At 68.9% G+C, this 57366-nt stretch carries 49 protein-coding genes, 1 tRNA gene and 1 pseudogene (1 of these 51 only partly in view); 19 read left to right on the top strand and 32 right to left on the bottom strand.

What is annotated here, in order from left to right; translation table 11 throughout:
- Positions 1-212, bottom strand: the beginning of a protein-coding gene (apbC, locus tag ABE505_RS04880; protein WP_346442281.1) for an iron-sulfur cluster carrier protein ApbC. 643 nt of this gene lie to the left of the window's left edge; only the first 212 of its 855 coding nucleotides appear in the window; the start codon lies at positions 210-212; its stop codon lies beyond the left edge, outside the window.
- A 187-nt stretch (positions 213-399) separates the two neighbouring features.
- Here apbC and ABE505_RS04875 point away from each other — a divergent pair, with 187 nt between their 5' ends.
- The 3 genes from ABE505_RS04875 (at position 400) to metG (ending at position 6346) form a co-directional block, all read left to right on the top strand.
- Positions 400-843 carry a DUF2147 domain-containing protein gene (locus ABE505_RS04875; protein WP_346442280.1) on the top strand — a complete coding sequence of 148 codons (444 nt, stop codon included), beginning with the start codon at positions 400-402 and terminating at the stop codon, positions 841-843.
- 296 nt (positions 844-1139) lie between these two features.
- A complete protein-coding gene (locus tag ABE505_RS04870) occupies positions 1140-4163 on the top strand; it encodes a TonB-dependent receptor (protein ID WP_346442279.1) in 3024 nt (1007 codons plus the stop codon).
- Between the two features lie 122 nt (positions 4164-4285).
- Positions 4286-6346 carry a methionine--tRNA ligase gene (gene metG, locus ABE505_RS04865; RefSeq protein WP_346442278.1) on the top strand — a complete coding sequence of 687 codons (2061 nt, stop codon included), beginning with the start codon at positions 4286-4288 and terminating at the stop codon, positions 6344-6346.
- A 45-nt stretch (positions 6347-6391) separates the two neighbouring features.
- On the opposite strand, the gene ABE505_RS04860 is transcribed toward metG, so the two are convergent.
- A complete protein-coding gene (locus ABE505_RS04860) occupies positions 6392-8071 on the bottom strand; it encodes an AarF/UbiB family protein (RefSeq protein ID WP_346442277.1) in 1680 nt (559 codons plus the stop codon).
- Positions 8071-8577, bottom strand: a complete 507-nt coding sequence (locus ABE505_RS04855) for a CinA family protein (protein ID WP_346442276.1) — start codon at positions 8575-8577, stop codon at positions 8071-8073. Before ABE505_RS04855 ends, ABE505_RS04860 begins: the two co-directional genes overlap by 1 nt.
- A gap of 183 nt (positions 8578-8760) precedes the next feature.
- Here ABE505_RS04855 and ABE505_RS04850 point away from each other — a divergent pair, with 183 nt between their 5' ends.
- From ABE505_RS04850 to katG, 4 genes are all read left to right on the top strand, one after another.
- A complete protein-coding gene (locus ABE505_RS04850; protein ID WP_346442275.1) occupies positions 8761-11373 on the top strand; it encodes a hypothetical protein in 2613 nt (870 codons plus the stop codon).
- A gap of 245 nt (positions 11374-11618) precedes the next feature.
- On the top strand, positions 11619-12557 hold the full coding sequence (locus tag ABE505_RS04845) for a cytochrome c peroxidase (RefSeq protein ID WP_346442274.1): 939 nt from the start codon (positions 11619-11621) through the stop codon (positions 12555-12557).
- Positions 12558-12622: 65 nt separating this feature from the next.
- Positions 12623-15220, top strand: a complete 2598-nt coding sequence (gene mutS / locus ABE505_RS04840) for a DNA mismatch repair protein MutS (RefSeq protein WP_346442273.1) — start codon at positions 12623-12625, stop codon at positions 15218-15220.
- 517 nt (positions 15221-15737) lie between these two features.
- Positions 15738-17993 carry a catalase/peroxidase HPI gene (katG, locus tag ABE505_RS04835; protein WP_346442272.1) on the top strand — a complete coding sequence of 752 codons (2256 nt, stop codon included), beginning with the start codon at positions 15738-15740 and terminating at the stop codon, positions 17991-17993.
- A gap of 60 nt (positions 17994-18053) precedes the next feature.
- On the opposite strand, the gene ABE505_RS04830 is transcribed toward katG, so the two are convergent.
- The 10 genes from ABE505_RS04830 to ffh all read right to left on the bottom strand — a co-directional run bounded on the left by ABE505_RS04830 (position 18054) and on the right by ffh (position 25732).
- The gene (locus tag ABE505_RS04830) at positions 18054-18680 is read right to left on the bottom strand and encodes a glutathione S-transferase family protein (RefSeq protein ID WP_346442271.1); all 627 of its coding nucleotides are present in this window, start codon (positions 18678-18680) and stop codon (positions 18054-18056) included.
- A gap of 48 nt (positions 18681-18728) precedes the next feature.
- Entirely contained in the window at positions 18729-19454 is a 726-nt protein-coding gene (locus ABE505_RS04825) for a YafY family protein (RefSeq protein WP_346442270.1), read from the bottom strand.
- 27 nt (positions 19455-19481) lie between these two features.
- The gene (locus ABE505_RS04820; RefSeq protein WP_346442269.1) at positions 19482-19895 is read right to left on the bottom strand and encodes an RNA-binding S4 domain-containing protein; all 414 of its coding nucleotides are present in this window, start codon (positions 19893-19895) and stop codon (positions 19482-19484) included.
- Positions 19896-20038: 143 nt separating this feature from the next.
- Positions 20039-20482 (bottom strand): 50S ribosomal protein L19, encoded by a 444-nt coding sequence (gene rplS, locus ABE505_RS04815; RefSeq protein WP_183426030.1) that lies wholly within the window; start codon positions 20480-20482, stop codon positions 20039-20041.
- Between the two features lie 143 nt (positions 20483-20625).
- Positions 20626-21381 carry a tRNA (guanosine(37)-N1)-methyltransferase TrmD gene (gene trmD, locus ABE505_RS04810; protein ID WP_346442393.1) on the bottom strand — a complete coding sequence of 252 codons (756 nt, stop codon included), beginning with the start codon at positions 21379-21381 and terminating at the stop codon, positions 20626-20628.
- A gap of 169 nt (positions 21382-21550) precedes the next feature.
- Positions 21551-22078, bottom strand: a complete 528-nt coding sequence (gene rimM / locus ABE505_RS04805; protein ID WP_346442268.1) for a ribosome maturation factor RimM — start codon at positions 22076-22078, stop codon at positions 21551-21553.
- Between the two features lie 36 nt (positions 22079-22114).
- A complete protein-coding gene (rpsP, locus tag ABE505_RS04800; protein WP_047136289.1) occupies positions 22115-22375 on the bottom strand; it encodes a 30S ribosomal protein S16 in 261 nt (86 codons plus the stop codon).
- An 89-nt stretch (positions 22376-22464) separates the two neighbouring features.
- Positions 22465-23289 carry an aminotransferase class IV gene (locus tag ABE505_RS04795; protein WP_346442267.1) on the bottom strand — a complete coding sequence of 275 codons (825 nt, stop codon included), beginning with the start codon at positions 23287-23289 and terminating at the stop codon, positions 22465-22467.
- A complete protein-coding gene (locus ABE505_RS04790) occupies positions 23286-24365 on the bottom strand; it encodes a nitronate monooxygenase (RefSeq protein WP_346442266.1) in 1080 nt (359 codons plus the stop codon). The genes ABE505_RS04795 and ABE505_RS04790 overlap by 4 nt, the downstream gene beginning before the upstream one ends.
- Complete coding sequence (ffh, locus tag ABE505_RS04785) at positions 24362-25732, bottom strand: signal recognition particle protein (RefSeq protein WP_346442265.1); 1371 nt, start codon at positions 25730-25732, stop codon at positions 24362-24364. The genes ABE505_RS04790 and ffh overlap by 4 nt, the downstream gene beginning before the upstream one ends.
- Positions 25733-25848: 116 nt before the next feature.
- Here ffh and ccsA point away from each other — a divergent pair, with 116 nt between their 5' ends.
- From ccsA to ABE505_RS04760, 5 genes are all read left to right on the top strand, one after another.
- The gene (gene ccsA / locus ABE505_RS04780) at positions 25849-26637 is read left to right on the top strand and encodes a cytochrome c biogenesis protein CcsA (RefSeq protein WP_346442264.1); all 789 of its coding nucleotides are present in this window, start codon (positions 25849-25851) and stop codon (positions 26635-26637) included.
- A gap of 142 nt (positions 26638-26779) precedes the next feature.
- A complete protein-coding gene (locus ABE505_RS04775) occupies positions 26780-27241 on the top strand; it encodes a MarR family transcriptional regulator (RefSeq protein WP_346442263.1) in 462 nt (153 codons plus the stop codon).
- Positions 27242-27243: 2 nt separating this feature from the next.
- Positions 27244-28734: an efflux transporter outer membrane subunit gene (locus ABE505_RS04770; RefSeq protein ID WP_346442262.1), complete on the top strand. Its 1491-nt coding sequence runs from the start codon at positions 27244-27246 to the stop codon at positions 28732-28734.
- Entirely contained in the window at positions 28731-29918 is a 1188-nt protein-coding gene (locus ABE505_RS04765) for an efflux RND transporter periplasmic adaptor subunit (protein ID WP_346442261.1), read from the top strand. Before ABE505_RS04770 ends, ABE505_RS04765 begins: the two co-directional genes overlap by 4 nt.
- A gap of 25 nt (positions 29919-29943) precedes the next feature.
- Positions 29944-31518: a DHA2 family efflux MFS transporter permease subunit gene (locus tag ABE505_RS04760; protein ID WP_346442260.1), complete on the top strand. Its 1575-nt coding sequence runs from the start codon at positions 29944-29946 to the stop codon at positions 31516-31518.
- Between the two features lie 30 nt (positions 31519-31548).
- Here ABE505_RS04760 and ABE505_RS04755 read toward each other — a convergent pair whose 3' ends face one another.
- The 3 genes from ABE505_RS04755 to radA form a co-directional block, all read right to left on the bottom strand.
- Complete coding sequence (locus ABE505_RS04755; protein WP_346442259.1) at positions 31549-32124, bottom strand: hypothetical protein; 576 nt, start codon at positions 32122-32124, stop codon at positions 31549-31551.
- Positions 32125-32191: 67 nt separating this feature from the next.
- A complete protein-coding gene (locus ABE505_RS04750) occupies positions 32192-32953 on the bottom strand; it encodes a 2OG-Fe(II) oxygenase family protein (protein ID WP_346442258.1) in 762 nt (253 codons plus the stop codon).
- Between the two features lie 27 nt (positions 32954-32980).
- Positions 32981-34369 carry a DNA repair protein RadA gene (radA, locus tag ABE505_RS04745; protein ID WP_346442257.1) on the bottom strand — a complete coding sequence of 463 codons (1389 nt, stop codon included), beginning with the start codon at positions 34367-34369 and terminating at the stop codon, positions 32981-32983.
- Positions 34370-34519: 150 nt separating this feature from the next.
- Between radA and ABE505_RS04740 the strand changes: the two genes are divergently transcribed.
- The gene (locus ABE505_RS04740; protein ID WP_346442256.1) at positions 34520-35575 is read left to right on the top strand and encodes a diguanylate cyclase; all 1056 of its coding nucleotides are present in this window, start codon (positions 34520-34522) and stop codon (positions 35573-35575) included.
- 14 nt (positions 35576-35589) lie between these two features.
- Here the strand turns inward: ABE505_RS04740 and ABE505_RS04735 are convergent, their stop codons facing one another.
- From ABE505_RS04735 to murJ, 10 genes are all read right to left on the bottom strand, one after another.
- Positions 35590-36168 (bottom strand): nucleoside 2-deoxyribosyltransferase, encoded by a 579-nt coding sequence (locus tag ABE505_RS04735; RefSeq protein ID WP_346442255.1) that lies wholly within the window; start codon positions 36166-36168, stop codon positions 35590-35592.
- A gap of 190 nt (positions 36169-36358) precedes the next feature.
- Positions 36359-37063, bottom strand: coding sequence for a hypothetical protein (locus ABE505_RS04730; RefSeq protein WP_346442254.1), 705 nt, complete (start codon positions 37061-37063; stop codon positions 36359-36361).
- A gap of 92 nt (positions 37064-37155) precedes the next feature.
- Entirely contained in the window at positions 37156-37350 is a 195-nt protein-coding gene (locus ABE505_RS04725) for a hypothetical protein (RefSeq protein ID WP_346442253.1), read from the bottom strand.
- A gap of 110 nt (positions 37351-37460) precedes the next feature.
- Positions 37461-38567, bottom strand: a complete 1107-nt coding sequence (locus ABE505_RS04720) for an MvdC/MvdD family ATP grasp protein (RefSeq protein ID WP_346442252.1) — start codon at positions 38565-38567, stop codon at positions 37461-37463.
- Between the two features lie 306 nt (positions 38568-38873).
- A tRNA-Thr gene (locus tag ABE505_RS04715) sits at positions 38874-38949 on the bottom strand.
- Positions 38950-38985: 36 nt separating this feature from the next.
- Positions 38986-39936 carry a 4-hydroxy-3-methylbut-2-enyl diphosphate reductase gene (ispH, locus tag ABE505_RS04710; protein ID WP_346442251.1) on the bottom strand — a complete coding sequence of 317 codons (951 nt, stop codon included), beginning with the start codon at positions 39934-39936 and terminating at the stop codon, positions 38986-38988.
- 226 nt (positions 39937-40162) lie between these two features.
- The gene (lspA, locus tag ABE505_RS04705) at positions 40163-40654 is read right to left on the bottom strand and encodes a signal peptidase II (protein WP_346442392.1); all 492 of its coding nucleotides are present in this window, start codon (positions 40652-40654) and stop codon (positions 40163-40165) included.
- Positions 40651-43467 (bottom strand): isoleucine--tRNA ligase, encoded by a 2817-nt coding sequence (gene ileS / locus ABE505_RS04700; RefSeq protein WP_346442391.1) that lies wholly within the window; start codon positions 43465-43467, stop codon positions 40651-40653. The genes lspA and ileS overlap by 4 nt, the downstream gene beginning before the upstream one ends.
- 75 nt (positions 43468-43542) lie before the next feature.
- Entirely contained in the window at positions 43543-44517 is a 975-nt protein-coding gene (locus tag ABE505_RS04695) for a bifunctional riboflavin kinase/FAD synthetase (RefSeq protein WP_346442250.1), read from the bottom strand.
- A 114-nt stretch (positions 44518-44631) separates the two neighbouring features.
- The gene (gene murJ, locus ABE505_RS04690) at positions 44632-46173 is read right to left on the bottom strand and encodes a murein biosynthesis integral membrane protein MurJ (protein WP_346442390.1); all 1542 of its coding nucleotides are present in this window, start codon (positions 46171-46173) and stop codon (positions 44632-44634) included.
- A 175-nt stretch (positions 46174-46348) separates the two neighbouring features.
- Here murJ and rpsT point away from each other — a divergent pair, with 175 nt between their 5' ends.
- Positions 46349-46621, top strand: a complete 273-nt coding sequence (gene rpsT, locus ABE505_RS04685; protein WP_047136305.1) for a 30S ribosomal protein S20 — start codon at positions 46349-46351, stop codon at positions 46619-46621.
- A 486-nt stretch (positions 46622-47107) separates the two neighbouring features.
- Here rpsT and cgtA read toward each other — a convergent pair whose 3' ends face one another.
- The 3 genes from cgtA to rplU all read right to left on the bottom strand — a co-directional run bounded on the left by cgtA (position 47108) and on the right by rplU (position 48956).
- Positions 47108-48148 (bottom strand): Obg family GTPase CgtA, encoded by a 1041-nt coding sequence (gene cgtA, locus ABE505_RS04680; RefSeq protein WP_346442249.1) that lies wholly within the window; start codon positions 48146-48148, stop codon positions 47108-47110.
- A gap of 214 nt (positions 48149-48362) precedes the next feature.
- Positions 48363-48623: a 50S ribosomal protein L27 gene (gene rpmA / locus ABE505_RS04675; protein ID WP_047136307.1), complete on the bottom strand. Its 261-nt coding sequence runs from the start codon at positions 48621-48623 to the stop codon at positions 48363-48365.
- Positions 48624-48635: 12 nt separating this feature from the next.
- The gene (gene rplU, locus ABE505_RS04670) at positions 48636-48956 is read right to left on the bottom strand and encodes a 50S ribosomal protein L21 (RefSeq protein ID WP_337245031.1); all 321 of its coding nucleotides are present in this window, start codon (positions 48954-48956) and stop codon (positions 48636-48638) included.
- Between the two features lie 313 nt (positions 48957-49269).
- Here rplU and uvrA point away from each other — a divergent pair, with 313 nt between their 5' ends.
- The 3 genes from uvrA (at position 49270) to ABE505_RS04655 (ending at position 53636) form a co-directional block, all read left to right on the top strand.
- Positions 49270-52320: an excinuclease ABC subunit UvrA gene (gene uvrA / locus ABE505_RS04665; RefSeq protein ID WP_346442248.1), complete on the top strand. Its 3051-nt coding sequence runs from the start codon at positions 49270-49272 to the stop codon at positions 52318-52320.
- On the top strand, positions 52317-52721 hold the full coding sequence (locus ABE505_RS04660) for a thioesterase family protein (RefSeq protein WP_346442247.1): 405 nt from the start codon (positions 52317-52319) through the stop codon (positions 52719-52721). The genes uvrA and ABE505_RS04660 overlap by 4 nt, the downstream gene beginning before the upstream one ends.
- 156 nt (positions 52722-52877) lie before the next feature.
- Complete coding sequence (locus ABE505_RS04655; RefSeq protein ID WP_346442246.1) at positions 52878-53636, top strand: enoyl-CoA hydratase/isomerase family protein; 759 nt, start codon at positions 52878-52880, stop codon at positions 53634-53636.
- A gap of 25 nt (positions 53637-53661) precedes the next feature.
- Here the strand turns inward: ABE505_RS04655 and ABE505_RS04650 are convergent, their stop codons facing one another.
- The 3 genes and pseudogenes from ABE505_RS04650 to ABE505_RS04640 all read right to left on the bottom strand — a co-directional run bounded on the left by ABE505_RS04650 (position 53662) and on the right by ABE505_RS04640 (position 56145).
- On the bottom strand, positions 53662-54525 hold the full coding sequence (locus ABE505_RS04650) for a sulfurtransferase (RefSeq protein ID WP_346442245.1): 864 nt from the start codon (positions 54523-54525) through the stop codon (positions 53662-53664).
- Positions 54522-55330: pseudogene (locus ABE505_RS04645) on the bottom strand (NUDIX domain-containing protein). The gene ABE505_RS04650 and the pseudogene ABE505_RS04645 overlap by 4 nt, the downstream one beginning before the upstream one ends.
- 119 nt (positions 55331-55449) lie before the next feature.
- Positions 55450-56145, bottom strand: coding sequence for an FKBP-type peptidyl-prolyl cis-trans isomerase N-terminal domain-containing protein (locus tag ABE505_RS04640; RefSeq protein ID WP_346442244.1), 696 nt, complete (start codon positions 56143-56145; stop codon positions 55450-55452).
- A 179-nt stretch (positions 56146-56324) separates the two neighbouring features.
- Here ABE505_RS04640 and ABE505_RS04635 point away from each other — a divergent pair, with 179 nt between their 5' ends.
- Positions 56325-57107, top strand: a complete 783-nt coding sequence (locus tag ABE505_RS04635; protein WP_346442243.1) for an enoyl-CoA hydratase-related protein — start codon at positions 56325-56327, stop codon at positions 57105-57107.
- On the top strand, positions 57107-57366 hold a 260-nt coding region (locus ABE505_RS04630), incomplete at its 3' end, for a hypothetical protein (protein WP_346458264.1). The genes ABE505_RS04635 and ABE505_RS04630, both read left to right, overlap by 1 nt.

The raw sequence follows: 57366 nt of genomic DNA, 5'->3' as shown, positions 1-57366 counted from the left end.
AGCCCCAGCATCGTCGGGATGCTCGGCCCATAGACGTCCGCATCCAGCACCCCGACCCGGGCGCCGTCGGCCGCCAGCGCAAGCGCCAGGTTGACCGACGTCGTCGACTTGCCGACACCGCCCTTGCCAGATCCCACGGCGATGATGTTGCGGATGCGCGGATGCGGATGGAGGGCGCCCTGGACGGCGCGTGCTGCCTTGGGGAGTTGCATGGGCTGAAGAATGCTCGAGCTGGGGCCGCCATTGTCCCATGCCACGCGACGACGCCTGACGACCAAGATGTCGCACCTGCCGCTCGACCGCCGCGGACGCACGACGAGAACACGCGCGCAGCCAACAGATCGGCTATAACGTCGCCAACTGCGTCGGCATCGCGCCGGCACCGAGGGAGGGAGCGCAATGAAGATGAACAAGAAGGCCATACTGCTCGCACTCGCGGCACTGCCGCTGGTCGTCGTATCGTTCTCGGCCTCGGCACAGTCGCCGGCCGGCCGCTGGAAAACCATCGATGACGAGACCGGCCGGGTGAAGTCGATCGTCGAGATCAGCCAGGCCGCGAACGGCACGCTGAGCGGCAAGGTCCTGGAGGTGCTGCATTCCGATCGCGGGCCAAACCCGACCTGCGACAAGTGCAGCGGCGAACGTCGCAACCAGCCGATCGCCGGCATGACCATCCTGTGGGATCTCAAGCCGGACGGAAACGAGTGGTCCGGCGGCACGATACTCGATCCCGCCAACGGCAAGACTTACCGGTCGAAGGCCAAGTTGATCGACGCCAACCGGCTGGGCGTGTCGGGCTGTATCGCCTTCATCTGCCGCGAGCAGGTCTGGCAACGGGAGTAAGCCGCAGACCGATCCCACAACGGGCGCGGATCCGATCCGCCTCTTTCCTGCTCCCCTTTTTGGAGGAGTCGGGAGCTTGCACCTGCAAAGCGTATTCAGCCAGAAGAATGCTGTGCGCCGACAGCGCATTCAGTGTCATTCCCTCTTCCGAATCACGACGAGAGCGGTCCTTGCCCACTTCCGCAAGTCTTGATTTCGTTACGAACCTATGGCAAAAGGGTTAAATCGGAGTTAAGTCCGAGCACCCTCCGAGGTCGACCTCTGGCGGGTTTTTTTTACCAAGGGGATGTATGTTGATGATTTCCAACAAGACCGCACCGCTTTGTGCGGCCATTGCGTTGTCGCTGCTGGCCACGGCAGCTGCCCATGCCCAGGATGCGGCGCCCAACACGGACACCCAGACCCTGGATCGGGTCAACGTCACTGGCTCGCGCATCGCGCGTGAGGGCTTCGTGACCCCCTCGCCGGTCACGGCGATCACCGCCGAAGAGATCCGCGCCACCGGTGCGATCACGATCGGCGACCTGATGACCAAGCTGCCGGCGCTCAGCGCAACCTACACGCTGGGCAACTCGACTCGCTTCATCGGCACCGCAGGCGTCGGCCTGCTCGACCTGCGTGGCATGGGCACCTCGCGCACGCTGGTCCTGGTCAACGGCCGCCGCCATGTCGGCGCGACCCCGGGCTCGACCGCGGTCGATACCAACACCATCCCCGTCGAGTGGATCGAGCGCGTCGAGGTCATCACCGGTGGCGCCTCGGCCGTCTACGGTGCCGACGCGGTTGCGGGTGTCGTCAACTTCATCACCAAGAAGTCCTTCGAAGGCTTCGAGCTGCGCGGCCAGAAGGGCGCGGCCAGTGAAGGCGGCTTCGGCCGGCAGTTCCTCAGCTTCTCGGCCGGCAGCAACTTCGCCGACGACCGCGGCAATGTTGCGTTCTCGGTTGAGCGCAGCGAGCAAGACCGTTTCAGCCGCACGAGCCGTGAGATCGGCCGTCGTTACCTGGTAACGCGTCCCAACCCGAATTACGACCCCTCCAAGCCCTCGAGCGAGGCGAACCCGCAGAACATCCTCGCCGGCCCGGGTGGCAACCACTCGATCTCCTTCGGCGGTTCGTTCTACACCGGCGGCGTGATCGATCCCAGAAACAACCCGTTCGATCCCACGCAGCGCTATCACTTCAATCCCGACGGTAGCATCTCGCGCAACCGCTACGACGGTTGGTACAACACCACCGGCACCTCGTGCATCGATTGCGACTTCACCGACCTCAATTCGTTGGCGGATCTGGAGCCGGAGTTCGATCGCACCAGCGTCAACGCGATCTTCAGCTTTGATCTCAACGACAATCACCGCGTGTTCGCCGAGGCGAAGTACAGCAAGACCGAAGCACACTTCTACGGCCAGTCGGCGTTCGATTCGCAGTTGCGTATCCGCACCGACAATGCCTACATCACGCCTGAACTGCGTGCATTGATGGCCGCCAACCCTGACCTGCTGCGGACCGCAACGCTCAACGGCGCGCCGGCCGAGTACTTCGAGATCGGCCGCATGAACGTCGACGCAGGGCGTCGCGGCGAGCAGATCGAGCGCGACACCAAGCGCATCGTGGTCGGCCTGGAAGGCTTCTTCGGCGAGAACTGGACCTACGAGACCTCGTTCAACTACGGTGAATCGTCGATCTCCCGTCTGAACCTCAACAACCGCATCAACGAGCGTTGGCACGCGGGCCTGGACACGGTTCTCGACGCCAATGGCAACCTCGCTTGCCGCAGCACGGTCGACCCGACTGCATTCAACATCCACACCGGCCGGCAGTACCGCGCCGACTTGGTGGCCGGTTGCGTGCCGTTCTCGGTCTTCGGCAACGGCGCGGTCGCGGCCAACCCGGCAGCCGCGGCGTGGTTCAACGTCGATTCGCTCAACCGCTCCAAGCTCAAGCAGACGGTCTACAGCGCATCGGTCGCCAATAATGCGCTGTTCTCCATGCCGGCCGGCGACGTGGGCTTCGCGGCGGGCGTTGAGCATCGCCAGGAGCGCAGCCAGGAAAACACTGATCCGTTGGCAGCTCAGGGGTTGACCTTCCTCAACGCCATCGCCAGCCGCGGTGGTGAATATAAGGTCAGCGAAGCGTTCCTTGAAACCACGATCCCGCTGTTGGCGGATCTTCCGGCCGTGGAGCGCCTGTCGCTTGATCTGGCTGGCCGCTACTCGCATTACGACACGATCGGCTCCACCAAGACCTGGAACATCGGTCTGGACTGGCAGATGTTCCCGTCGCTGCGCCTGCGCGGTACCACTGCAAAGGCCGTGCGTGCACCAAGCATTGGCGAATTGTTCAACCCGCAGTCCGAAAACTTCGCGGTGATCAACGACCCTTGCAACTACTTGGGTACGAACCCGAATCGGCCAGCGACCGCCGCCGACCTAGCATTGCGTCAGGCCAACTGTTCGGCGTTGGGTATTCCGGTTGGCTGGCAGGACAGCTACACCGCCCGTCGCCCAGGCGTGAGCGGCGGTAACCCGGATCTGCGTCCCGAATCGGCCGAGACCGTCTCGTTCGGCGCAGTGTGGCAGCCCGAATTCGTCAAGGGGCTGGGCGTGTCGGTCGACTACTGGCGGGTCACGCTCAACGACGCCATCGGCGCGGTGAATGGCCAGACCAATGCAACGCGTTGCGTGGACGCCCCCGGCGGCGTGGCGGGCAACCTCTTCTGCGGCCAGGTCCTGCGCGCAGGTCCGGGTGGCTACACCGATCCGCAGGGCCGTTTCTTCCCCGAGCACAGCATCTATAGCTGGCGCGCGTTGAACGAAAACCTGGCCAAGTCCCGCCGTGTCGGCGTTGACTTCGAGGTCGACTACCGCTTCGAGTTCATGGGCGGCAACATGGTCACGCGCATGGTTGGTACGCGCTTGATCCAGTCGCGCGAGTGGCAGTTCCAGGACTTCCCGAACGAGTACAAGGAGTGGGTCACCGCGGTCTCCGATCCGCGCCTGCGAGGCAATCTGGAAGCGGCCTACCAGCGCGGCGACTGGGACGTCTCGTGGACGGCCCGCTACATGCACCACAACCTGCGCGTCGAGCCGGCGTCGTACCAGAGCAACCCGGGCCAGACCAGTCCGATCCGCAATGGTTCGTACACCTATCACAACGCCCAGGTCGGCTACACGTTCCCGGACTCGGGCATCAAGGTGTACATCGGCGCGGATAACCTGTTCGACAAGGACCCGCCGGCGAACTACTTCGGTGCTGAAGCCAGCCACGCGTTCTACGACAGCGTCGGCCGCTTCGTGTACCTCGGTGCGACCTACAAGTTCTAATCCGCTTGTTGCGTCATAAAGTCATAAAAGAGCCCGGCCTTGGCCGGGCTCTTTTTATGACAAGGACCAGGCGCCGGAACGGCATGCGATAATCCGGCCCCGCTCCCGCCGTTGCCATCACCATGTCGCGCAAGCTGCTCGTCACCGCCGCCCTGCCCTATGCCAACGGTCCGCTGCACCTGGGCCACCTGGTCGGGTACATCCAGGCCGACACCTGGGTCCGGGCCCAGCGTATGGCCGGCGATGTGGCTCATTTCGTCTGCGCCGACGACACCCACGGCACGCCGATCATGCTGGCGGCCGAAAAGGCGGGAACGACGCCCGAGGCGTTCATCGCCGAGATCCACGCCGGTCACGTGCGCGATTTCGCCGCGTTCGGCGTCGCATTCGACCATTACGATTCGACCCACTCGGCGGCCAACCGCGCCATGGTGGAGACGATCTACGCGCGTCTGGAGCACGGCGGACACATCGCACGTCGCGCCGTTGCACAACTCTACGATCCGGTGCGCGGCATGTTCCTGCCCGACCGCTACGTCAAGGGCACCTGCCCGAAGTGCGGCACGCCCGACCAGTACGGCGACAACTGCGAGCACTGCGGCGCGACCTATGCGCCCAGCGACCTGATCGACCCGAAGTCGGTGGTCAGCGGCGCCACGCCCGAGGTGCGCGAGTCCGAGCATTTCTTCTTCGAACTCGGCCATTTCCAGGACATGCTGCGCGACTGGCTCGCCGGCGATGTCGCGGCGCCCGGCGTCAAGGCCAAGCTCGCAGAGTGGCTGGACGGCGATGGCGGCCTGCGCGCCTGGGACATCTCGCGCGACGCGCCCTATTTCGGCTTCGAGATCCCCGGCCACCCGGGCAAGTTCTTCTACGTCTGGCTCGACGCGCCGATCGGCTACCTGAGCAGCTTCAAGACGCTGTGCGTGCGCGAAGGCATCGATTTCGACGCCTGGCTGTCGCCCGACGGCGATGTCGAGTTGCACCATTTCCTGGGCAAGGACATCGTCAACTTCCACGGCCTGTTCTGGCCGGCGATGCTGCACGGTGCGGATCTGCGCGTCCCCACGCGGCTGCACGTCAACGGCTATCTGATGGTCGATGGCGCGAAGATGTCCAAATCGCGCGGCACGTTCGTCATGGCGCGCACGTATCTCGATCAGGGCCTGGACCCCGAGGCGCTGCGCTACTACTTCGCGGCGAAATCCTCGGGCGGCGTCGACGACCTCGATCTGAACCTCGACGACTTCGTTGCACGCGTCAACGCCGACCTGGTCGGCAAGTTCGTCAACCTGGCCAGCCGCTGCGCCGGCTTCATCCACAAGCGCTTCGACGCGCGCCTGGCCGACGCGCTGCCCGATCCGGCGCAGTACGCGCGTTTCGTCGCGGCGCTGTCCGGCGTGCGCGAGGCCTATGCGCGCAACGACCCGGCCAGCGCGATCCGCCAGGTGATGGCGCTTGCCGATGAGGCCAACCGCTACATCGACGATCGCAAGCCCTGGGTGATCGCCAAACAGGCCGGCGCGGACGCCGAACTGCAGGCCGTCTGCACCCAGGGCCTGAACCTGTTCCGCATCCTCGCCGGCGCCCTGCAACCGATCCTGCCGCGCACCAGCACACAGGCCGCGGCGTTCCTCGCAGCGCCCGTCACTCATTGGCACGATCTCGACCAGCCGCTGACCAGCCGGACGATCCAGGCCTATGTCCCGCTGTTCACCCGTATCGACCCGACCCTGCTCACCGCCATGACCGAAGCCTCCAAGGACACGCTCGCCGCCGCTGCCCCCGCCGCCCCGAAGAAGAGCGAGGCGAAGGCGCCCGCAACGTCCGCGCCCGCGGCCACCGACACCGCCTATGTCGGGATCGACGATTTCGCCAAGCTCGACCTGCGGATCGGCAAGGTCCTGGCCTGCGAGGCCGTCGAGGGCTCGGACAAGCTGCTGCGCTTCGAGCTCGACGCGGGCGACCTGGGCAAGCGCCAGATCTTCTCCGGCATCCGTGCCAGCTACGGCGCGCCCGAAGCGCTGGTCGGCCGCAACGTGGTGTTCATCGCCAATCTCGCGCCGCGCAAGATGCGTTTCGGCCTGAGCGAAGGCATGATCCTGTCAGCCGGGTTCGACGGTGGTGCGCTCGCACTGCTGGCGGCCGATGACGGCGCGCAACCGGGCATGCCGGTGCGCTGATCGTGCGATCGGGCGGCGCATAGCGCCGCCCAGGCGAGATCCGCGTTACTTGCGACCGCTGCGCCAGATCGACAGCAGGATCCACACGCCGCTCAGGCCCGCGCCGACGAAACCGAGCACGCCCAGCGCCATCAGCCAGCGGTGCGTTGCGCCGCCGCTGACGCTGTTCATGACGATCGACGAACCGATGATCAGCGCGGCGGTGACGACGCCGACCGTGAGCCGGTTGGCCGCAGCGTTGACCTGATCGCCGAACGACTTGAGCGAGGTCACCTCGATCTGCGCGCGCAGACGGCCACGACGCGCGGTCTGCAGCAGACGGCGCAGATCGCGCGGCAGATCGGCCAGAAGATCGATCGTGCTCGATAGCGTGCGTTGTCCGCGCCGCGCCAGCGCGCGTGGCGAATAGCGCTGCAGCATCACCCGTTCCAGCCACGGCTGCGCGGTGCTGGTCATGTCGAACCCGGGATCGAGCTGGCGGCCCAGGCCTTCCAGCGTCAGAAAGGCCTTGATCAGCAGCGCGAGGTCCGGCGGCAGCATCAGGCCGTGCCGACGCAACAGCCCGGTGATGTCGGCAAGCATCGCGCCCATCCGCAGATCGCGCAGCGGCAGACCGCGATACTGATCGACAAAGCCGTCGATCTCGCTCTGCAATCGGCCCTCGTCGACCTCGACATCGCTCGTCGTCCAGTCCAGCAGCACGTCGCACACGCTCTGCGGTTGCTGGGACACCAGCCCGTGGAGCAACCGCGCGACCTGGTAGCGCAGTTCCGGCGGCACGCGGCCGACCATGCCGAAGTCGATCAGAGCGATGCGGCCGTCGGGCAGGAAGAACAGGTTGCCCGGATGCGGGTCGGCGTGGAACAGGCCGTCCTCGAACACCATCTTCATGACGATCGCGCTGCCCGCGAGCGCGAGCGCGTGGCGGTCGAGGCCCGCGGCCTCGATGCCAGCCAGGTCGCCGCCGGCAATGCCGACCACCCGATCCTGTACGTTGAGCCGTTCGCAGGTCCATTGCCAGTGCACACGGGGCACGAGCACGGCCGGATCGTCGGCGAAGTTCGCCGCGATGCGCTCGGCGTTCCGGCACTCGGCAGCGAAGTCGAGCTCGCGCCGCAGCGACGCATCGAACTGGCGCACGACCTCCACCGGCCGGTAGCGACGCAGGTCCGGCGCCTGCGACTCGACGATCTCGGCCAAGCGCGCGAGCAGGCGCAGGTCGGCTTCGACGATCTCACGGATCCCGGGGCGCCGCACCTTCAGCACCACCGGCGTGCCGTCGTGCAACCACGCCAAATGCGCCTGCGCGAGCGAGGCGGCGGCGATCGGCTCGGGCTCGAACCTTGCGAACGCAGTGTCCGGTGCCTCGCCGAGGTCTTCGACCAACTGGGCGTGGATCGCCGCGTACGGCACCGGCGGCACGCGGCTCTGCAGCCGGCCGAGTTCTTCGATCCAGTCCGGCGGCAGCAGGTCGACGCGCGTGGCGAGGATCTGCCCGAGTTTGACGAACGTCGGGCCCAGGTCCTGCAGCGCATGGCGCACGCGCTCGGGTTGGGTCATGCGCGCGGTGTCGGCCGCGTGGAGATGCAGCAAGCGACCAGCACGTTCGAGCGCCCCGGCCATGCCGATGCGCTGCACGACGTCGCCGAAGCCGTAACGCACCAGGACTGACGCGATCTCCTGGATGCGGCCCAGATCCCGGACCGTGGCGAGCGTCTCCCACATCAGTCCACGTCCAGGGTCGCCTCGAGTCCGCGTAACGCCGCCGCGACCGTCTGCCGCCGCACCGCTTCGCGGTCGCCGTCGAAGTGATGGATCTGCGCGCGCGCATAGTCTCCGCGCCGCTTCCACGCGATCCACACCGTCCCGACAGGCTTGTCGTCGCTGCCGCCGCCGGGCCCGGCGATGCCGGTCACCGCGACCGCGATGCTAGCTCCGGAGTTGACCAGCGCGCCGGACACCATCTCGATTGCGGTCTCGCGGCTGACCGCGCCGTGCGTCTCCAGCGTCTGCAGGCTGACCCCCAGCAGCGCCTGCTTGGCTTCGTAGCTGTACGCCGCCAAGCCGCAATCGAACCAGTCCGAGCAGCCGGCGATGTCGGTCATCGCCTTGGCGATCCAGCCGCCGGTGCAGCTTTCGGCGGTCACCAGGCGATGGTGGCGGTCGCGCAGCAGGCTACCCAGCCGGGCGGCCATCGCCTGCAAGGTCGCGTCATCGGGAGTTGCGCTCATCGTCCTGCGTGCCTGTTCAAAGGCCTGTTTTACCGCATTCGCACGCGCGCGTCGCGCATTCAGGGAATTGACCCGTCGCCGCCATCGCGCGATCATGCCGCGCCGCCAGCATCAGGGCCGTTCCAGGTTTCCTCGCCAGCACATGGGCATCCCCGCCCGTCTCTTCGCTGACAGGAACCTTGCATGCACCGCCTCGCCCTGGCCGTTTCGATCGGCCTGCTCGCCATGTCCGCCCATGCCGCCGGACAGTCCCCCGCCACCGCCCCCGCTCCGTCCGATCACCGCGCCACCGCGCCGATCGCGACAGGCGAAGACGTGCCATCCGCGACCTCGCTGCGCTTCGGCCCGCTGCGCGTGCCCGGCCAGCGGATGCTTCGCTATCAGGAAGGCATGACCCTGGACGAGGCCGATATCCAGCAACAGCCAAAGGGAAATGGCGACATCGGCACACTGCTACGGATCAACCCGGCCGTGCAGTTCGACGATGCGCGCATTGGTTCGTCGCGACAGATGGGCGAGATCCGGCCGGCCGACATCAGCATCCATGGCGGTCTGTTCCACCAGAACCTGCTGCTGGTCGACGGCGTCTCGTTCAACAACGACCTCGACCCGGGGGGCGGCTCTCCATCGAACCCTCACCTCGTTGACAGTGTGCCCAGCCCCGCCCAGGGCATCGCGTTGGACACCGACCTGCTCGAACGCCTGACGGTCTACGACAGCAACGTTCCGGCCGCCTTCGGCGGCTTCACTGGCGGCGTGGTCGACGCCAAAACGCGGCGTGCCAACTCGGCGTTCGGTGGCAAGACCTGGTTCCGTACGTCGCGCTCGGTGTGGAACGAGCTCATCGTCCCGGAGGGCAACGAGCAGGCCTTCGTCGAATCGGACACGTGGACCAACCAGCCGGTATACGACAAGTACAAGCTGGGCGCGATGCTCGAGGGGCGTACGACACGGGGCATCGGCCTGATCGGCACCGTCAGCCGTACGCGTTCGGATATTCCCCTGCGCGCCTACAGCAACGGCGAGATGAGCTCGAGCGATGCCAACGTCAAGGAACAGCGGCGAGAAAATACCAGTGTGAGCCTGCGCGCCAATTACGCACCGACCGATCGACTGGAGATCGGCGCAGGCATCACCTATGCCCCGAGCAACGACCTCTACTTCACCAAGAACGCGAAGGACTCCTGGTTCGAACTCCAGCAGGGCGGGCCGGTCGCCAATCTCACTGGGTCGTGGCGTGGCGATGCCTGGACCTTCGATGGCCGCCTCGGCTACAGCGACATCGACAGTTCGCGTCGCGTCGACGCGGCGATCGATTACTGGAAGACCTGGGCGCGTTCGGAAGACAAGAACTGGACTCCCGAAGGGAACACAAACGCCATTGAGGGCAACTGGGGCAATATCGATCAGAGCACGCGCAACATCACCGCGTCGTTCGGCGCACAACGCGCGCCCCTCCGGTGGGGGCGAACCGAACACCGCCTACAGGCCGGTGTCGACCTTCGCGACCGCCATGCGCAGTATCACCGCCTCAACGATCATCACAGCTACATCAGTCCAAGACCCACGACCTCCTGCACCGGTCCGGATGGCACAGAGGACACCGTGTCGTGCTCACTGGCACCGGTCTATCGTACGCAGACAAATCGCGTGATTGCCGGCCAGGGCCAGTTCCATAGTACGCACAACCTCTATCGGGCCGGTCGCTTCGATGTGCGGGTACGCGAGTTCAGCGCCTATGTGCAGGACGATATCCAACTCGGCCGCGTGAGCCTGCGGCCAGGCCTGCGCTTCGACATGGACGACCTGATGGACCGCAACACCCTGGCGCCGCGCCTGGCGGCGAGCTGGGATGTGTTCGGCAGCGGAGACACCCTGGTCACAAGTGGCGTCAATCGCTACTACGGCCGCAGCCTGTTTGGCATGAAGCTGCGTGAAGGACGCGAAAACCTGCAGACCGAGTACGCGCGCACGACGGTTGCCGATGGCTGGCGGACGAAAAAGGCCTTCACTGCGAACAATCGCTTCGAGACGCTCCACGTGCCCTATAGCGACGAGGTCAATCTCGGTGTCCGCCAACGCTTGCAAGGTTACGTCGCCGACCTCAAGTACGTCAGGCGCCAGGGTCGGGACGAGATCATGCGCGAGCGCGTCGCGTCAGACGACGACACCGGATTCTTCTCGTCCTATGTCTACCGCTACGTCAACACCGGCCGCAGCGACAGCGAAACCGTCACGCTGGCGGTCGAGATGCCGACCTGGCACTGGCGCGATACGCACACCACGGCGCGCCTGGCCGCCGACCATACCGATATTCGCCGCAACTACGCCAACTACGACGTCAGCTTCAAAGACGGGACCTATAACCGCTGGGTCCGCTACAACGGCACGCTGATGCATGCCTATGAACTGCCCCAGGACGGCTTCAACCGGCCGTGGACCGCACGTCTGTCCACACAGACCCGCTTCGAGGCGCTGCGTCTGTCGTGGAGCAACTTCCTGCGCTATCGCGCCGGCCACCTGAACTTCGTCACCGTGGGCGAGGACGTGCTGGAGGAGAACGGGCAGACAGTCTCGGTCGACGTCATCGAGGAACGACACAACCCGAGCACCTGGACCTTGGACTCGACGCTCGAGTACACCCAGCCCCTGCGAGACGGGCAGGAAGCCTATATCCGGGTGGAAGCACAGAACGTCTTCAATCAGCGCAATCGCATGACCAGTGTGACCACCACGATCAATACCCTGTACGAACCGGGACGCACCTATTGGCTCGAAGCCGGGTACCGGTTCTGAACCTGACCATGCGACCGTGCCCCCGCCCGCATCGTCATCGCACGCTGCCGGCATTGCTTTGTTTCCTGGTCTTTGCGACGTGGACGGACGCGGCGTCGCCGACGATGCCTTCGGCGGCGGCAAGCGCCCCTGACGCCTGCGCAAACCGCCAGCGGACGGGCGGGCCGCCTGTCGACTTCGCCTGCCTGCGCCGTGTCTACACGCAACCTCGCGAACGCTGGCCGGCGCCGCACGTCGATCCGGGCGTGGCCTGGCAAGAACTTGCACCCCTGCCACGCACGCCCCCGACACCGGCCAACAACCCGCCCACGCCCGAGCGCATCGCGCTCGGCAAGCGTCTGTTCGAGGACCCGCGGCTGTCGCGCTCGGGCCAGATCGCCTGCGCGAACTGCCATGACCCCCAGTTGGGCTGGGCCGACGGGCGCAGTGTATCGTTCGGGCACGACCGCCAGGCCGGGCGCCGCAATGCCATCTCGGTGGCGACCAGCGCCTGGATGCGTACGCTGTTCTGGGACGGCCGGGCGGCCTCGCTCGAAGACCAGGCGCTGCACCCGCTGGTCGACGGGCGCGAGATGGCGAACCGGTCGCTGGCCCCGGCCATCCGGCGCGTGCGGCGCGATCCGGCCTACCGCGCTGCCTTCGCGGACGCCTACGGCAGCGATCGCATCGACGCGCAGTTGATCGCCAGATCGCTGGCGACCTTCCAGCGCAGCCTCGCACCGCGCACCCGGCGGCTGGATCGGTTCCTTGCCGGCGGCACGGACCAGCTCGACGATCGCCAGCTGTGGGGCCTGCACCTGTTCCGCACGAAGGCGCGCTGCATGAACTGCCACAGCGGCCCCGAGATGACCGACCACGCGTTCCACAATCTCGGGCTGCACTTCCACGGCCGCCGCCGTCAGGACCTGGGCCGCTACGAAGTCACCGGCGATCCGGCGGACGCGGGGAAGTTCCGCACCCCGTCGCTGCGCGGCGTCGCCCGGACCGCGCCGTACATGCACAACGGTCTGTTCCCACATCTGCTCGGCGTGGTGCGCGCGTACGACGCCGGCATGCCGGCGCCGCGGCCAACGGCCGCCCAGCGCGACGATCCGACGTTTCCGCGTCCCGACCCGCTGCTGCGACCCCTCGGTTTGCAGCGCGAAGAGATCGAGGCGATCGTCGATTTCCTCGAGCAGCTCTAGCGGCCGGCGGCGGGGTGCCGGGCGTTGAGGCAAAATGGCCGGCCGGCTGGCCCTCCCGAGACGCAATGACCGCCCCCCAGCACACGCCCCTGATGCAGCAGTTCTTCGCCGCCAAGGCGGAGCACCCGGACGTGCTGTTGTTCTTCCGCATGGGCGATTTCTACGAGCTGTTCTACGACGACGCCCGCAAGGCGGCGCGGCTGCTCGACATCACGCTGACCCAGCGCGGCAATTCGGCCGGCGCGCCGATCCCGATGGCCGGGGTGCCGCACCATTCGGCCGAAGGCTATCTGGCGCGGCTGGTCGCGCTCGGCGAGTCGGTGGCGATCTGCGAGCAGATCGGCGACCCGGCCGCGAGCAAGGGGCTGGTCGAACGCAAGGTGGTGCGCATCGTGACGCCGGGCACGGTGACCGACGAGGCGCTGCTGCAGGAGCGTCGCGACACGCTGCTGATGGCGGTCGCGCGCAATCGCGCCGGCCATTACGGGCTGGCCTGGGCGGATCTGGCCGGCGGGCGCTTCCTGGTCTGCGAATGCGCCAACGAGGACACGCTGGAGGCCGAGCTGGCGCGGCTCGACCCGGCCGAGCTGCTGGTGCCCGACGAAGACGGCTGGCCTGCGTTCCTGGCCGAGCGCAGCGGCATGCGCCGGCGGCCGCCGTGGCTGTTCGACGCCGATTCGGGCCGCCGCCAGTTGCTGCAGTTCTTCGGCCTGCACGACCTCACCGGCTTCGGCATCGACGACCGGCCGCTGGCGATCGCCGCAGCCGGCGCGCTGCTCGGCTACGTCGAGGAGACCCAGAAGCAGCGGCTGCCGCATCTGACCTCGATCGCGGTGGAAAGCGGCGACGGCGCGATCGCGATGAACGCCGCCACGCGGCGGCACCTCGAACTCGACACCCGCGTCGACGGCGACACCCGTAACACCCTGCTCGGCGTGCTCGACAGCACAGTTACGCCGATGGGCGGGCGCCTGCTGCGCCGCTGGCTGCACCGGCCGCTGCGCGATCGCGGCGTGCTGGGCGAGCGCCTGCACGCGGTCGAGGCGCTGATCGAAGACGGCGCCGATGTCGCGCTGCGCGAGCGCTTCCGTGCGCTCGGCGATCTGGAACGCGTGCTCACACGCATCGCGCTGCGCTCGGCGCGGCCGCGCGACCTGTCCACGCTGCGCGACGGCCTGGCGCTGCTGCCCGACCTGCGCACGACCCTGCAGGCGATCGACTCGCCGCGCCTGCGCGCTTTGCACGACGCCCTCGGCGAGCACGGCGAGCAGGCCCACCTGCTGGCCACGGCCTTGGTCGAGCAGCCGCCGGTGCTCGCGCGCGACGGCGGTGTGTTCGCCGACGACTACGATGCCGAACTGGCCGAGCTGCGCCGGTTGAGTACCAACGCCGACCAGTTCCTCGTCGACCTGGAAGCGCGCGAGCGCGAGGCCAGCGGCATCGCCACGCTCAAAGTCGGCTACAACCGTGTGCACGGTTACTTCATCGAGATCGGCAAAGCGCACTCGGCCAAAGCGCCGGCGCACTACACGCGGCGGCAGACGCTGACCAATGCCGAGCGCTACATCACCGAGGAACTCAAGCAGTTCGAGGACAAGGTGCTGTCGGCACGCGAGCGTGCGCTGGCCCGCGAACGCCTGCTCTACGAGCAATTGCTCGACGCGCTCAACGCCAGCCTCGACACGCTCAAGCAATGCGCGGGCGCGCTCAGCGAACTCGACGTGCTCGCCTGTTTCGCCGAACGCGCGCAGGCGCTGGACTGGTCGCGCCCGCAGCTCGACGCGCATCCCGGCGTGCGCATCGAACGCGGCCGCCATCCGGTGGTCGAGGCGGTGCGGCGCGACCCCTTCGAGCCCAACGACCTGGTGCTCGGCGACGGCCCCGAGTTCGGCGACCGCCGCATGCTGGTCATCACCGGCCCGAACATGGGCGGCAAGAGCACCTACATGCGCCAGAACGCGCTGATCGTGCTGCTCGCGCACATCGGCAGCTTCGTGCCGGCAGCCCGCGCGACGATCGGCCCGATCGACCGCATCCTCACCCGCATCGGCGCTGGCGACGATCTCGCCAAGGGCCAGTCGACCTTCATGGTCGAGATGGCCGAGACCAGCTACATCCTCCACCACGCCACCGACGCGTCGCTGGTGCTGATGGACGAGATCGGCCGCGGCACCTCGACCTACGACGGACTCGCGCTGGCCGACGCCTGCGCGCGCCACCTCGCCGGCCGCAACCGCAGCTACACGCTGTTCGCAACGCACTACTTCGAACTGACCGCGCTGGCGCAGCCCGGCAGTGGCATCGCCAACGTGCACCTGGACGCAGTCGAGCATCGCGACCAGCAGGGCAACGAGACGCTGGTGTTCATGCACGCCGTCAAGGACGGGCCGGCCGACCGCAGCTTCGGTCTGCAGGTCGCAGCGCTGGCCGGCCTGCCCAAACAGATCGTGCGCGATGCTCGGGCGCGGCTGGCCGAGCTCGAACAGCGGCGCCACGATGCGCCTGCACCGCCGATGTCGGCCGATGCGCTCGGCACGCCGCAGCAGATCGGTCTGTTCGCGCCGCCGTCGGCCGCGGTCGAAGCGCTGGCCGGGATCGATCCCGACGCGCTGACGCCGCGCGAAGCCCTTGAGGCGTTGTACCGGCTCAAGACCTTGTTGTAAGCGGCAGCCTCCCGCACGATCGATCGGGATCGCCGTCGCGCGTCATCGGCGCGGCATGCCGCGTCCCGGTCCGCTGTCGCATGTGCCCCCGGCGCTCGTCGGACGCGGCGACTTCCCGCTGCGTTCGGGTCGCGATGGCCGCGGTGCCCAGCGGGCGCTCAAGCGGATACCGTGCCTTGACGCGCCTACCCGCGTGCCGCCGTCCGCGGCGAGATTGCCGTCACGCGAGGGGCCGGGGACCCTAATCGATAGCTTCAACCTATCGAAATCAGGAAAAAAATCGATTTCAACTTCCTGATCGACGCGTCTAATCTGCGGGCTCTCCCATCCAGATCGGCCCGCCCACCATGCACCTTGCGCCCTCGCCCGTTACCGGTGCCACCGCGTCGCCCGCGCCGCACGCCGGCGACTGAGTCCCCGCCCCGGCTTGCCTACCTGGCGCCGCCCGACCCTTTCCGAACTTCCGCGCGCCCGTCCCGCAATCGCGCCGCGCGCCACCGACCGACAAGGTAGCCCCATGTCCACCGAAGCCAAATGCCCCTTCCATCACGACGCCGCGGTCCAGGGCGCGAGCAACCGCGACTGGTGGCCGAACCAGTTGCGGGTCGATCTGCTCAGCCAGCATTCGTCGAAGTCCGATCCCATGGACGCGGATTTCGATTACGCCGCCGAGTTCGAGACGCTCGACTACCACGGCCTCAAGCGCGACCTGCGTGCGCTGATGACCGACTCCCAGGACTGGTGGCCGGCCGACTTCGGCCACTACGGCCCCTTGTTCATCCGCATGGCCTGGCATGCGGCCGGCACCTACCGCACCGGCGATGGCCGCGGCGGCGGCGGTCGGGGCCAGCAGCGCTTCGCCCCGCTCAACAGCTGGCCCGACAACGTCAATCTCGACAAGGCCCGGCGACTGCTGTGGCCGATCAAGCGCAAGTACGGCCGACGGATCTCCTGGGCGGACCTGCTGATCCTGACCGGCAACGTGGCGCTCGAAACGATGGGCTTTCGCACCTTCGGCTTCGCGGCCGGGCGCGAGGACACCTGGGAGCCCGACCAGGACGTGTACTGGGGCCGTGAGACGACCTGGCTCGCCGGCGACGTGCGCTATGCACAAGGCTCGGAGGGTGTCGAGAAACCCGACGAGGCGGCGGTGCTGGTGTCCGACGACGATGCCGACGGCGATGTCCACACGCGCCGGCTCGAACGTCCGCTGGCCGCGGTGCAGATGGGGCTGATCTACGTGAACCCGGAAGGCCCCGACGGCAACCCCGACCCATTGCTCGCCGCGCACGACATCCGCGATACCTTCGGCCGCATGGCGATGGACGACGAGGAAACGGTCGCGCTGATTGCCGGCGGCCACACTTTCGGCAAGACCCACGGTGCCGGTCCAGCCGACCATGTCGGTGCGGAAACCGAAGCCGCCCACCTGGAGGAACAGGGGCTGGGCTGGCGCAGCAGCTTCGGCACCGGCAAGGGCGGCGACACGATCACCAGCGGACTGGAAGTGACCTGGACCACGACACCGGCGCTGTGGAGCAACAACTTCTTCGAGAATCTGTTCGGCTTCGAGTGGGAACTGGAGAAGTCCCCCGCCGGTGCGCACCAGTGGGTCGCCCGCGAGGCCGGCGACATCGTGCCCGACGCGCATGACCCGGCCAAGAAGCATCGGCCGCGGATGCTGACCACCGACCTGGCCCTGCGCTTCGACCCTGCGTACGGCAAGATCTCGCGGCGCTTTCTCGAGAACCCACAGGCCTTCGCCGATGCCTTCGCCCGCGCTTGGTTCAAGCTGACCCACCGCGACATGGGCCCACGTGCGCGCTACCTCGGCCCCGAAGTCCCGAAGGAGGCGTTGATCTGGCAGGACCCGGTGCCCGACGCCGAGCACCCGTTGATCGACGAGGCCGACGTGGCAACGCTCAAGGCGCAGGTGCTGGCATCGGGCCTGACGGTGCCCGAGCTGGTCGGCACGGCGTGGGCGTCGGCGTCGACCTTCCGCGGCAGCGACAAGCGCGGCGGCGCCAATGGTGCACGCATCCGTCTGGCGCCGCAGAAGGACTGGCCGGTCAATCGCCCGGACCAACTGGCGCGGGTGCTCGACGTACTGCAGCGCATCCAGCGCGCGTTCAATCTCGACGCGCCGGGCGGCAAGCAGGTGTCGCTGGCCGACCTGATCGTGCTCGCGGGCAATGCCGGCATCGAGCAGGCGGCGAAAGCGGCCGGCCGCGAGATCGCCGTGCCGTTTTCGCCCGGCCGCACCGATGCGAGCCAGGCGCAGACCGATGTCGCATCGTTCGCGGTCCTCGAACCCGTCGCCGACGGCTTCCGCAACTACCTGGCCGGGCCCTCGGCGATTCCCGCCGAAGCGCTGCTGATCGACCGGGCGCAGCTGCTGACACTGACCGCGCCCGAACTGACCGTGCTCGTCGGCGGCCTGCGCGTGCTCGACATCGGCGTCGACGACGCCCGGCATGGCGTGTTCACGGACCGACCGGGCGTGCTGAGCAACGACTTCTTCGTCCACTTGCTCGACATGGACACCGCTTGGTCGCCCCGCACCACGGCGCGTGACGTGTTCGAAGGCCGCGATCGCCGCAGCGGCGCAGTGAAGTGGACCGGCACCCGCGTCGACCTGGTGTTCGGGTCCAACGCCGTGCTGCGTGCGCTGGCCGAGGTCTATGCCAGCGACGACGCGCAGGACAAGTTCATCGACGACTTCGTCGCGGCCTGGACGAAGGTGATGCAGCTCGATCGGTTCGACCTGCGCTGATCCGCCACCACGCAGGCGCCTCAGGACGGCCGCGCAATGCGGCCGTCCTGGGATCTGGTGTCAGCCGCCCGACGACGCCTGCGCCGCCAGGGCATCGTCACGCTTCGCAGCCGCCTGCGCCGCCGGACGTGCGGCGTGGACGCGCGCGAACTCGACGAAGGCCGGCCGCGATGGCATCGCACCGATCTGCATGTAGTCGCCCAGCATCGCGGTCATATACAGATCCGCCGCACTGAACCGCTCGCCGGCCAGGAACGTCCTGCCGGTCACCGCCTGCTCCAAGGTCCGCATCACGTCGTCCGGATTCCCGTAGCCGGCCGCGCGCGCCGATGCGAGTGCGCCGGTTTCCTGCGCGGTGAGCAGCGATTCGAGCGGCCCGGCGAGGAAGAACAGCCAGCGGTAGTAGCTGCCCCGCTCGGGCGAACCGGGCGGTGGCGCCAGTTGCTTGTCGGGGACGAGTTCGGCGAGATAGGCGCACACCGCCGCGTTTTCGGTCACGATCGTCTCGCCATGGCGAATCGCCGGCACCTTGCCCATCGGGTTGATCGCCAGATACGCCGGCGACTTCATGCTGGTGTCGTACTCCAGCAGCACCTCTTCATAGGGCAGCCCCGTTTCTTCCAGCATCCAGCGGGCCACGCGGCCCCGGGACATCGGGTGGGTGTAGAAGCTCAGCGTGTCGGTCATCGGGCCTGCTCGGTCTGGAAGGAACCGCCAGTCTCCACGGCCCCGCTGTCAGCGGCTGTCAGCAGTGTCGCCGCCGGCCGGCGCCGTGTGCTGCACGGCACGCCGCTGGGCATGCCATCGACGCAGCAGCTCGTGGCGGCGCACGGCGTAACGAACGCCGGTGTCCTCCAACGACACGACCCGGTCGGCGCGGAAGTGGCGGAAATCGCCGCGCGCCTCGCACCAGGCGGCGAGCAGGCGGGTCTCGGACAGGAAGGCCATCGCGAACGGCCAGATCGTGCGCACGCTGCCACGCCCGGCGACATCGGCGTAGTGCATGCGCAATGCGCGCTCGCCGCGGATCGCGCGCCGCAGGATCGGCAGCCAGGGTTCGGGCTGCGATGGCGCCCAGTGCGGCGCGAACAGGCCGCTGGTTTCCACCTGCAAGCGCAACGCTTCAGGCAACACGCCGACCAGGCGATCGAGTGCACGCGTGGCTGCGTCCGCCAACTCCGGATCGGCGTGGCTGCCGACCCAGCGCGCGCCCAGCACCAGCGCTTCGAGCTCCTCGTCGGAGAACATCATCGCGGGCAGCAGGAATCCGGGGCGCAGCTGATAGCCCACGCCGGGATCGCCATGGATCTCGGCGCCCTGCCCGCGCAAGGCCTCGATGTCGCGATACAGGGTGCGCAGGCTGATGCCCAACCCTTCGGCCAGTTCGCGTCCGGGGACCGGCAGGCGCCGACGGCGCAGGTCATCGAGCAGACGCAGCAGCCGTGTCGCGCGTTCGGACATGATTCCCGCCTCCAACCCGTGCCGATGCTACAGCGCGTCGATATCGCCCAGAGCCCGGATCAATCGCCGGGCGCGCTTGTCGGGCTTGTGCTCCGGCGCGCGATAGCCGGCGCGCTGTGCGCGCTGCTCGGCGACACGCGCCAGGCGTGCAGCGCGCGAGTCCTCGGATTCGGCGTACAACCCCTGCGCCACGCTGGCCGGTCCGCGCGTGTCCGACAGGCCAGCCACGACGACCTCGAACACTTCCTCGCCCCTGGCTACACGCAGCGCATCGCCAATACGGACCGCACGCGCGGGCTTGGCCCGCTGGCCACCGACATCGATCTTGCCGGTCTCGATCGCCTGCTTGGCCAGGGCGCGGGTCTTGAAGAAGCGCGCCGCCCACAGCCAGAGATCGAGGCGGACGCTGTCGGCGGCATGTGAGCCCGGGGCTTCGTTCATCGGTCCGATATCGGTGCGTCGCCCGCCAAATCAAGCCGCGATGCTCGGTCGACGGGCGGCATGTCGGAGATCCAGGTCCGAAGCCACGAACGCAGACGGCCGCCTTGCGGCGGCCGTCGTGCGACATCGAAACCGGGCCGGAGTTACTCGGCAGCCGGCGCCGGTGCAGCGGCAGCAGCGGCCTTGTCGGCGCGGGCCTTCTCGTTCTTGGCCTTCGCCGATGCCGACAGGTCTTCCTTGATGCGCGCCTTCTTGCCTTCCAGGCCGCGCAGGTAGTACAGCTTGCCGGCGCGGACCTTGCCGCGGCGCTTGACCTCGACCGACTCGATCTGCGCGCTGTGGCTCTGGAACACGCGCTCGACGCCGTAGCCGTGCGAGATCTTGCGCACGGTGAACGCGGAGTTCAGACCGGCGTTCTTCTTGCCGATGACCACGCCTTCGTAGGCCTGCACGCGCTCGCGGTTGCCTTCCTTGACCTTGACGTTGACGACGACGGTGTCGCCGGGGCCGAAGTCGGGAAGCTCGCGCGCGGTCTGGGCGCTTTCGAATTCCTGCAGCAGGGTGTTCAGAGAGGGCTTGGTGGTCATGGTCTTGGCCTGTTGGAGTCGTTGTAGGCGTGGTGCACGTGGACGCACGCTCTGGCATGGCGGGCACGATGGCCCGTTGTTTCGGTTAGCCGCGCATTATAAGCCCAGCTGCCCGGCGAATGCCACTGCGACCGAACCGGCGCTCAGGCGTCCGGATCCCGCTCTCGCTCGGCCCGCCAGGCCGCGAGCAGCCGTCGGTCGGCCTTGTCCAGCGCGGACTCGTCGAGCAGGTCCGGGCGCCGCTCGGCGGTGCGCCCCAGCGACTGCTGCCGACGCCAGGCGGCGATCTGGGCATGATTGCCCGACAGCAGCACGTCGGGCACCCGACCCAGCGCATGGTCGACCGGCCGGGTGTAGTGCGGGCAGTCGAGCAAGCCGTCGCCCTCGAAGCTGTCCTGCACCGCCGAATCGGCATCGTTCAACGCGCCATCCTGCAACCGGGCCACCGCATCGACGACGACCGCCGCGGCCAGTTCCCCGCCCGAGAGCACGTAGTCGCCGATCGACAGCTCCTCGTCCACCTCGGCCTCGAGCAGCCGCTCATCGACCCCCTCGTAACGGCCGCACAGCAGGATCAGCCGCGGCAACGCCGCCAGTTCGCGCACCTTGGCCTGGGTCAACGGCCGTCCCTGCGGACTCATGTAGATCGTCCGCGCCGGCGCCGGGTCGGCCGCACGCGCGGCAGCGAGTGCGGCCCGCAACGGCTCGATCAGCATCACCATGCCCGGACCACCACCGAACGGGCGGTCGTCGACCCGCCGGTAATTGCCCTGCGCGTAGTCGCGCGGGTTCCAGCCCTGCAGCGTGACCAGCCCGCGCTCACGCGCACGTCCGACCACGCCGACTGCTGCCGCCTGATCGATGAACTCGGGAAACAGGCTGACGACATCGATGCGGATGCCGCCATGCGCGGCGGCTCGGGAGGCGGGATGCGTTTGCGCTTCGGACGACATGACGTTCCCTCCCGATCACGAACGACGAGACGGCTGCGACTGCCGATCCTGGGTGTGGCGCGGCTTCGCAGGCCACGACCTGGATCGTCCGCTCACCAATCGCGTCGCGCGGCGTTCAAAAGTCCGCGTCCCAATCGACCGTCACCAGGCCGGCGTCGAAGTCGATCGAGACGACATAGCCGGGCACGACGAACGGGATCATGCGCTCGCGTTCGCCCTGGGCGACCAGCACATCGTTGGCACCGGTCGAAAACAGATGGGACACCGTTCCCAGGTCCACCCCCTCGAGATTGCGCACGCGCAGGCCCTCGAGGTCGACCCAGTAGTACTCGCCCGGCGCAGGCGGCGGCAGCGCCTCGCGCGGCACCCAGACTTCCAGCCCGCGCGCCGCCTCGGCGGCATCGCGGTCGGCGATGTCGGGCAGCGTGGCGACCACGCCCTTGGGCGTCTCGCGACCGCGCGCGCCCGACAGCGTGCGCTCCCCGCCGCGGCCGTCGCGCAGCACCCAGGGCTGGTAGCGGAAGATCGCGCTGCGCGGCTCGGTGAACGATTCGAGTTTCACCTCGCCACGCACGCCGAACGCGCCATGGACCTTGCCCAGCTGGATCATCCGCTGGGGAGGCTGGCGCGTCGGATCGTTCATCTCGGCATGGCCGCGCCCGTAGGCGCGGCCCATGGATCAGGCAGCGGCGACCGCAGCCTTGCCCGCTTCCTTGTACAGGGCGCGGACCTTGTCGCTCATCTGGGCGCCGTTCTTGACCCAGTGGTCGACGCGCTCGGTGTCGAGGACGACACGCTGCTCACCACCGGTCGCGACCGGGTTGTAGTACCCCACGCGCTCGATGTTGCGGCCGTCGCGCGCGCTGCGCGAGTCGGTCACGATGATGTGGTAGAACGGACGCTTCTTGGCGCCGCCGCGCGTCAGACGGATCTTGACCATTGCTTTGCTTCCTGTGTTGCCCAGTCGCCAGGGTGGCGAGGTAAGCCGGCGATTATAGCGGAAGCGGCGGCAGCCGGCGCAAGCACCGGTCAGCGCGCGCCGCCCAGCGGCATCCAGGGCTGCGCGGCGAGCAGCGCGCGCAAGCGTCCGAGCATCGCCGCGTCGGCATCGAAGCGCCAGCCGTCGATCGACGCCACCGCACGCACCCCACCGCTGTTGCAGGCGAACGCCGCGTCGAAGCTGCCGCAGTCACTCAGACCGACACGGGCGTGGCGCTGCGCGATGCCCGCGGCCTCGAGCGCGCGCTGCAGCAGACCCTCGCTCGTGCCGCGCAACGCCGGCGCGACCGGCCAGACCACCGCATCGCCGGCGACGAAGCCGACGTTCCACAGTGCCCCCTCGCCGATGGTGCCGTCGGCAGCGACCAGCAGCGCATCGTCGTAGCCGGCCAGCGCCGCCTGCCGGCGTGCATGCAGCAGCGGCAACGTGGCGGCGTGCTTGAGATGGGCCAGCGCACGCACATGGACGTGCGAGGCCAGCCGCAGCGGCGCGGCCGGCGGCGCGCGCGGCGGCGACAACGCGACCAGCAGCACCGCCGGCACCGCCTCGCCGCGCTCGACGGCCGGCATATCGCGCGAGAACGCCGCAATGCGCATGGTCGCATCGTCGACGCCGGCAGCCACCAGCGCCGAGGCCATTGCGGCGAGAAGCGCGTCCGACGCCAGCGGGCTGCCGAACAGTTCGAGGTTGGCGGCCTGCAGGCGCGCCACATGCAGGTCCAGACCCTGCACCGCGCGTCCGCGCACCTGCAGTGTCGAGAAATGCCCGTAGTTGACCAGGGCGGCGGCGAGGTCCGCCGCCTCGGCCGGCCGGCCGTCGATCCAGTGACTGACCGCGAGCGCAGCGCGCGTCACAGCAGCCCCCGGGCCTCGTCCCACCAGGCGCGCACAAGCGCGCCGGCCGGCCGCGCCTGCGCCAGCCAGGCCGATTGCCCTGCCCAGGCCTGCATCGCGTCGAGCCGGCCATCGCGGACCGCGGCCGCGCGCATCGGCGCGGTGAGCCCGCGCTGGACCGGGTACGGCCGGGGCGGTGGCGCATCGTCGGCAACCGCCGCGCGCACGTAGCCGGTCGCCAGCGCACGGCCGAGCCGGCCGCTGAACGCCCGGGTCGGCCAGCAGGCCTCCAGCTCGGCCGTGGCCAGCGCGTCCGCCCAGGCCGGTGCGATGGCCGCCTCGGGCGTGCGCAACAGGCCGGTGCCGATCTGCACCGCGCTCGCGCCGAGCAGCAGCGCGGCGGCGACACCGCGCCCATCGGCGATGCCGCCAGCGGCGATGACCGGCACCTCGAGGGCATCGGCCAGCCGCGGCAACAACGAGAACAACCCGACGATGCGGTGCTCGGCTTCGGCGGCCTCGAACGCACCGCGGTGCCCGCCGGCCTCGGCGCCCTGCGCGACCACCGCATCGGCGCCCGCGGCCTGCGCCTGCCGCGCCTCGTCGAGCGTGGTGACGGTCGCGAACCAGGCGATCCCGGCCGCCTTCAGACGTTCGACCTGCGCCGGGGAGAACACCCCCATGATGCTCGAGGCGACCGCCGGTCGCGCGGCCAGCAAGGCGTCGAACTGGGCATCGAAGTCGGCCGGCGAGGCGTCGCCGGCGGAGGCCGGCACCGCCGGCCCCCAGCGTTCGAGAAACGCCCGGGTCGCCGCTTCGGCGCCCGCGTCGCGCGCTGGCGGCGGGTCGGGAATCCACAGATTGACCTGCGCCGGGCCCGTGGTGCGATCGCGAAATGCGCGCATCCACGTGTCGATGTCGGCAGGCTGCGACAGCACCGCGCCCATCGCGCCCAGGCCACCGGCGTCTGCCACCGCCGCCGCCAACGCCGGCGGACAGGCGCCGGCCATCGGCCCCATCAGGACCGGAATCCGCAGGCCGAAGCGCGCACAGAACGCGTCGGCCCGTTGGCGCGCCGGATGCGCGCCCAGGCTCATCGGAACGGCATGCGGCCCATGCCGCCCATCATGCCCTGCAGCCCGCGCATCATGCCCTTCATGCCGCCGCGGGCCATCTTGCCCATCATCTTTTCCATCTGCATGTACTGCTTCATCAGCTTGTTGACGTCGGCCGGAGTCGTACCCGAACCGGCGGCGATACGCGCGCGGCGCGAGCCGTTGAGCAGAGCCGGATTGCGCCGCTCCTTCTTGGTCATCGAATCGATGATCGCGATCATCCGCGGCACTTCCTTGTTCTGCTGGACCTGCTGCTTGAGGTGCTCGGGCACCTGGCCCAGGCCCGGCAGCTTCTCCATCAGGCTGCCGATGCCGCCCATGTTCTGCATCTGCTCGAGCTGGTCCTTCATGTCGTTGAGGTCGAACTTCTTGCCCTTGGCGACCTTCTGCGCCAGCTTGGCCGCCTTGTCCTTGTCGACCTGGTGCTCGACCTGCTCGACCAGCGACAGCACGTCGCCCATGTCGAGAATGCGGCTGGCGACGCGCTCGGGATGGAAGACATCGAGGCCATCGACCTTCTCGCCGGTGCCGACGAACTTGATCGGCTTGCCAGTGATGTAGCGCACCGACAGCGCCGCGCCGCCGCGGGCATCGCCGTCGGTCTTGGTCAGCACCACGCCGGTCAGCGGCAGCGCCTCGCCGAAGGCCTTGGCGGTGTTGGCCGCGTCCTGGCCGGTCATCGAGTCGACGACGAACAGCGTCTCGACCGGATTGACCGCGGCATGCAGTGCCTTGATCTCGGCCATCATGGCCTCGTCGATCGCCAGGCGGCCGGCGGTGTCGACCAGCAGCACGTCGATGAACGACTTGCGCGCATCGGCGATCGCCGCGCGCACGATGTCGACCGGCTGCTGCGAGGCCTCGGACGGGAAGAAGCGCACATCGACCTGTTCGGCCAGCGTGCGCAGCTGCTCGATCGCGGCCGGACGGTAGACGTCGGCGCTGACGACCATGACCTTCTTCTTGCGCTTTTCCTTCAGCAGCTTGGCCAGCTTGCCGACCGTGGTCGTCTTGCCCGCGCCCTGCAGGCCGGCCATCAGCACGACCGCGGGCGCCGGCACGGCGAGATTGAGTTCGGTCGCCTGCGCGCCCATGACCGCGGTCAGCTCGTCGCGCACGACCTTGATCAGCGCCTGGCCCGGGGTCAGCGACTTGAGCACTTCCTGCCCGACCGCGCGGACCTTGATCCGCTCGATCAGCGCCTGCACCACCGGCAGCGCGACATCAGCCTCGAGCAGTGCGATGCGCACCTCGCGGGTCGCCTCGCGGATGTTCTCCTCGGTCAGGCGGCCGCGCCCGCGCAGGCGCTCGATGGTGCCGGACAGGCGCTGGGTCAGGGACTCGAACATGCGGGACTCGGGCTGGGTCAAAACGGTCGGCGATTATAGCCCGCACGCCCGCGCGCCCCGGCCCGCGTCGATCGGCGGCAGGCGCGTTCGGCACGTTCCTGTGCGACACTTCCGCGATGACAATGGTTCTCATCGCAGCCCTGCTCTACGTGGCCGCTGCCGTGGCGCTCGTGCACGGCGTCGGCCGCGACCCCGCGCCCGCCAATGCCTGGTGGGCGGTGCCGGCCGGTGCGGCCGTCGCGCTGCATGCCGCCGCGCACATGCTGGTGTGGCGCGATGTGGGCACCGAGTTGCACTTCTACGCCGCGCTGTCGCTGGTCGGCCTGGGCATGGCGGTGCTGACCATGCTCTACGACATCCGCGGGCGGGTCGCCGCGCTGGGCGTGATCGTGTTTCCGATCGCCGCCGCGGCGCTGATCTCCTATGGCCGGGGCGCGCATGTCGCCTCCAGCGTGCCGGACTGGCGGTTGCAAGTGCATGCCGGCTGCGCCTTGCTGTCCTACGCCACGCTCGCGATCGCCGCGCTGCTCGCGATGCTGTTGTGGGCGCAGGAACGCGCACTGCGCCGACGCGAATTCCATCGCTGGCTGCGCGCGCTGCCGCCGCTGACCGAACTCGAATCGCTGCTGTTCCGCACGATCGGGGTCGGTTTCGCGCTGCTGACCGCGACCCTGATCACCGGCGTGCTGTTCGTCGACGACTTCTTCGCCCAGCACCTGATCCACAAGACCGTGCTGAGCGTGATGTCGTGGCTGGCGTTCGGCGCCCTGCTGCTGGGCCGCTGGCGCCACGGCTGGCGTGGCCCCCGCGCGGTCGGCTGGACGCTGGCGGCGATGGCGCTGCTGGTACTGGCATTCTTCGGCAGCAAGTTCGTGCTGGAGCTGGTGCTCGGACGGCCCGCCTGAACTGACCGGTCCTGCCCGCGAAGGGGAACCTCGCCCTCCGGCGCCCAAACACTGAACCGATCCCAGCCGCCTGCCTGAACAGCGCTTGCGGCGGCAATACTTGCCTTGACAACAATTGCAGAGGCGAGGACCATGCGCCGCCATGTCGTCTCCTCCCCGACCTTGCGCCTCCGCCAGCGGTTCGTCGCTGGGCCTGCTGTTCCGGCAGGTCCGCGATGCCATGTGGGCGCGCATGGCCGACGAGCTCGCCCAGGCCGGGCATGAGCTGAGCTTCAGCCAGTACATCACGCTCAAGAAACTGGCGCTGGGCACCAGCAACGCGACCGATCTTGCGCGTGCAGCCGAGCTCAACCCTGGCGCGATGACGCGCCTGATCGACAGGCTGATCGACCGCGGTCTGGTCGAGCGCCATGCCGATCCCGACGACCGCCGCGTGGTGCGGATCCGGCTCAGCGCGCAGGGCGAGGCGATCTGGCGCGACATCGACCAATGCGGCAACCGCGTGCGCGAGCGTGCGATGTCGGGCATCGACGATGCCCAGCGGCAGCAGTTGATCCAGCTTCTCGAACAGGTTCGCGACAACCTCTCCTTCCCGGGACAGTGACCATGCCTTCTCCCACGACACGCGCCCGGCGACGGGCGCCGGCTGCGGTGTTGCCGATCGTCGCCGCACTGCTGCTCGCAGGCTGTGCCAGCAGTCGCGGCCTGGCGCCGCAGCTGACCCCCAGCGATGCCGACACGCTCGCCACCGGCCGCAGCCTGGCCGGTGCCCCGCTCAGCGCTGCCGATTTTCCGCGCAGCGACTGGTGGACTGCGTTCGGCGACCCGCAACTCGACGCCTTGATCGATGAGGCCTTGCGCGACAGCCCGTCCCTGGCTGCCGCCGATGCCCGCACCCGCAGCGCACGGGCGCAGGCCGGGCTCGCCGATGCGCAGCGTCGGCCGACCCTCGGTGCCAGCGCGCGTGTGAGCGGCGTGCAATTGCCCGAAACCCTCGCGCCTGCCCCCATCGGCGGCGACTTCAAGGCCAGCGGCGTGCTGATGCTCGACTTCGCATGGACGCCCGACCTATGGGGTGGCCAGCGCGCGACCTTCGAGGCGGCCACCGGGCAGGCACGGGCCGCCGAGGTCGATGCGCAGGCTGCGCGCCTGACGCTGTCGTCCAACGTCGCCCGCGGCTACATCGCGCTGGCGCAGGCCTTCGACGCGCAGGACGTGGCGCAGCGCGAGATCGACCGCGCCACCCGGCTGCGCGACCTTGCGCGGCAGCGCGTGGAGGCCGGTCTCGACAACCAGTTGCAACTGCGCAATGCCGACACCGCGATCGGCATCGCACGCCAGCAGGCGCAGGCTGCGCAGCAGCAGATCGATGCCGCGCGCAATGCGCTGGCCGCGTTTCTGGGCAAGGGCCCCGATCGCGGCCTCGACATCGTCCGCCCGCGCCTGCTGCAGGCGCCGCCGCCGGCGGTGCCCGCGGTACTGCCCAGCGAGCTGCTGGGCCATCGCGCCGACGTCGTCGCCGCGCGTTGGCGCGTCGAGGCCGCCGCACGCGGTGTCGACGCCGGCAAGGCCGCCTTCAAGCCCAGCATCAACCTCAGCGCGCTGGTCGGCCTGGCGGCGGGCAACCTCTCGGACCTGTTCGGCAGCGATGCGGTGCTCGGCTTCGGCGGACCCGCACTGAGCCTGCCGATCTTCGACGGCGGCCGGCTGCGCGCGGGCCTGGCCCAGCGCGACGCCGACTACGACACCGCGGTCGCGAGCTACGACCAGACGTTGGTCGCCGCACTGCGCGAGGTCACCGACGCCCTGCAGGCTGCACGTGCGCTCGATGCGCAGATCGACACCGTCGCCGACGCGACCGAAGCCGCACGCCAAGCGTTCGCGCTCGCCGACACCCGCTACCGCGCCGGCATCGGCAACCAGCTCGACGTCCTTGCCGCGCAGCGGCCGCTGTTCCAGCTCGAGCAACAGCTCGCCACGCTGCGCGCGCAGCGCTTCGGCGCCGCTGTCGATCTCGACCGCGCGCTCGGCGGCGGCCTGACGCTCGCCGCGCCCTCCCCTTCCACGCAGACCCAAGCCGGGGCGACCACGCCATGACCTCCGAATCCAAATCCGCCACCCCGCCGCCCAAGCCCGGCAAGCGCCGTCGCGCGCTCGTGATCCTCGCCACCGTCGCGATCCTGGCCGGCCTCGGCTGGGCGGGCTGGTACCTGCTTGTCGGACGCTGGCACCAGGACACCGACGATGCCTATGTGCAGGGCAACGTCGTGAGCATCGTCCCGCAGACGATGGGCACGGTGGTCTCGATCGACACCGACGAAGGTATGCGCGTCGAGGCCGGGCAGGCGCTGGTGCACCTCGACCCCAACGATGCGCAGGTCGCCTACGATCAGGCGGTCGCGAACCTGGCCGGTACCGTCCGTCAGGTGCGTGGCCTCTACAGCAGCGTCGAATCCGGCCAGGCCGAACTGGCGGCGCGGCAGGTCGCCGTGCGCCAGGCCCGCGAAGACGTGCGGCGCCGCGAAGGCCTGGTCGCCAGCGGTGCGGTCTCGCGCGAGGAACTGGCCCACGCCCGCGATGTGCTGGCCGGTGCCGAAGCTGCGCTGTCGGCCTCGCAAGGCCAGCTCTCGCGCAGCCGCGCGCTGGTCGACGCGACCGAGGTCGCGAGCCAGCCGCAGGTCCAGGCCGCCGCCGCGCAGTTGCGCCGCGCCTGGCTCGACCTGCAACGCATGGCCATCGTCGCGCCGGTGTCGGGCTACATCGCCCGCCGCGAGGTGCAACTGGGCCAGCGGGTGCAGCCGGGCAACACCCTGATGACGATCGTGCCGCTGGAACAGGTCTGGGTGGAGGCCAACTTCAAGGAGACCCAGCTCACCGGCATGCGCATCGGCCAGCCGGTCGAGGTGCGCGCCGACCTGTACGGCAGCAAGGTGCGCTACACCGGCAAGGTCGCCAGCCTCGGCATGGGCACCGGCAGTGCGTTCTCGCTGCTGCCGGCGCAGAACGCAAGTGGCAACTGGATCAAGATCGTCCAGCGCGTGCCGGTGCGCATCGAGCTCGATCCCGCGCAGTTGGCCGAACATCCACTGCGCCTGGGCCTGAGCATGCACGTCGATGTCGCCGTGCGCGACCAGGACGGCCCGGTGCTGGCCACCTCCCAGGCCAAGCGCGCCGCGCCCCTGCTGTCCACCGATGCCTACGCCGAGCAGCAGGCCCAGGCCGATGCGCTGATCACGCGCACGATCGAGGCCAACCTGCCCCAGCTCGCCACCCGCCGCTGAGCCGGTTCCCGGCATCGAGCCCGCCATGTCCACGACCACTGCCGACACGCCGGGCGCTCCTGCCCCGGCCGCTGCATCCGCCTTCCGTCCGCCGAACCTGGCGCTGACGACGATCGGCCTTGCGCTGGCGTCGTTCATGCAAGTGCTCGACATCACGATCGCCAATGTCTCGTTGCCGACAATCGCCGGCAACCTCGGCGCAAGCTCGAACCAGGCGACCTGGGTCATCACCTCGTTCGCGGTCAGCAATGCGATCGCATTGCCGTTGACCGGCTTCATGACCCGCCGTTTCGGCGAGCGCAAGCTGTTCGTGTGGGCGACGTTCGCGTTCGTGATCGCCTCGCTGCTGTGCGGCCTGGCGTCGAGCATGGGATTCCTGGTCGCCGCCCGCGCGCTGCAGGGCTTCGTCGCCGGCCCGATGTATCCGGTGACCCAGGCCCTGCTGATCTCGATCTATCCCCCGGCCAAACGCGGACAGGCGATCGCGTTGCTGGCGATGGTCACCGTGGTCGCACCGATCTGCGGCCCGATCCTCGGCGGCTGGATCACCGACAACTACAGCTGGGAATGGATTTTCTTCATCAACGTGCCGATCGGCATCTTCGCCAGCCTCGTCGTCGCCAGCCAGTTGCGCGGGCGCCCGGAGAAACTCGAGACGCCGAAGATGGACTACGTCGGCCTGATCACGCTGATCATCGGCGTCGGCGCGCTGCAGACGCTGCTCGACCTGGGCAACGAGGAAGACTGGTTCGAGTCGACCAAGATCGTATGGCTGGCGATCACCTCGGTGCTGGGCTTGGCGGTGTTCCTGATCTGGGAACTCACCGAGAAGGACCCGATCGTCAACCTGCGGCTGTTCCGGCATCGCAACTTCGCCTTCGGCACGCTGGCGATGGTGCTCGGCTACTCGGCGTTCTTCGCCGTGGGCCTGCTGGTGCCGCTGTGGCTGCAGCGCAACCTGGGCTACACGCCGATCTGGGCAGGGTTTGCGACCGCGCCGATCGGCATCCTGCCGGTGCTGCTCACCCCGCTGGTGGGCAAGTACGCCACCCGCTTCGACCTGCGCATCCTGGCGACGTTCGCGTTCATGGTGATGGCCTTCACCAGTTTCATCCGCTCGGGCTTCAATCTCGACGTCGACTTCCAGCATGTCGCGATGGTGCAGCTGTGGCAGGGCCTGGGCGTGGCACTGTTCTTCATGCCGGTGCTGACCATCCTGCTGTCGGATCTCGAACCGCACGAGATCGCCGCCGGCTCAGGCCTGGCGACTTTCGTACGCACGCTCGGCGGCAGCTTCGCCGCATCCTTGACCACCTGGGCGTGGAACCAGCGCAGCACCATCCACCATGCGCAGCTGACCGAGCACATCCCCGCGCACGATCCAGCGATCCAGCAGACGGTCGCAGCGCTGGGCCAGGGCGATGTGCAACGCGGCGCGATGATGCTCGATCAGATGATCGCCCAGCAGGCGACGCAGATCGGCTTCAACGAGATCTTCCATCTGCTGGGCATCCTGTTCCTGCTGGTGATCGCGTTCGTCTGGATGGCGCGGCCACCGTTCGCGGCGAAGATCGGCGGCGCGGCCTCGGGCGGCCACTGAGCGGCGACGCGCGCGAGGTCGTGCGCGTCGTCAGCCGAGGGCCAGCAGCACCAGGCCCGTGACCAACCCAAGCGCGGTGCCGCCGATCGTCTCGGGCCACGTATGCCGTGCCAAACGCAGCCGCGACCACCCCAACATCGGCAGGGCCAGTAGCCCTGCGACCGAGACTGTGGGCAACAGCGGCCAGAGCGCCACTGCCGCAAACGCCAGGCTCGCCATATGCAGCGACAGCTTGATCCAGCGGTTGGCGAGCCCAGCTACGCACAGCATCAACACGGCCGCGAGCACGCCGGCCGAGGTTGATGCGCCGCGACCGCCCATCCACAGCCAATAGCCGCCGGCGACGACCAGCAGCAGCGCATAGAGCAGCGGCCGCTCCTGCCGCCGCGAGGCATCGACCGTTTCCCAATGCCCGCCCCGTCGCCGCTGCCAGATGAAGGCCGCGACGATCGCCACCCCGGCCACGAGCCCCAGCGCGGTCCGCCCGAGCGAGGCGGGATCGGCGCGCCAGGCCGCCAGCAACGCGAGCGCCGCGAACACGACGAACGGATGCAGTGCAATCGAGACGAGCCGGGCGAGCGGCCGCGACAAGCCGGCACCGATCATCGCCCGCCCCGGACCGAAGGCCCGCATCGCATACATATCGGCGCGCGATGCGCGTCTGCCCGGGCAGTCACGATGCGCGCCACCAGCCGGTGATCGACAGCCGGGCCGCATCGACGAATGGCGAGACCGCCGTCACCAGGTGCGGACGCGGCACCCGGAACAGCGCAAGCGCATTGAAGCGCGGCACAACGACATCGGTGACGTGCCCGTCTCCGTCGAGAAACTGCAATTGCCCGCCGTCGTCGGCGCGCCAGCCCGGCGAGAGGCCCAGCACGTAGGCCAGCCGTCGCTGCTTCCCAGGCTGGTCGTCGTCGTGGTGGGTCAGGAAATGCCCTGTACGATAGCGAGTCGCCTGGGCATCGCCGAAGTCGATGTCGTCGACGCCCGTAACCGATCGCACCAAGGCGCGCAGCGGGCCGCCGCCCAGCAGCATACGGAACCGGTCCAGCGCCGGCGGCAGCGGACCAGGGTCGTAGCCGACGTCATGAACGGGAAATCGTTCGTAAAGATACTGCATGCCGCGACGCGTTTCCTGGAAGATCAGCGCCTGCAATGGCCGCAACGAAGCGGCATCCATCTGCGCGATCGCGGCGGCGTCGAAGTCGCGATGCCGACCTTCGATCCGGGTCACCAGCGCCCAGCGCGACCAGTCGAGGAGACAGGCACGCAGCGCCTGCGCAAAGCCATCGGTCAACACCTGGGGCACGACGACATGGCCATCGCGCGCGAAGTCACCCCGCAACTGGTCGAGATCGTGCCGCGCAGCAAGCGACATGCCATCGCACGGCGTCCCGGCCTGCACCGCATCGACTGGACCGACTCGGCTCATCGGCGCAGTGCCCGCCCGGCTCGGCACTCAGACATGCTCGAGCGCATCGGCCAGCCGTTCGACCGCGATGACCTCCATGCCCTTGTAGGCGCCGGCCTTGGGCGCGTTCGCGCGCGGCACGATCGCGCGCACGAAGCCATGCGTGGCGGCCTCCTTCAGGCGCTCCTCGCCGTTGGGCACCGGCCGGATCTCGCCGGCCAGGCCGACCTCGCCGAAGGCGATGGTCTTGTCCGGCAGCGGGATGTCGCGCAGTGACGACAGCACCGACAGCAGCACCGGCAGGTCGGCCGCGGTCTCCTGCACGCGAATACCACCGACGACGTTGACGAACACGTCCTGGTCGCCGGTCATGATGCCGCCGTGCCGGTGCAGCACCGCCAGCAGCATCGCCAGCCGGTTACCTTCCATGCCGACCGCGACGCGCCGGGGATTGGACAGCGGCGAGGCATCGACCAGCGCCTGTACTTCGACCAGCAACGGCCGGGTCCCCTCGCGCGTGACCATGATGCAACTGCCAGGCTGCTGCGTGCCCGCACCCGACAGGAAGATCGCCGACGGGTTGGCGACTTCCTTGAGGCCCTTCTCCCCCATTGCGAACACGCCCAGTTCGTTGACCGCGCCGAAGCGGTTCTTGAATGCGCGCATCACCCGGAAGCGACTGCCGCTGTCGCCCTCGAAATACAGCACCGCGTCGACCATGTGCTCGAGCACGCGCGGGCCGGCGATGCCGCCCTCCTTGGTGACGTGCCCCACCAGGAACACCGCCGTGCCGGTCTCCTTGGCATAGCGCACCAGGCGCGCGGCCGACTCGCGGACCTGGCTCACCGAGCCGGGGGCTGCGGTCAGCGATTCGGTCCACAAGGTCTGGATCGAGTCGGCGATGATCAGCCCAGGCTTGAGCCTGGAGGCGTGCTCGAGAATGCGCTCGATGCCGGTCTCGGCCAGCGCGTGCAGGCCGTCGAGCGACAGCCCCAGCCGGACCGCGCGCCCGGCGACCTGGGCCAGCGATTCCTCGCCGGTGACGTACAGCCCCGGCAGCGTATGCGCCATCCGCGCCAGCGCCTGCAGCAGCAACGTCGACTTGCCGATGCCAGGATCGCCGCCGACCAGCACCACCGCGCCCTCGACCAGGCCGCCGCCCAGCACCCGGTCAAATTCGCCGATGCCGGTCGACACCCGCACGTCCTCGCCCTGCTGCACATCCTTGAGCGCCATGACCTTGGGCGCGTCGACCTTGCCGGCCCAGCCCGAGCGGCGCGCCGCCGGCGAGCGGGCCGAGGCCGCGCTCTCGAGCACGATCTCGGCGATCGTGTCCCAGGCGCCGCAGGCACTGCACTGCCCCTGCCACTTGCTGTAGTCGGCGCCGCACTCGCTGCACACGAAGGCGGTTCGGGCTTTGGCGGCGGGCTTGGCCATCGGCGATCGGTCCGTTGCGGGGGACCGGCAGAATAGCCGAGGGCGGTCGCACCCAAGGAGACGCGGACGCGTGCGCGGCGTCCGGGCATCTGCGTGCCACCAGGCACCGCTACAATCGCTTCGGACAGACCGGCCCGGAGGCCCGCCCCGATGCCTGACCGCGACGACCTCCACGACCGTGCACGTCCTGCCGCCCTGCAGTTCCCATCCCGGATCCGCCGCATGCGCATGCTCGGCGCCGCGCTGTGTGCCTTGCCGATCGCCTCGGTGCTGGCCGAACGCGGGGCCCCGGCCTGGCTCTGGGCCGCACTCGCGGTCAACGCGATGGTGTGGCCGCAGGTGGCCTGGATGGTGTCGCGCCGCGCACGCGATCCGGTCGCCACCGAGTACCGCAACCTGCTCGTCGACGCAGTGGCAGGTGGCCTGTGGGTCGCGGCGATGGCGGTCAACCTGCTGCCGACGGCGGCCATCGCGTCGGTGCTGGCCTCCGACCGCTTGGCTGCCGGCGGATGGCGCCTGTTCTGGCGGGCCGCCCTGGTGTTCGCGCTCGCCTTCACGGCCGGCTGGGCGCTCGCCGGCTTTCCGTTCGCGTCTTCGACCTCGCCCCGCACCCTCCTCGCGTGCGTTCCGCTGATGGTCGGCTACCCCATCGCGTTGAGCCTGGTGACCTACCGGCTGGGCAGGACGATCGCCCGACAGAACCGCGAACTCGAACGCAGCAGCCGGACCGACTCGGGCAGCGACCTGCCCAACCGGCGGCACTTCGACATCCGGGTGCGCGATGCCTTGTCGCGCTTCGATCGCTACGGCGATCCGGCCACGCTGCTGCTGATCGACATCGACGCCTTCAAGTCGATCAACGACCGCTATGGCCACGGGGTCGGCGATCTCGTCCTGCGACGGGTGGCTGACGTGCTGCGTAGCGCCGCCGGCGCCACCGACACACCGGCCCGGATCGGCGGCGACGAGTTCGCGATCCTGCTCGCGCCCGCCGGGCCGGCGCGCGCGGCCGCAGTCGCCGAGTACGTCCGCGCCGGCATCGCCGCGCTGTCTTTCGACGGCCATCCGACCCTGGCGTGCACGGCCAGCATCGGGGTATCGACGACCCGCCCGGAGTTCGGCTCGCCGGCCGAATGGTTGCGCGATGCAGATAGCGCCCTCTACCGCGCCAAGGCGGCCGGACGCAATCGCGTGGCGATGGCCTGAGCCGGCATCTTCGCCTAGGCCGCGCCTGCGACCTCGCCCTGACGGCCGGGCACGCGTGACGCCCCCACCGGCATGCGCGGCGTCTCGCCTTGGCGCGCCAACTGCGCCAACGCCATCGCCGCATCGCCGACCACCAGCGGCGCCGGCACCGACAGCATCAGGTTCAGCGGCAGCCCGAATTCTTCGATGCTCCAGCCGTGCGCGTCGAGCACGCCGTCCGGGCCGACCGCCTGCGGATGCCGCTGGCGGATGCGCTGGGCCAGGGTGCCGCCCTCGGAGATGTAGCCGTACACCGGCTTGCCGCGTGCGACCGCATAGCCGACCTCGAAACAAGTGCCACTGTCTGGCTCCGGTCCGCGAAAGAAATCCAGATTGGCGAGCACCGCGTCGGCGCGCTCGATCAAGCCGATATTGGCGCGGTAGATCCATCGCGCCTGCTCGCCCGGATCGACGAGTGTCGCCGGTACGTCCTGATCGAGCGGGTACAAGCCCTCGATCCCGAAGCGCGCACACAGCGCCTTGAGCTCGGCCCCGTGTGCGCGGGCATCGGGCCGGAACACATCGGGTCCGGCGAGGTATAGGGAGCAGATCATCGCGATCAAGACAACGGCAGGAGCGCGTATTGTCTCCTCGCCTGATGACACAGGACATGCGACCCGACGCCGCTGACGTTGCGCTGCGTTGGCTGACGGCGCGATGCCTGCAGTTGCAGCGCTGCACGGACATGTTCGGGACGTGGCGACGCGGGCCCAGGCGCCCTGCCACGTGCCCGAGATGCCGGAACTACTCGTCGTTGCGAAACGACAGCTGCCGGCGAAAGGTCGAGGTCGACTCGGGTCCAGACCGCGGCGGAAACAGCGAAATCTCGCCGGCGCGAATGGCGCGGTCCTGGATCTTCAGGCCAATGCCTTCGGCGCGCTCGATCTCCACCCGGTCGACGCTGCCGTCAGGCGCGATGTGCATGACCCAGGCCAGCTCACCGACAAACGCTTCGGGCGCGATCGTCGCGTCGTAGTTGGGGCGCCCCAGCACATAGGGCATGTCCTGGGGCGTGGCAGCGATCAGCGCATCGAGCGTCGCGTAGACTTCGACCTCGCGGCTGCCAGCCGGCGCCGCTGCACCATCCAGGTAGACGACCACGCGCCACGTCCCCGGCGTCGCATCCGGGGGCAATTGCGCGGGAAAGCAACGCTTGCTGCCGTCGAAGTCCGGATGCGCCTGTTGCGCGACCACCCGCCCCGACGCATCCCGCGTCTCGATCGTCAGCCTTGATGTGCTGGCGTCGGCATCGAGCACCGCGACGCAGATCTGATGATCGAAGCGCGTATCGAGCACGAACGAACGCGTCTCCTGCCTGGCCAGCGCGCCCTCGGGCGTCTTGGACCACAGGAACTCGATATAGGGATCCGACGGCGATGACGTCCCCGTCGCGGCCAGTGCGGCATCGCAGGCCAACACCAGCAACGCCCCCGCAAGACGCGCCTGCATGCGATTAGTCCAGGTCATAAAACCCCGGCGGCGATTGGATCGCCGCCAGGATAGGCGCCCGCGAAATCGTCAGACGCGCACGCACGATGGACTCACAGATGCGGATCCGACACCAGCGGCGGATCGCTCTTGGGCGTGCAGGTGCCCTGGTCGACCCACGAATCGGTCGGTTCGGCCAGCGCGCCAGCGCCGCCACTGACGTGCGCGATCTCCTCGCGGGACAGCACGCGGGCCAATACCCGGCCTTCGACGGCCGCGGCAGTACGATCTTCGGACTTCCTGGACATCACCACTCCTCATGATTGGATGGGACACACCACATCATTGCCACGACGTACCGCCGCGACATCGAAAGAGGCCGCACTGGGCAGCTCCTGCGATCCTTGGACTTCGGAGGTCACTTCGAGATTAGCCCGTGCGCGTGGGCCGAAACCGTGGCCTGCGTCAAAGTTGTCGGCTTCCCGGGTGCCAAATACCTGAAATCCGCACGCGCGGTTTCGATGAATTGGCAGAACGCATCGAGCACCGGCAGATCCGGGCACCAGGACTCGATGAAGAAGAACTGGCCCGCTTCATTGACCTCCAGGAAATGCCAGTCGCCCGCCGGCGTGACGATGAAATCGAATCCCCCGCTCACGATGCCCAGCCGCGCCATCAGCGCGATGCAGGCCGCTTCGACCTGCGCCGGCAACGGCGCCGACTCGCAACGCCGGATCGATCTCTGATCGAGTCGCCAATCCAGATCGCCGCCCTCGAGCGTGTTGGACTCGATCCTGATCGCGAAGCAGCTGTGCCCGAAGAACTGCGCACGCACTTCGTACGCCTTGGCGACCTTCTCCTGGAAAATGCCCGGCGTCGCCCGCAACAGCGCATCGGCCGGAAGATCGTCCACCTCGACCTTCGCGGTATAGGTCTTCAGGCTCGCCCCGTCCTCCTTCCAGATGTAGCCGCCCAGCGGCTTGTAGATGCAGTCCCGGACCTCGAGGATGAAGTCCCGGATCGTCGCCGGGTCATTGCTGATCAAGGTCCGCGGCACCGTGAGCCCGGCCGCCAGCGCATGACGGAACTGGTGCGCCTTGACCTCGCACAGCAAGGACGCGGCCGGCGGATTGATCCAGAAGGCATCGGCGAACGCTTCGGGATGCGAGCGCTCCGCCATTCGCAGCTCTTCGGTGCAGAACGCCTGGTCGCGCGGATCGACATAAACCGGCGACGACACCAGACGCCGCCGGCGATACCAGACCACATCGACCGCATCCGACGACACCGTCCGCCCGTCGCAGACGAGCGTTCCGCGCATGCCGTCGCCCCCGAAGTGCACCGTACTGGCGCTGAACTCGGGATAGTGATCGCCGCGCCAGCGCACGACCTCGTGTCCTCGCAACCGCAGCGCATGCCCGGCCACGGCCGCATGGAAATCGCCTTCCACAGTGTGGATCAGCACGCGGCGCGTGTCCGCGGCGGCATCGTCACGGTGCGCACCGCGCCAATCGTCTGTCTCCAAGCCCGCCCTCCTGCAAGCCAAGTCCGCCCTTGCATCTTATGCATGCGGCAAACCCGATGCCGCTGCGGAAAGATGCGCCTGCGATGGCTGTTCGCCGACCAGCCGAAGCCGCCAGACACTAGCACCGCAGGCCAGTGGTGTCGAAAGCCGAGCGGTTCAAGCACGCGTGTGCGCACGCATGCGTATCCTCTGTATCGTCTGCCGCCATCCGGGCCGAAAGACGGGCTGATGAGGCGTAGACAAAAGCACCAGGTCAAGAGGAGTACAACAAAAAGCCCCGACCAAGGCCGGGGCTTTCGATGACGCTGGTGCCGGAAATAGGAATCGAACCTACGACCTACGCATTACGAATGCGCCGCTCTACCAACTGAGCTATTCCGGCTTGGGACGCGAATTCTAGGGAGCGGGGGGCCGGCCGTCAATCGACGAGGCGCAGGCGCAGTTCCTTGGGCAGGGCGAAGACCATGCTCTCGGGCTCGCCGGCAAGCTCGCGCATGCCGTTGGCGCCCAGCTCGCGCAGGCGGTCGAGCACGCCCTGCACCAGCACGTCCGGGGCCGAGGCGCCGGCGGTGACACCGATGTGGTGGCGGCCTTCGACCCAGCGCGGGTCGATCTCGTCGGCGCCGTCGATCAGGTAGGCCTCCACCCCGTCGCGCTCGGCGAGTTCGCGCAGGCGGTTGGAGTTGGAGCTGTTGGGCGAGCCGACCACCAGCACCAGGTCGCATTCCTTCGCCAGATCGCGCACGGCGTCCTGGCGGTTCTGCGTGGCGTAGCAGATATCGTCGTTCTTCGGGCCCTGGATCGCCGGGAACTTCTCACGCAGCGCGGCGATGACGCCGCGGGTGTCGTCGACCGACAGCGTGGTCTGGGTCGTGTAGGCCAGGTTCTCGGGCTGACCGACGTCCAGCGCGGCCACGTCGCCCTCGTCCTCGACGAGGTAGATGCTGCCGGCGCCGGCCTCGGCGCGCCATTGGCCCATCGTGCCTTCGACTTCGGGATGGCCCTGATGGCCGATCAGCACTACGTCGCGTCCAGCGCGGCAGTGGCGCGCGACCTCGAAGTGCACCTTGGTCACCAGCGGGCAAGTCGCGTCGAAGACCTTGAGCTGGCGTCGGGCGGCTTCCTCGCGCACGGCCTGCGAGACGCCGTGGGCGCTGAAGATCACAGTCACGCCGTCGGGCACTTCGTCGAGTTCCTCGACGAAGATCGCGCCGCGGCGCTTGAGGTCCTCGACCACGAATCGGTTGTGGACGACTTCGTGGCGCACGTAGATCGGCGCGCCGAGCGTCTCGATCGCGCGCTTGACGATCTCGATCGCGCGGTCGACGCCGGCGCAGAAGCCGCGGGGGTTGGCGAGGACGATATCCATGAGATGCGCAGTCTACCGGAGGCGGCGGTTCGGAAGCGGAACGGCGGCAGGACGGCGTGTCCGGGATACATGGCACCGAAGCCCTCCCCCGCCCTGCGAAGAAGGGATGGGAGGGCCATGCGCGCGATCTCCCAGCTTTGAGCTGCTCAGATTGCACGCGAACGGATCGTTGCCCCCATCCCAGCCTTCCCCCGCAAGCGGGGGAAGGGGCGGAGCGCAGGCGGTCCTACTTCTTTTTCGCCGGGAAGAAGCCGAACAGGGCAATGCCGATCGCGCCGCCGACGATCGCCGCGTCAGCGAGGTTGAACGCCGGCCAGTAGTGGTCGCGCCAGTGCCACTGAATGAAATCGACGACGTGGCCGTGGATCTGGCGGTCGATGACATTGCCCAGTGCGCCGCCGATCACCAGCGCAAACGGCAGCGCGGTGCGCCAGTCGCGGCGCGGGGTCTTGGCCAGCCAGACGGCCAGTACGCCGCTGATGACGATCGCCAGGATCGTGAAGAACCACTTCTGCCAGCCGCCGGCGTCGGCCAGGAAGCTGAACGCCGCGCCGGTGTTGTAGGTGCGGTACCAGTTCCAGACGCCCTCGATCACCGGGATCGAGGTGTACTCGGGCAGCGAGGTCAACACCCACCATTTCGTCAGCTGGTCGAGCGCGATCACCACCACCGAGAGCGTCAGCCACGGCAGGGCGTTGGGGACGGGACGGGCCATCAGAACCACCTCCGGATCTCGCCGCCGCCATCGCGGCCATCGGTCGCAATGTTCTCCACACAGCGGCCGCACAGCCCCGCATGGTCGGCATGCGCGCCGACGTCGGCGCGACGCTGCCAGCAGCGCACGCACTTGGGCTTGTCGGTCACGCGTGCCGACACGCCGATCGCCGTCGCGCTGGGGTCGTCGACCAGCGTCACGTCGCCGCTGATCAGCAGGAAGCGCAGTTCGTCGACCACCGGCGAGAGCCAGTTGGCGTCGGCGACACCGCAGCGCAGTTCGATCTCGGCATCGAGCGCGGCACCGATCTCGCCGCTGGCGCGCATCGGCTCGAGCACCTTGGCCACGCGTTCGCGCAGTTCGAGCACGCGCTCGAAGTCCTGCGGTCCCCAGTCGGCGTCGCCGTCGAGTAGGGTCAGACCCGTGTACCAGGTCGCGAACTGCACATTGGCTTCGCGCGTGCCCTGCGCCGGCGCGGGCAGGTAGCCCCACATCTCGTCGGCGGTGAAGCTGAGCACCGGCGCGATCCAGCGCACGAAGGCCTCGGCGATGTGGTACATCGCGGTCTGCGCGCTGCGACGCCCGACCGCGTGCTCGGGCATCGTGTACAGGCGATCCTTGGTCACGTCGAGATACAGCGAGCCGAGGTCGACACTGCAGAAGTTCGACAGCGCCTGGACGATCTCGGCGAAGTCGTAGCGCGCGTAGGCGTCCTCGATGCGCGCCTGCAACTGGGCGGCGCGATGCACGATCCAGCGGTCGAGCGCGACCATGTCCTGCGGCGCGACGAGGTCGCTCGTCGGCGTGAGCCCAGCGAGATTGCCGAGCAGGAAACGCGCGGTGTTGCGGATACGGCGGTAGGCGTCGGCGGTGCGCTTGAGGATCTCCTGCGACAGCGACATCTCGTTGCTGTAGTCCGCCGAGGCGATCCACAGGCGCAGGATGTCCGCACCCAGCGTCTTCATGATGTCCTGGGGCTCGATGCCGTTGCCCAGCGACTTGGACATCTTGCGGCCGTGCTCGTCGACGGTGAAGCCGTGCGTGAGGCACTGCCGATACGGCGCCGCCTTGTCGATCGCCACGCCGGTCAGCAGCGAGGACTGGAACCAGCCGCGGTGCTGGTCGGAGCCCTCGAGGTAGAGATCGGCCGGCTTCGGGTACCCGCGCGCGCGCAGCACCGCTTCGTGGGTGACGCCCGAGTCGAACCAGACATCGAGGATGTCGGTAATCCTGTCGTAATCGGCCGCATCACTGCCGAGCAGTTCGGTCGCATCGAGCGTGTACCAGATGTCGACGCCGTGCTGCTCGACGCGCTCGGCGACCGCGCGCATCAGCTCGACGGTGCGCGGATGCGGCTCGCCGGTTTCGCGATGCACGAACAGCGCGATCGGCACGCCCCAGGTCCGCTGGCGCGAGATCGTCCAGTCCGGGCGACCCTCGACCATGCCGGCGATGCGCGCCTGGCCCCAGGCCGGGTACCAGGTCACGCCTTCGATCGCTTTGAGCGCATCGGCGCGCAGCCCGCCCTGCTCCATCGAGATGAACCACTGCGGCGTGGCGCGGAACGCGATCGGCGTCTTGTGGCGCCAGCAGTGCGGGTAGCTGTGGGTGAGCTTGGAGAACGCCAGCAGGCTGCCCTGCGCGCGCAGGGCGTCGACGATGACGTCGTTGGCCTTCCAGATGTGCAGGCCGGCCAGGGCGGTGTCGCCGATCGGCGGCGTCGATGGCAGGTAGACGCCGCGGCCGTCGACCGGGTTGAGCTGCGCGGCGCTGTAGCGCTCGAGCAGGCCGTAGGCCTTGCCGACGACGTAGTCCTCCTGGCCGTGGCCGGGCGCGGTATGCACCGCGCCGGTGCCGTCCTCGGCCGACACGTGCTCGCCGAGGATCACCGGGATGTCGCGCTCGGCGTAGAAGGGATGGCCGAGCAATAGGTGCTCGAGCGCGCTGCCGGCCACGCGGCCGTGCACGACGATGTCGCCCTCGACGCCGTAGCGGCGCAGCGCGTGCTCGGCCAGCGCATCGGCCAGCACCAGCCAGCGGCGACGTCCGTCCTGCGCCGGCGGGCCTTCGACCAGCGCGTACTCGAGATCGGCGCCCAGCGAGACCGCCAGCGACGCCGGCAGGGTCCACGGCGTCGTGGTCCAGATCGGCAGCGCGATCTCGACACCGGCCGGCACCGTCGCGCCGAAGGCGCGTGCGAAGGCCGCCGCATCGCGTGCAACGTAGGCGACGTCAATTGCCGGCGAGACCTTGTCGGCGTACTCGATCTCGGCCTCGGCGAGCGCCGAGCCGCAGTCGAAACACCAGTGCACCGGCTTGACCCCGCGGGTCAGGTGGCCGTTGTCGACGATCTTCGCCAGCGCGCGGATTTCGTCGGCCTCGAAGCGGAAGTCCAGCGTGCGATAGGGATTGTCCCAGTCGCCGATCACGCCCAGACGCTTGAAATCGCGGCGCTGGATGTCGATCTGCTCGTTGGCGTACTCGCGGCACTTGCGCCGGAACTCGACCGCATCGAGCTTGACCCCGACCTTGCCCCACTTCTTCTCGATCGCGATCTCGATCGGCAGGCCGTGGCAGTCCCAGCCCGGGATGTAGGGCGCATCGAAGCCGGCCATGCCCTTGGACTTGACGATGATGTCCTTGAGGATCTTGTTGACCGCATGGCCGAGGTGGATCGCGCCGTTCGCATACGGCGGGCCGTCGTGCAGCACGAACAGCGGACGGCCGCGCGCATGCTCGCGCAGCTGCGCGTACAGGCCGGTCTCCTCCCAGCGCGCCAGCATCGCCGGCTCGCGCTTGGGCAGGTCGCCGCGCATCGGAAAGTCAGTCGCCGGCAGGTGGATCGTCGACTTGTAGGGATTGGGGGAAGTGTCGGCCTGGGCGCTCACGCGTCATCCTGTCGTTGCGGTTCTTGATCGTGGTGGGGCGCCGGCGGCCGCCTCGGCGAGCAGGGCCCGGGCGCGCACGGCGTCCAGGTCCATCTGCGCGACCAGGGCGGGCAGGTCGTCGAACTTTTCCTCATCGCGCAGTCGCGCGACGAACTCGACCTCGATCCTGCGACCGTACAGGTCGCCGTCGAAATCGAACAGGTGGGCCTCGAGCAGCGGTTCGACGCCGCCGACCGTAGGCCGGGTGCCGAAGCTGGACACCGATGGCCACGGGTCGTCGCCGACGCCATGCACGCGCGTGGCGTAGATGCCGCGCAGCGCAGGCACCTTGCCGCCGAAGCGCAGGTTCGCGGTCGGGTAGCCGAGGGTGCGGCCGAGTTGCTGGCCGCGCACCACACGGCCGGAAACCGCGTAGGGGCGTCCCAGCAAGCGGGCGGCGTGGACGAAGTCGCCGGCCACGAGCGCGGCGCGGATATGCGTGCTCGACACCCGCTCGCCGTCGATCGCCAGCGGCTCGATCTCGCCGGCGACGAAGCCGGCCTCGCGTCCCAGCGCCTGCAGCGTCGCCAGGTCGCCGGCACGTCGGTGTCCGAACCGGAAGCCCGGCCCGACCCAGACCTCGCGTGCGCCCAGCCGCGCCAGCAGCACCTGCTCGACGAAGGCCTCGGGCGACATCGCCGCCATCCGCGCATCGAAGCGCAACAGCCCGATGACGTCGGCGCCGAGCGCGCGCAGGCCTTCGATCTTGGCCCGTACCGGCCCCAGCCGCGGCGGCGGCGCGGCGGCGGCGAAAAACTCGCGCGGCAATGGTTCGAAGCTCAGTGCCGCGGCCGCCACGCCCAGGGCCTGCGCGCGCGCGACCGCATGGCGCACCAGCGCCTGGTGGCCGAGGTGCAGGCCGTCGAACGCCCCGATGCAGACCACGCTGCCGTCGGCACACTCGGACCCGCCGGCGATGTCGCGGAACAGCCTGCTCATGGCGTCTCGTCGGGGCGGAAGCGGCGTCGGGCGCCGCCTTCCGGAAGGTGACCGGAGATTATAGCGGGCGCGGCCGCCGCGCCGCCGGCCGCAGGGTCCCGCCCACGGCGACAGTCAGTGCTGCAAGTGGCGCGGCCGCAAGCCCAACGCCACCATCGCGAAGCCGTAGGCGGCCGCGCCGGCCCCGATCACCAACGCCAGCCAGGCGATCCGGTGCTGCCAGCCGCTGATCGCGGTCCACTCGCCGATCCAGCCGCGCAGCGCGAGCACCACCGCGGCCATCGCCACGCAGGCGCCAGCCAGCCGCAGCAGGTAACGCCCCCAACCCGGTTCGGGCACGAAGATCGCGCGCTGGCGCAGGTACCGCCACAGCAGCGCCGCATTCACCACACCCGCCAGCGCCGTCGCCAGCGCGATGCCACCGTGCGCGCCGGGCACCGCGTAGAACCACAACGGCGTGGTCAGCGCGATGGTCAATGCGACATTGGCGGCCACCGTCCAGATCGCCGCGCGCATCGGTGTCTTGGTGTCCTGGCGGGCGTAGAACGCAGGGGCCAGCACCTTGCTGAGCATGAAGGCCGGCACGCCCAGGCTCATCGCGGTCAGGCTCACCGCGGCCATCCGCGTGTCATGGGCGCCGAACGCGCCGTAGTTGTAGACGGTCGCGGTGATCGGCTCGGCCAGCAGCAACAGGCCAAGGCCAGCGGGCACGCCCGCCAGCAGCGCCATGCGCAGGCCCCAATCCAGCGACTGGCTGTAGCCCTGCGCGTCCTGGGCCGCGTGCCGGCGCGAGAGATGCGGCAGGATCACCGTGCCCAGCGCGACGCCGAACAGGCCGAGCGGGAACTCGATCAGCCGGTCGGAGTAGTACAGCCAGTCCACGCTGCCGCTGGCCAGCAGCGAGGCGAACGCGGTGCCCACGATCAGGTTGACCTGGGCGACCGACGAGGAGAACAGCGTCGGCAACATCAGCCGGCCGACCTTGCGTACCTCGGCATGGCCGAAGCCCGGCCGCAGCCGCGGCCGCAGGCCCAGCCGCCCCAGCGCCGGCCACAGCAGCGCCAATTGCAGGAAACCTGCGATCAGCACGCCCCAGGCCAGGCCCTGCGGCGGCAGCGCAAAGCGCGGCGCCAGCCACAGCATCGCGGCGATCATCGTCAGGTTGTGCAGCACCGGCGTGAACGCCGGCAGCCCGAAGCGGCCGTGGCTGTTGAGGATCGACGCGGCCAGCGACATCAGCGAGATGAACAACAGGTACGGGAACGTGATCCGCAGCATCTGTGCGGTCTGCGCCAGCAATTCCGGCTGATCCGCCCAGCCCGGCGCGAACAGCCGCGCGACCAGCGGCGCCAGCAGCATGCCCACCGCGCAGACCACCAGCACCACCGCGCACAGCGCACCGGCCATATGGTCGACGAAGGACTTGAGCGCCGCCCGGTCGCCGCGCTCCTTGATCTCGTTGAGCACCGGCACGAAGGCCATCGCCATCGAACCCTCGGCGAACACCCGACGCAGGAAATTGGGGATGCGATAGGCGACAATGAAGGCACTCATCGCCCCGCCGGTGCCGAACAGGGTCGCCTGCAGCATGTCGCGGGCGAAGCCGGCGATGCGCGACAGCAGGGTCATCGCACTGAACACCGCGCTCGAGCGCAGTAGGCCGCCTCGGGCCTTGGGCGCGGCGGCCGCCGGATCGGGCGCGGTCACCGTCGCAGCCCGTTCAGGCCGGGCCTGTTGACGCAAGTATATGAAAGCACCATAATTTCCTGCTCAAATTTCCATTGGTCCGGCCAAGCCGGATTTTCACACGTCCAGCTTCCAGGAATCCATCGTGGCAAACATCAAGTCCGCCAAGAAGCGCGCCAAGCAGACCGTCGTGCGCAACGCGCGCAACTCCGCCCAGCGCTCGCAGCTCCGCACCGCCGTCAAGAAGGTGCTCAAGGCGCTCGACGCCAACGACGCCGCCGGCGCGCAGGAGGCATTCAATGTCGCCCAGCCGATCCTCGACCGTTTCAGCTCGCGCGGCCTGATCCACAAGAACAAGGCAGCCCGCCACAAGAGCCGCCTGTCGGCCCGCATCAAGGCGCTCAAGGCCGCTGCCTGAGCCCTGCCCGGCCGCCTGCGCGGCCGATGCAAAAAGAACCCGGCTCTGGCCGGGTTTTTTTGTTGATCTTCGCTGAGACCAGGGACTCCCGGCTCCCGTTGGCTCGATTGCAGCGCTCTTCCCCGAAGCGCGCAACGACAGCGCGCGACGCCTCCCTGCGGGCAACTCCGCTTCGCCCCCAAAGCCGAGCGCAGCCAACGTCTGCGGCAGAGCACCGGCCGCGTGCAGCACGCCATGGGCGAACCCGCCCTGCTTGTTTGCTCGCAAAACCAAACCCGGTGTCAGAGTGCAATTTCGCCTTGCGAAATTGCACTCTGACCCCGGTTTTGCCGATTGATGCGTGACCGAGCCGAGGAGCAACCCCGGCAGGCGCAACGCTGCCACCGAAGCCCGCCTCACCGTGATCGAACGATTGCGCGCACAAGCGCGCACGAAGAAAAGCCCGGCCAGAGGCCGGGCTTCAAAGGGGCAACTGCGGGCAGCGGCCTAGACTGCGTCGGCCGCCTCGCGGGCCTGCCGATCGAGCTCGTCGAGCGCGGCCTGGACCTTGAGCATCACTTCGCGCGTGCCCTCGTGGGCCAGCCCCGAGATCAGGAACCAGGGACCCGTCCACGCCAACGCCTCGACGATCCGCGCTGCCTCGGCCTGCGCCTCTTCGGGCAGCAGCGTGTCGGCCTTGTTGATCAGCAGCCAGCGCGGCTTGTCGAGCAGCGCCGCATCGAACTTGCCGAGCTCGCGCTCGATCGCGCGCACCTGGTCGACCGCATCGCTGCCGTCGAGCGGCGCGATCTCCACCAGATGCAGCAACAACCGGGTGCGCTGGATGTGGCGCAGGAACAGCGCCCCCAGCCCCGCGCCATCGGCCGCCCCCTCGATCAGACCGGGGATATCGGCGATCACGAAGCTGCGCGCCGGCTCGACGCTGACCACACCCAGGTTCGGATACAGCGTGGTGAACGGATAGTCGGCGACCTTCGGCGTCGCCGCCGAGACCGCCCGGATCAGCGTGCTCTTGCCGGCGTTCGGGAACCCCAACAGGCCGACGTCGGCCAGCAGCTTGAGCTCGAGCCGCAGCGTGCGCTCCTCGCCGCCCTCGCCCGGCGTCGACTGGCGCGGCGAGCGATTGGTCGAGCTCTTGAAGTGCATGTTGCCCAGGCCGCCCTTGCCGCCGCGCGCCACCAGCAGCCGCTGACCGTGCGCGGTCAGATCGCCAATGACCTCGTCGGTGGTGACGTTGTGCACGACGGTGCCAACCGGCACCACGATCACCAGATCGTCGCCGCCCTTGCCGTACATCTGCCGGCCCATGCCGTTCTCGCCGCGCTGCGCGCGGTACATCGTCTGGTGACGGAAATCGACCAGCGTGTTGAGGTTCTCGTCGGCGATCAACCAGACACTGCCGCCGTCGCCGCCGTCGCCGCCGTCCGGCCCACCGAGCGGAATGAACTTCTCACGCCGGAACCCGACGCAGCCATTGCCGCCGTTGCCGGCAGTGACGGTGATTTCGACTTCGTCGACTAACTTCATGGGATTGGAGATTCGAAAAAAATGGGGGATTGGGACAAGCGGGGCGACAGCAGTCTACCTGCCTCGCTCTGGTGGACCGGCTCTGGACATGCGGTGCGCGCGTGCGGCGCCCGAATTCCCATTCCCGAATCCCGTCTTTCCTGGTGGGCTGCGCCGCCAGAAAGACGAAACCCCGCCGGAGCGGGGCTTCGTGCCGGACGACGTCGCGCGGGGATTACTGCGCGGCGACGACGTTGACGGTGCGGCGGTTCTTCGGACCCTTGGTCGTGAACTCGACCTTGCCGTCGACCAGCGCGTACAGCGTGTGGTCGCGACCCAGGCCGACGCCGCTACCCGGATGGAACTGGGTGCCGCGCTGACGCACGATGATGTTGCCGGCCTCGATGGCCTGACCACCGTAGATCTTGACGCCGAGGTACTTCGGGTTGGAGTCGCGGCCGTTGCGCGAGGAACCTACGCCCTTCTTGTGTGCCATGCCTGCTGCTCCTTACTTGCTGCCACCGGCGATGCCGGTGATCTCGATTTCGGTGTAGTGCTGACGGTGCCCCTGCCGCTTCATGTGGTGCTTGCGGCGGCGGAACTTGATGATGCGGATCTTCTCGGCGCGGCCGTGCGACTTGATCGTCGCGCTGACGCTGGCGCCGGCGAGCGCATCGCCGAGCTTCACGCCGTCGGCGTCGCCGAGCAGCAGGACGTTGTCGAACTTGATCTCGCTGCCGACGTCGCCGTCGAGCTTCTCGACGCGCAGCGTCTCGCCCGCCATCACGCGGTACTGCTTGCCGCCCGTCACCAGGACTGCATAACTCATGACCAGACTTCCTCTGTAGTTATTGTGGTCGCTGCCGCCATCGAGGGCGGACAGGAGCGGAATTGTAATGCGATCAGCGGCTTGCGGTCAAACCGCCCCAGATCGGACGGACGTGTGCGCCGCTCTGCGGGGAGGGCGCCAGCCCGGGCACCTGAACCGCCTCGTCTCACGGCCTGCGACCGGCCCCCGTCACACTGGCGTTCGGCCGATTTGCCCCCAAATGACCGGCTCGGTAGTCTGACCGATTGCCCGTTCCCGCGCCTCTCAAGGGCGCGCGCGTGCCTCCCCCGCCCTCCAACCGGACCTGACGTCGATGGCGATGGACACCATCCGCATTCGCGGTGCCCGTACCCACAATCTCAAGAACATCGATCTCGACCTGCCGCGCGACCAGCTGATCGTCATCACCGGCCTGTCGGGCTCGGGCAAGTCGTCGCTGGCCTTCGACACGATCTACGCCGAAGGCCAGCGCCGCTACGTCGAGTCGCTGTCGTCCTACGCGCGGCAGTTCCTCAGCGTGATGGAGAAGCCCGATCTCGACCACATCGAGGGCCTGAGCCCGGCGATCTCGATCGAGCAGAAGTCGACCTCGCACAACCCGCGCTCGACCGTCGGCACGATCACCGAGATCTACGACTACCTGCGCCTGCTCTATGCACGCGTCGGCAGCCCGCGCTGCCCCGACCACGGCTACCCGCTCGAGGCGCAGACCGTCAGCCAGATGGTCGACCAGGTGCTCGCACTCGATCCCGAACAGCGCTGGATGCTGCTGGCGCCGGTCGTGCGCGACCGCAAGGGCGAGCATGCGCAGGTCTTCGAGCAACTGCGCGCCCAGGGCTATGTGCGCGTGCGCGTGGACGGCGAACTGTACGAGATCGACGCGCTGCCGACGCTGGCGCTGCGCCAGAAGCACACCATCGAAGCGGTCATCGACCGCTTCAAGGTGCGCGAGGACATGAAGCAGCGGCTGGCCGAGTCCTTCGAGACCGCGCTCAAGCTCGGCGAGGGCATGGCTTCGGTGCAGGCGATCGACGATGCGTCGATTCCGCCGCAGCTGTTCTCGTCCAAGTACAGCTGCCCGGTCTGCGACTACGCGCTGCCCGAGCTCGAGCCGCGGCTGTTCTCGTTCAACGCGCCGATGGGCGCCTGCCAGACCTGCGACGGCCTGGGCATGAGCGAATTCTTCGATCCCGACCGCGTCGTCGTGCATCCCGAGCTGTCGCTGGCGGCCGGTGCGGTGCGCGGTTGGGACCGCCGCAACGCCTACTACTTCCAGTTGATCCAGTCGCTGGCCCGGCACTACAAGTTCGACGTCGACGCGCCGTGGCAGGACCTGCCGCAGGCCTCGCGCGATGCGGTGCTGCTGGGCAGCGGCGAGGAGACGATCACCTTCACCTACATCACCGACTCGGGCGCGCGCACCCAGCGCAAGCACCGGTTCGAAGGGATCGTGCCGAACCTGGAGCGGCGCTATCGCGAGACCGAGTCGGCCGCGGTGCGCGAGGAGCTCGCCAAGTTCATCAGCGAACGCCCGTGCCCGGACTGCGGCGGCGCGCGGCTCAACCGCTCGGCGCGCAACGTGTTCGTCGCCGACCGGCCGCTGCAGTCGCTGGTCGTGCTGCCGATCGACGAGGCACTGGCGTTCTTCGAAGGCCTGGAGCTGCCGGGCTGGCGCGGCGAGATCGCCGCCAAGATCGTCAAGGAGATCGGCGAGCGGCTGAGCTTCCTGGTCGACGTCGGCCTGGACTATCTGACCCTCGAGCGCAAGGCCGACACGCTGTCGGGCGGCGAGGCGCAGCGCATCCGGCTGGCCTCGCAGATCGGCGCCGGCCTGGTCGGCGTGATGTACGTGCTCGACGAGCCGTCGATCGGCCTGCACCAGCGCGACAACGAGCGCCTGCTCGGCACGCTGACCCGCCTGCGCGACCTGGGCAACACGGTGATCGTCGTCGAGCACGACGAGGACGCGATCCGCCTGGCCGACCACATCGTCGACATCGGCCCGGGCGCCGGCGTGCACGGCGGCGAGGTTGTCGCCCAGGGCAGCTACGACGACGTGCTCAAGGCCCCGCGCTCGCTGACCGGCCAGTACCTGTCGGGCAAGCGGCGGATCGAGATCCCGGCCAAGCGCCACATGCCCAATCCAAAGATGCGGCTGCGGCTGCTGGGCGCGTCGGGCAACAACCTCAAGAACGTCGACCTGACGATCCACTCGGGGCTGTTCACCGCGATCACCGGCGTCTCGGGCTCGGGCAAGTCGACGCTGATCAACGACACCCTGCACTCGCTGGCCGCCAACGAGATCAACGGCGCCTCGCACAAGGCCGCGCCCTACCGCGAGATCGAGGGCCTGGATCTGTTCGACAAGGTCGTCGACATCGACCAGTCGCCGATCGGACGCACGCCGCGGTCCAACCCGGCCACCTACACCGGCCTGTTCACGCCGCTGCGCGAGTTGTTTGCGCAGGTGCCCGAGGCGCGCGCGCGCGGTTATTCGCCAGGCCGCTTCAGCTTCAACGTGCGCGGCGGTCGCTGCGAGGCCTGCCAGGGCGACGGCCTGCTGAAGGTCGAGATGCACTTCCTGCCCGACGTCTACGTGCCTTGCGACGTGTGCCAGGGCAAGCGCTATAACCGCGAGACGCTGGAGATCCTCTACAAGGGCCACAGCATCCACGAGGTGCTGGAGATGACGGTCGAGGACGCGCTGACGCTGTTCGAGCACCTGCCGCCGATCGCGCGCAAGCTCGAAACGCTGGTCGATGTCGGCCTGAGCTACGTCAAGCTCGGGCAGAGCGCGACCACGCTGTCGGGCGGCGAGGCGCAGCGCGTCAAGCTGTCGAAGGAGCTCTCGCGCCGCGACACCGGGCGCACGCTCTACATCCTCGACGAGCCCACGACCGGCCTGCACTTCCACGACATCGAGCACCTGCTCAGCGTGCTGCACAAACTGCGCGACGACGGCAACACGGTCGTGGTGATCGAGCACAACCTCGACGTCATCAAGACCGCCGACTGGGTCATCGACCTGGGCCCGGAGGGCGGCCACCGCGGCGGGCAGATCATCGCCGAAGGCACGCCCGAGCAGGTCGCCGCGATGCCCCAGTCGCACACCGGCCAGTTCCTCGCGCGCCTGCTGCAGACCGTGCCGGCCGAGGCTGCCGAGCCGCGGGCGGCGCGCAAGCTGGCCCGCAAGTCGACCGCGCACCTGCCCAAGCCGCTGCCGCGCAAGGGCGCCTCGACCAAGGCCGCCGAGGCCGAGGCCGCCGCTCGCGCGGAACTGCGCAAGACCGACACCAAGCCCAAGTCGAAGCCCGCGGCCAAGCGGGCCGGCAAGACGAGCAAGGCGAAGGGAGCCAAGGCATGAACGATGCGAAGGTGCTGATCCGTGTGCCGATCGAGTTGCGCTGGCGCGACCTCGACGCGTTCGACCACGTCAACAACGCAACCTTCATGACCTATCTGGAGGAAGCGCGCATCCGCTGGTTCGACTCGATCGGCGAAGCATGGGTCACCGACGCCACTGCGCCGCTGCTGGCGGCGGTGCAGATGAACTACCGGCTGCCGATCCCCTACCCTTCGCGCATCGTCGTCGAGTTGTCGGCGCAGCGCGTGGGCACGACCAGCGTCACCGTCGGCCACCGCATCGTGTCCGAGGACGGCGCCACCCTGCATGCCGACGGCCACGTCGTCGTGGTCTGGATCGACCGCGCGACCGGGCGGCCGACGGCGCTGCCCGAGTCGGTGCGGGCCAAGGCGCTGGCCTGACACCACTGATGCGGCCCCGGATCGGGGCCGCCGCAGTGCTGTGCCCGACGCCGGAGACACAAGCGGCGTAACGTGCCGCATGCGCTTGCTCGAGCGATCGGCCGCGCCGACGGCATCGTCTACCATCGCCGCTCCTGTTCTGCCGGAAGGTCCGCGATGCCGTACCCGATCGAGATCCTCACCCATGGCCCGATCCGCGAACTGCGGCTCGCACGCGCGCCGGTCAATGCGCTCGACCCCACGTTGTGCCGGGCGCTGCGCGAGGCCGTGGAGGCAGCAGCCGACGACGACAGCGTCGCCGGCTTGGTGCTGTCGGGTCAGCCGCGGTTCTTCTCCGCCGGGCTCGACGTGCCGTATCTGCTGACGCTCGATGCGTCCGCGCTGCGCGCGGCCTGGGACGGCTTCTTCGATGCCGTGCGCGCGGTCGCGGTCTCGCCCGTACCGGTCGCGGCCGCGATCACCGGCCACGCACCGGCCGGCGGCTGCGTGCTGGCGCTGGCCTGCGACTACCGGGTGATGACGCGCGGCGCGTTCGGGATCGGCCTCAACGAGACCCAGGTCGGGCTGGTCGCGCCGATCGGGATCCAGCAGCTGATGCGGCGCACCGTGGGCCAGCGCCAGGCCGAGCGCCTGCTGGTGGGCGGCCTGCAAGTCGATCCGGAGGAAGCACTGCGGCTCGGGCTGGTCGACGCCCTGGCCGAGCCCGAAGAGACGGTAGCGGCCGCCTGTGGCTGGCTGCGGTCGCTGCTGGCATTGCCGCAGGCACCGATGCGCGAGACGCGCCGGATCGCACGCGCCGATCTCGTCGAGGCGTTGCAGCCCGACCGGCTCGATCTCGACCACCAACTCGCGGCCTGGCAGGCGCCCGACACCCAGGCCGGCCTGCGCGCCCTGGTGGCGCGGCTGGGGCGCTGACGCGTCGCCCAACACACTGCACGATTTACGGCCCGGTCGCCACCGCACGCGCGGGATCGTCGATCCAGCCGCTCCACGAACCGCTGTACAGCCGCGGGCCATCGAGCCCGGCATGCGCCATTGCCAACAGGTGATGGCAAGCGGTCACGCCCGAGCCGCACATCGCGACCAGTGCCGAGGGCGGATGGCCGTCGAGCAGCGCGCCGAACTCGCGCGCCAGCGCATCGGCGGGCTTGAACCGGCCGTCGGCCAGATTGTCGGCATACGGCCGATTGATCGCGCCGGGCACGTGACCGGCACGCGGATCGATCGGTTCGACCTCACCACGGAACCGGGGCGCGGCACGGGCGTCGACGAGCAAGCCGCCCGCGGCGACATGGCGCTGGACGTCGTCGGCTGCGTGCAGCAGCGCGCCGGCATCGAAGGTGCCGGCAACCTCGCGCGACACGCGCACCGGCGCCTGTGCCTCGACGGGCAACCCCAGCGCGGTCCAACGCGCCCAACCGCCGTCCAGCACCGCGACCCGGGAATGGCCGAAGCTGCGCAGCAGCCACCACAACCGCGCGGCGAATGCGCCGTCGCCGTCGTCATAGGCCACCACCTGGGTGGCCGCATCAATGCCCCAGCGCCCCAGGGTCTGCGCGAACGCAGCCGCCGTCGGCCAGGGATGTCGGCCTCGGCCGGGACCGTGCGGCCCCGACAGGTCGCGATCGAGATGCGCGTACACCGCACCGGGCACATGCGCCGCGCGCCAGGCGCGTTCCCCGGCATCCAGGGCGCCGGCCGAGGCCGCGAGCGAGAACCGACAGTCGACCACGCACAGACGGTCGCGACCGAGCGCGGCGGCCAGCGCCTCGGCGGAGACCAGCGTGCGCCAGTCCGTGCTCATGCGCGCTCCAGATGACGCCGCAAATTCAGCAGGATCGACGCGGTCACGCCCCAGATGCGGTGGGTCGGCGCGTCGGGCACGGTTTCGTACTCGAGCACGTGGCGCGTGCGTCCGGCGAACGCGATGTCGACCTGGCGCAGCGTCGCCGGCGACATCAGGAAATCCAGCGGCACCTCGAACACCTCGGCGACCTCGCCCGGATCGGGCACGGGCGCAAAACCGGGATCGAGCATCGCCACCACCGGCACCACACGGTAGCCGGTCACGGTCGCCAGCGGATCGAGAAAGCCCAGCGGTGCGGCCTGAGCGGGCACCAGTCCGATTTCCTCGTTCGCCTCGCGCAGTGCAGCTTGCAGCGGGCCGTGATCCTCGGGCTCGAGCCGGCCACCGGGAAAGCTGACCTGGCCGGCGTGATGGCGCAGCGTGTCGGTCCGCCGCGTCAGCAGGGCCTGCAGGCCGCGCTCGCGCTCCACCAGACCGACCAGCACCGCGGCCTCGCGCAAGGTCGCGTCCGGCGCGAGCAGGCCGTCGAGTTCGTCGACATTCCAGCCGCGTGCGGTCGGCGCCCCGTCGAGCGGGTGCAATACCCGGCGCAGGCGTGCCGCGAGGACGGGCGGGGTCATGCGCGTGCGGCCTGGCGGGCGCGCAAGACCACCTCCATCAGATGCCGGCGCTGGGCATCGCTCATCTGCAGCCAGCGCCCGATCTCCTCGGTGCTGCGCAGGCAGCCGTCGCAGCGGCCCTGGTCGTCGAGCGTGCACACGCCGGTGCACGGCGTGGGCACGGCGCGGAAGGAAGCATCCATCCCGCCATTCTAGCGGCGCGGCGCACGTGCGGCGTGCGCCAGGTAGCGCGTGGCCCGGACACGACGACGCCGACGTACGGGGCACGTCGGCGTCGTCGGACACACTTGCAAAACCGTGATCAGCGAACGCTGAGCAGCTTCACCATCACGCCGACCGGCTGCTTGGCGATCTCCTGCGCGTTCTGCCCGGTGACGAACTTGCCCGGCGGCAGCACGATCTCGTAGACCGCGTTGAGCGGCATCAGCGGCAGCACTTCGCGCAGACCGGTGATCTGGGCCTCCGACACGCGGAAGGGCGCGGTCTTGTCCTCGGCGCTGACGCCGATACCGACCGGCACGATCAGCGCCTGATAGGCGATCTCGACCTGGCTCGACGCGGTGGGCTTGGCACCCGAACCGGCTTCGACGACGCGGTACATCACGCCGCTGGGCAGCGACACGACGCCTTCGCGCGCCTTGTACTCGGCCAGGAACGCCGAGGCCTTGCCCTCGTTCTCGGTCAGCGCCGCGCGACGCTCGGCGACGATCTTCTGCTGCATGCGCTGCTGGAAGCCGTTGTAGGCCGCGCCCATCTGCTCGGGGGTGTAGGTCGGCTCGCGCTTGCCGTGACCGTCCTGCAGGCCCTTGATGATCGTGTTGACGTCGACCGACTCACCGGTCTCGGCCAGGCGATTGCCCAGATCGAACCCCAGCGCATAGCTCAGCGTGGTCCTGTCGGTCGCCGATGCCGCGGGAGCTGCGGCCTGCTGCTGTGCGAACGCGGAACCGCTGAACGTGATGGCCGCCACGGCGGCCGCAATAAAACGCAACTTCATTCCCTGGTTCTCCGCTAGGTCAGATTTCGATATCGCCTGTACGAGAAAGGGCGGTCGAACCGCCCCTCTTGACGCGTTAGGATAGCGGTCGCAGGGCTTAACCGCCACTGACGACCTCCCTATCCGACCGCGCGCGGTCCGGCGAGTTCCAGGCGCCGCGTCCCGCGCCAGGAGCCCGTATGGCCGACTTCCCGCTGCTGATAGACGATCGCGACGGCATCCGCGTGGTCGCCGTCCACCGCCCGGAAAAACTGAATGCGCTGAACTCGGCGACGCTCGATGCGCTGTTCGAGGCCTTCGAGGCTGCGGCCCAGGCGCCCGACGTGCGTGTGGTCGTGCTGACCGGCGCCGGCCCCAAAGCCTTCGTCGCGGGCGCGGACATCGCCGAGATGGCCGACCTGCGCCCGGTCGAGGGGCGCGATTTCGCGTTGCGCGGCCAGCGCACGATGCGCCGCATCGAGACCATGCCCAAGCCGGTGATCGCGATGGTCAACGGCTTCGCGCTCGGCGGTGGGCTGGAACTGGCGATGGCCTGCCACCTGCGTATCGCTGCCGATACCGCCAAACTCGGCCAGCCGGAAATCAATCTCGGCCTGATTCCGGGCTTCGGCGGCAGCCAGCGCCTGCTGCGCCTGGCCGGCCGCGCGGCGACCCTCGAACTGTGCCTGACCGGCACACCGATCGACGCGACGCGCGCGCAGGCGCTGGGCATCGTCAACCGCGTGGTGCCGGCCGATGCGCTGGAGGCCGAGACGATGGCGCTGGCCACGCAACTGGCGCAGGCCGCGCCGCTGGCGCTGCGCGGCATCCTCGACTGCGTCCACATCGGCGGCGAGACCGCGCTCGATGAGGGCCTGGCCTACGAGGCCGCGCAGTTTGGCCTGGCGTTCTCGACGCAGGACATGCGCGAGGGGACGCGCGCATTCCTCGAGCGACGCAAGCCCACGTTCGGAAACCGTTGATGCCCGGCCAGCCCATCGCCAGCCCAGCTTCGATGCACCACCTGGTCGCTCTGCTGCGCCGCGACGATCTCGACGGTGCGATCGAGGCCGGCCTGATGGCCGCCTGGCCGGACGCGGCGACCGCCTCGCTCGACGACGACGCGCGCACGCGGCTGCTCGACGCGCGCGCCCGGCTGCAGGCAGCCTGGGACGCGCGCGCACGGTACCGCCGCCGCGACGCCCGGCTCGCACAACGCGCGGCCGCCCGCGAGGCCGCACG

The organism is Luteimonas sp. TWI382, assembly GCF_039674545.1.
Lineage (GTDB): Bacteria > Pseudomonadota > Gammaproteobacteria > Xanthomonadales > Xanthomonadaceae > Luteimonas.
This window is presented reverse-complemented; position numbering and strand designations above follow the sequence as displayed.

What these genes read in the sequence shown, in the direction of transcription:
- ABE505_RS04640 (WP_346442244.1), bottom strand. Translation starts at nt 56,145, where the DNA reads ATGAAGTTGCGTTTTATTGCGGCCGCCGTGGCGGCCATCACGTTCAGC.
- ABE505_RS04830 (WP_346442271.1), bottom strand. Translation starts at nt 18,680, where the DNA reads ATGACCGACACGCTGAGCTTCTACACCCACCCGATGTCCCGGGGCCGC.
- ABE505_RS04855 (WP_346442276.1), bottom strand. Translation starts at nt 8,577, where the DNA reads ATGAGCGCAACTCCCGATGACGCGACCTTGCAGGCGATGGCCGCCCGG.
- katG (WP_346442272.1), top strand. Translation starts at nt 15,738, where the DNA reads ATGTCCACCGAAGCCAAATGCCCCTTCCATCACGACGCCGCGGTCCAG.
- ABE505_RS04655 (WP_346442246.1), top strand. Translation starts at nt 52,878, where the DNA reads ATGCCGTACCCGATCGAGATCCTCACCCATGGCCCGATCCGCGAACTG.
- rimM (WP_346442268.1), bottom strand. Translation starts at nt 22,078, where the DNA reads ATGAACGATCCGACGCGCCAGCCTCCCCAGCGGATGATCCAGCTGGGC.
- ABE505_RS04775 (WP_346442263.1), top strand. Translation starts at nt 26,780, where the DNA reads ATGTCGTCTCCTCCCCGACCTTGCGCCTCCGCCAGCGGTTCGTCGCTG.
- uvrA (WP_346442248.1), top strand. Translation starts at nt 49,270, where the DNA reads ATGGCGATGGACACCATCCGCATTCGCGGTGCCCGTACCCACAATCTC.
- ABE505_RS04870 (WP_346442279.1), top strand. Translation starts at nt 1,140, where the DNA reads ATGATTTCCAACAAGACCGCACCGCTTTGTGCGGCCATTGCGTTGTCG.
- mutS (WP_346442273.1), top strand. Translation starts at nt 12,623, where the DNA reads ATGACCGCCCCCCAGCACACGCCCCTGATGCAGCAGTTCTTCGCCGCC.
- ileS (WP_346442391.1), bottom strand. Translation starts at nt 43,467, where the DNA reads ATGCGCGGCGACCTGCCCAAGCGCGAGCCGGCGATGCTGGCGCGCTGG.
- ABE505_RS04725 (WP_346442253.1), bottom strand. Translation starts at nt 37,350, where the DNA reads ATGTCCAGGAAGTCCGAAGATCGTACTGCCGCGGCCGTCGAAGGCCGG.
- ABE505_RS04635 (WP_346442243.1), top strand. Translation starts at nt 56,325, where the DNA reads ATGGCCGACTTCCCGCTGCTGATAGACGATCGCGACGGCATCCGCGTG.
- ABE505_RS04860 (WP_346442277.1), bottom strand. Translation starts at nt 8,071, where the DNA reads ATGTGGGAGACGCTCGCCACGGTCCGGGATCTGGGCCGCATCCAGGAG.
- ABE505_RS04660 (WP_346442247.1), top strand. Translation starts at nt 52,317, where the DNA reads ATGAACGATGCGAAGGTGCTGATCCGTGTGCCGATCGAGTTGCGCTGG.
- metG (WP_346442278.1), top strand. Translation starts at nt 4,286, where the DNA reads ATGTCGCGCAAGCTGCTCGTCACCGCCGCCCTGCCCTATGCCAACGGT.
- ABE505_RS04825 (WP_346442270.1), bottom strand. Translation starts at nt 19,454, where the DNA reads ATGTCCGAACGCGCGACACGGCTGCTGCGTCTGCTCGATGACCTGCGC.
- ABE505_RS04875 (WP_346442280.1), top strand. Translation starts at nt 400, where the DNA reads ATGAAGATGAACAAGAAGGCCATACTGCTCGCACTCGCGGCACTGCCG.
- ABE505_RS04650 (WP_346442245.1), bottom strand. Translation starts at nt 54,525, where the DNA reads ATGAGCACGGACTGGCGCACGCTGGTCTCCGCCGAGGCGCTGGCCGCC.
- ffh (WP_346442265.1), bottom strand. Translation starts at nt 25,732, where the DNA reads ATGTTCGAGTCCCTGACCCAGCGCCTGTCCGGCACCATCGAGCGCCTG.
- ABE505_RS04790 (WP_346442266.1), bottom strand. Translation starts at nt 24,365, where the DNA reads ATGAGCCTGGGCGCGCATCCGGCGCGCCAACGGGCCGACGCGTTCTGT.
- rpmA (WP_047136307.1), bottom strand. Translation starts at nt 48,623, where the DNA reads ATGGCACACAAGAAGGGCGTAGGTTCCTCGCGCAACGGCCGCGACTCC.
- ABE505_RS04760 (WP_346442260.1), top strand. Translation starts at nt 29,944, where the DNA reads ATGTCCACGACCACTGCCGACACGCCGGGCGCTCCTGCCCCGGCCGCT.
- ispH (WP_346442251.1), bottom strand. Translation starts at nt 39,936, where the DNA reads ATGGATATCGTCCTCGCCAACCCCCGCGGCTTCTGCGCCGGCGTCGAC.
- cgtA (WP_346442249.1), bottom strand. Translation starts at nt 48,148, where the DNA reads ATGAAGTTAGTCGACGAAGTCGAAATCACCGTCACTGCCGGCAACGGC.
- ABE505_RS04850 (WP_346442275.1), top strand. Translation starts at nt 8,761, where the DNA reads ATGCACCGCCTCGCCCTGGCCGTTTCGATCGGCCTGCTCGCCATGTCC.
- ABE505_RS04755 (WP_346442259.1), bottom strand. Translation starts at nt 32,124, where the DNA reads ATGATCGGTGCCGGCTTGTCGCGGCCGCTCGCCCGGCTCGTCTCGATT.
- ABE505_RS04730 (WP_346442254.1), bottom strand. Translation starts at nt 37,063, where the DNA reads ATGCAGGCGCGTCTTGCGGGGGCGTTGCTGGTGTTGGCCTGCGATGCC.
- ABE505_RS04695 (WP_346442250.1), bottom strand. Translation starts at nt 44,517, where the DNA reads ATGAGCAGGCTGTTCCGCGACATCGCCGGCGGGTCCGAGTGTGCCGAC.
- ABE505_RS04820 (WP_346442269.1), bottom strand. Translation starts at nt 19,895, where the DNA reads ATGAACGAAGCCCCGGGCTCACATGCCGCCGACAGCGTCCGCCTCGAT.
- rplS (WP_183426030.1), bottom strand. Translation starts at nt 20,482, where the DNA reads ATGACCACCAAGCCCTCTCTGAACACCCTGCTGCAGGAATTCGAAAGC.
- rplU (WP_337245031.1), bottom strand. Translation starts at nt 48,956, where the DNA reads ATGAGTTATGCAGTCCTGGTGACGGGCGGCAAGCAGTACCGCGTGATG.
- ABE505_RS04765 (WP_346442261.1), top strand. Translation starts at nt 28,731, where the DNA reads ATGACCTCCGAATCCAAATCCGCCACCCCGCCGCCCAAGCCCGGCAAG.
- ccsA (WP_346442264.1), top strand. Translation starts at nt 25,849, where the DNA reads ATGACAATGGTTCTCATCGCAGCCCTGCTCTACGTGGCCGCTGCCGTG.
- radA (WP_346442257.1), bottom strand. Translation starts at nt 34,369, where the DNA reads ATGGCCAAGCCCGCCGCCAAAGCCCGAACCGCCTTCGTGTGCAGCGAG.
- rpsP (WP_047136289.1), bottom strand. Translation starts at nt 22,375, where the DNA reads ATGGTCAAGATCCGTCTGACGCGCGGCGGCGCCAAGAAGCGTCCGTTC.
- ABE505_RS04740 (WP_346442256.1), top strand. Translation starts at nt 34,520, where the DNA reads ATGCCTGACCGCGACGACCTCCACGACCGTGCACGTCCTGCCGCCCTG.
- ABE505_RS04735 (WP_346442255.1), bottom strand. Translation starts at nt 36,168, where the DNA reads ATGATCTGCTCCCTATACCTCGCCGGACCCGATGTGTTCCGGCCCGAT.
- ABE505_RS04770 (WP_346442262.1), top strand. Translation starts at nt 27,244, where the DNA reads ATGCCTTCTCCCACGACACGCGCCCGGCGACGGGCGCCGGCTGCGGTG.
- ABE505_RS04750 (WP_346442258.1), bottom strand. Translation starts at nt 32,953, where the DNA reads ATGAGCCGAGTCGGTCCAGTCGATGCGGTGCAGGCCGGGACGCCGTGC.